Below are 47,685 nucleotides of genomic sequence, written 5' to 3'. Positions count from 1 at the left end.
CGGCCCCGGCAATCTCAAGCCAGGCCCTGCTCCAACAACCACCGCCGCACCATTCTCTGCTGCTCCACCGACAGGCCAGACACCACTGCCTCAAGAGGCCGACCAGCCTGCAACTCCCGCACCACCGGCGCCAGCTCCACCCCCTGCAAATGCCAAACCCCCAACGGCTGATCCGCCGTCACCACCACCTCGGCCGCATCCACCAGCCCGTCACGCAACACCGGCCGCCGCTCGACCCTCACCGCGCGCCAGTCCGCCGCCACGTGCAATGCCTGCATGTCCGGCCACCCCTGCCGCCGCGCCCAGAACGGCTGCCCCACCCGCCCCTGCTCCTGTCCATAGAAATCGCGCCCGATCCGGGCAAAGCGCAAAAACAGCTGCTCGATCCGCTGCTGGTGAAACTGCCGCGCCACCCCTGCCCGCTCGGGCCTGCGCAGCAAGGTATTGATCACCACCGGCGCCTGCAACGCCGAAGACAGCGACTGGAAGATCCCGTTGCCCGACAGCGGGTCAACGGCCATCGCGGCATCGCCCACGCGTATCCAGTCCTGCCCGACGCACTCACCGGCCAGAATCGCGGTGCTGCTGCGCGCATGCACCTGTGCCGGTACCAACGCCTGGGCATCGAACAGCTCGGCCACCAGTGCACTGCGAGCACGCCGTGCCGCACAGAAGTCCGCCAACCCGGCCTTGCCCGGCAGCCCGGCGGCGTCCAGGGTGACTTGCCAGTAGCAGCGGCCATCTTCCAGGCGCGCCATCCACGCCCAACCATCCTCCAGGCTCTCCACCGCCGACGCTGGCGCACCAGGGTTGGCCTGCCAGACATTCAGCAAGCTGACCGTCTCCGGCCCGCGCAGGCGATCTGCGGCAAGCGGGGCCTGGCGGCCTCGGGCTTCGACCAGGAAATCGGCCTGCAGTACCTGCCCATCGTCCAGGCGAACAAGATGACCGCCCTCGTGCGCGACCTCGCGTACCCGCCCCTCGATCACGCTCACACCCGCCCGCTGAAGGTCGTCGCGCAGCGCCCGATCAAAACGTTGCCGGTCGAGCAGAAACTCCTGGTTCAGTTGCAGTTGCTGGCCGTTCCAGTGCACCTGCCGAGTGGCCGGTATGGCCGCCTGGCTCAAGGCACCTCCAAGCCCCGCATGACGCAAGCCTTCAAGCACCCGTTGCGATACCCCCTCGACCGCCGCGAACCGGCGCCACTCGGACACCACCGTGACCGCGTAACCCAGCCGCCGCAGGCCAATGGCCGTGGCCGCCCCCGCAGGGCCTGCCCCCAGCACCACAATGCGCGGTTCAGCCATGGCCGGCACCTCGTCGCTCGGGGCCGGCAAACGCCGCGTGGTGGCGCAACCAGTCATGCACCTGCTGGCAGTCCATGCCTGGCGCCTCACGCAACAACGCCGCAATCCTGCCGCTCAAGGCCGCGCACCCCAGGCTCGCGCCCGCCCTGTCGCCCGTCCCCACATAACCGCCAAAGTCTGCCTGTCGGCTACCCAGCCAAGACCACTGGCCCGGCGCGCACCGGGCATCGCCGGTGACCCGGATCACCCCGGGGTAGTTGGCCGGATACACTGGCCCGCCCTGGGCCGGGCTGGACGCGCACAACAGCACACCCGCGGCCAAAGCCTCGGCGCAGGCCTGGTGCAACACAGGCCGGTCCTGCTGCAGGCCAAGGCTGAGGTTGACCAGCGTAGCCCCCGCCTCCACCAGCCACAGCAGCGCGGCCGCCACCTGCAAGGCGCTGGTGCTGGCCTGGGTGCTGAACACCTGGGCCAGCAGCACGGGCACCGGCCCGGCCTCCCGCTGCAAGCCGGCGAGCACCGCGCTACCGTGCCCAAGCTGGTCGGGCAGCATTTCACCTTCGCGCAGCTGGCCGTCCTCCAGCCAGAAGCGACGCGCGCCCAGCAAGGCGCTGGCCTGCTCCGGCGAGCAGCCACTGTCGATGACACCAACGCGCAAGTCAGTGCCCATGCTTGATCACCTCCCTGGGCAGCACCTGCAACTGGCCATCGTGCAGCTGCAGGTGCAGGTCGGCATCGGCCAGAGTCGAAGCACGGTGGCTGATCAGGATGCGCGTGCGGCCGGCGAATAGCTGGTCGATGGCCGCAATCACTTCGCGCTCGGTGGCTTCGTCCACCGCCGAGGTGGCCTCGTCCAGCACCAGGATCGCCGGCGCCTGCAGCACTGCGCGGGCGATGGCAATGCGTTGTTTCTGCCCGCCGGACAGCTGCTGGCCGCGCTCGCCCAGCAGGCCGTCCAGGCCCAGCGGCAGGCTGTCGACCAGGCTGTCCAGCCGCGCCAGGCGCACCACCCGCTGCAGTTCCGCACGGCTGGCCTCGGGCACGCCGTAGGTCAGGTTCTGCGCCAGGGTGCCACGGAACAGCACGATATCCTGGCTGACCACCGCGATGCGCCGACGCAGCGCGGCCAGGTCCAGCTCGCGCAGGTCGGTGCCATCCAGCAGGATGCGCCCGGCGTCCGGGTCGTAGAAGCGCTGCAACAGGTCGATCAGGGTCGACTTGCCTACCCCCGAGGCACCGCTGATGGCTACCTTGAGGCCACCCGGCACGCACACCTGCACGTTGTTCAGCACCGCGCCCTGGCGCCCTTCATGGGCAAAGCTCACCCCTTCCAGACGCAATTCGCCCGGGCCATCGGGCATGGGCTGCGGGTTGACTGCAGGGCGCACAGCCACGGCCTCCTGCTTCAGTTCCATCACCCGCCCCAGGCTTACCGCCATGCGCTGCACCGCCACGTACAGGCCCAGCAGGCTCTGCACTGGCCCTACCGCCATGCCCATGTAGGTGGAAAAAGCGATCAGCGCCCCCAGTTGCCAGGTACCCTGGATCACCCACCAGCCGCCGACCAGAAACGCGCAGGCGCGGCACCATGAGGTCAGCGTGCCGGGAATGGCCTGGGTGAAGAATTCGGTCACCTGCACCTTGAGCAACTGGCGCATGTAGCCCTGGCCCAGCTGGTCCAGGCGCCCCGCCTCACGGCCTTGCTGGCCGGCGGCCTGGATGAACTTCATCGCTGGCAGGGTTTCGACCAGGAACGACGACACATCCGCCGAGCGTTCGCGCAGACTGCGTACTTCGCGCTCCACCTTGCGCCGCATCCAGCGCAACCACAGCACTTCGATCGGCACCAGTAGCGCCAGCAGCAGTGACAGTTGCCACGACAGCATCAGCATCAACACCACCGCGCCCACCAGGCCGATCACCGCCGACACCGCCGAAAACAGCGAATCCACGGCAAAGCGCTGGATTTCCGCCACATCGCCATCCAGCCGCGAAAGGATGTCACCGATGCGCCGCCGCCCGTAGAACGTCGGCGACAACTGCTGCAGGTGGCGGTACAGGTCATCGCGCAGGGCAAACAGGATGCGCCCCGACAAGCGCGTATGCAGGTAGCGGTTGATCCCGGCCAGCACGGTACCCAGCAGGCCCGCAGCGATCATGATTGCCGCCATGTGCCAGAGGGTCTGGTAGTCCTTGGCCAGCAGCCCCTCGTCGATCAGCGTCTTTACCAGCCAGGGTTGCGCCAGCGCCAGCAACGAGGCGCCCAGCGACAAACCGAGCAACAGGCCGATGGCGCGCCGATGGGGGCGTACGAAGCCATACAGCCAGGCCAACGCCTGGCGCATCAGTACAGGGTCGCTGGATTCCACCAGCCGGGCGAACAGGCCGCCCATGTCAGCCGCGCAACTGCTTGAGCTTGCGGTACAGCGTCGCCCGGCTGATACCCAGCGCCTCGGCCGCCGCGGACACGTTGCCCTGATGGCGCGCCAAGGCGCCACGGATCAGCTCCAGTTCGTTGTCCTTGAGGCTACCGGAGGGTGCCGTGCCGCTGGCCAGTTCGTCCAACAGGCAGTCGGTGAGGTGGTCGAGGGTCAACACCTGCTCACCGTCCTCGCGCATGGCCAGCGCCGTGCGCACGACCATTTCCAGCTGGCGGATGTTGCCCGGCCAGTCAAAGCCTTCGAGCAGCGCGGTCAGGGCCGGGTCCAGGGTCACGCCCCGGGCATCGGACTTGTCCAGCAGCCCCTGGATGATCGCCGCCAGGTCATCGCGCTCGCGCAGCGCCGGCAAGCGCAGCGACACACCGTTGACCCGGTAGTACAGGTCTTCGCGAAAGTGCTGTTCCTGCACCAGGCGCTTGAGGTCGCGGTGCGTGGCACAGATCAAGGCCACGTCGATGTCCTGCTCGTCGCCGGCGCCCAGCGGCGCTACACGGCGCTCCTGCAGTACCCGCAACAGGCGCGCCTGCAGCGCTAGCGGCATGTCGCCGATCTCATCGAGGAACAGCGTGCCACCATGCGCCTGCATCAGCCGCCCGACCATGCCGCCCCGGCGCGAACCGGTGAACGCACCTTCACGGTAGCCGAACAGCTCGGACTCGATCAGCCCTTCGGGAATGGCCGCGCAGTTGACTGCCACAAACGGCTTGTCGGCTCGCGGGCTGGCCTGGTGCAGGGCTCGGGCGACGACCTCCTTGCCGGTACCGGTCTCGCCCAGCAACAGCACCGGCAGGCCATTGCCCAGCCCCTGGCGGGCCATGCGCAGGTTGCGCGCCAGGCGCGGGTCACCACCGGCCAGGGCGTCGAGTGCCGGCGACTGCTTGCCCAGCGCCGGCTTGCTCACCGGCGTGCTGCCGTTGACCCGGCCATGGCGCGGCAGCTGCAGGGCGCGGAAGTAGAACTCGCCCTTGGCCGTTTGCACGCTGCTCACCCCGCCCTGCCACAGGCGCGCGATGAAGGCCGGTGAACGCTCACCCAGCAAGTCGCTGCTGCGCCGGCCCAACAGCTCATGGCGCGGCACCTGCAACAGCTGGCAGGCGCTGTCGTTGGCAGCCAGCACTTCACCGTCCAGGCTCAGCGCCAGCAGGCCATGCCAGGCGCTGTTGAGGTACTGCGGGCGGCTGTGGAAGGCCAGCACCAATTGCTCCGGGTGGCACAGGCCAAAAAGACGGCTTTCGATGTTGCCGGCGGCCAGCATCAGCGTCGACAGGCTGTCCTGTGGCTGCGCCATCACCCCTTCGCGGGTGATATCGAGCACACCGATCACTTCGCCGCGCGGGTCGCGCAGGGGCACGGAGGTGCAGGAGAACGGGCTGAGGCGGTCGAGGTAGTGTTCGCCGCAATTGATCAGCGTCGGCCGACCTTCCACCACGGCAGTGCCGATGGCGTTGGTGCCACGCAATGACTCGCTCCAGCAACTGCCCGGGTGCAGGTCGCGCAGGCCCTCGCGGCTGAGCACGTGGGTCTGGCCTTCGATGGCCAGCACGTTGGCCTGGGCATCGCCGAGGATGACGATGCCGGCCTTGCCCTGGCGCGCAACCAGGTAGTCCAGTTCGGGGGTAACGGCGTCGACCAGCAGGCGGTTGCGCTCCAGCAGCATGCGCAGGTCATGGCCCTGCTCCAGGCCCAGGCCGACCTGTTCACCTTGCAGGCAATCCAGGCCATGGCCCAGGCTGCGGCGCCAGGAAGCGTCAATCTCGTCGCGCAGCATGCCCAGCGGCAGCTCGCCTTCGCTGGCCAGTTTCAGACGGGCCTGGCGGGATTCGTGCAGCGGGTCGTGGGCGTTTGTTATTAGTTGTCGCGCCATTTTCTGCTCCGGCTGTGCCCCGCCAAGGTGGCGGGGAACGGGCTTGGGAATTTTCCGCAGTGTGCGGGAGAAATGGCTGGGCGTCATCTGGTTGATGGATTGGGGATGGCCGGGGTGTATGGCTTGGGTTTTGGGTAAGGGCCGAAATCGAGCGCCGCCCGCGCGGCGCTCGATCTCACAAGCGCCAAATCTCTACCGCCAAACACCTCGTAGTCCACCCCCGAACGCACGGCAAACAACGGCGGATGGCTGCACTCGCACGTGGAGAAACTGGAGGACGCCGTGGTGGCGCGTACAGAGGTGCCCCACGCATAGCCGCCATAAAACGAAACAGCTGGGCACAAAAAAAGCCAACGGTATCGCAGAGCGGACGCTTGTGCGCTTTTGATATTTTGAGTGAGCTTGTGACAATTGAACATCGTGATCACACACCGAATGAGGTGATCACTTAGTCCCTCAAGGAGCAGGCACTGTACCTTGCTGCCGAATCTCCATTGCTTTATCCGATTCCTCCTGTAAACGAAATGAATCTCTACGAACAATAGGCATTCTTACTTCTGCTCGAACAACAACCTTCCCAAACAACGAGCTACCAACCCTCATCGTATATTCGGACCTAACATAGTTGCCGGAAATACCTTTACCTTTGCGAAAGTTCAGGAAACTTTGCTTTTTTGCATACACTCCGTAAACATGCGGCGTGAGACCTCTGTCAGCAGCATAACCAGCATATTCCGCAGCCACTTGAAATTTGGAAGCAAAATAAAACCCTTCCCCCAACACCGCCCGACCGCTGGACCTATAAAAAAACTTGGAGCTTAGCCCGGCTTCTAATGAATTCTTGTCTTCAAGCGCACCGCCATGATAACCAATCAACGAATAGCCTTTAGGCACTTTACTAGAGTCTCCAAACAAACCTGCAAAAAATCTCCCTATTCTAGAACGCCCTGCTGGATCTTGAAAATTCACAGGATCCCCGCAACAGTACGCGTATGCATTCATGCCACCTGCGGAAAATGGGCTCATACTGTCTGAGCTATTGAACCGCATCAATGATGCGTTGTATGCTCGATATCCATTGCCCAATATATAAAGCCCACTCACTTGATCTATTTTCTCACCATTAAAATTAAGCAGACCCAATCGATTCGGACTATACCCATAAACCGAGTATGCGGAAAATCGTGAAAACTTCTTAGGCATCACCATTGACCTCCCCACCAAATAACAGACCATTAATGTTCCAGACTTAAATTTCAAAGAGGCGAAAGAGACGCAACAAAAGCAAACACCCACTTACTAGTTACTGACGGCAGGCAAACTTTCCGACATAAACATGCCGAGCTTAATCACAAACACCAATACAGCCATCACAACCCGCCCACCACCAACCATTAACCTAGAGTAGCCGCTTTTAAAAACAGCTCAACTGGCAATTTTGATAGTTGCAGAATTCAAATTTCAGCCAATTGAAATTATCGGCGCAGCTTCTTTCTAATTTGTATGGTCGTTGCCGAAGTCGGAAGTCAGTAGCTACACCTCACGCCCGCTGATTCTGGGGGCATCTGCTGGCGCAGGGGATCGAACGGCGGTTGTGGCAGGTGGCGGGGGATGCAATCCTTGTGTGGCTTGCCGGCGATCACCAACGCAGCCGGTGCCATCCACCGCGTCGGCTGCTTCGCGGGCTAGCCCGCTCCCACAGGGATCGCGCCAAACCAAGTCCCCTCGGCAGGTACCAACATCACGGGACTGTATTGCGGGTCGCATTAAAGTAAGCACAGGAGAAGCGTATAGGCGAAGGTCTGCACCGACGTCTGCTGCCTGCCTACATTTAGCCTGACTGAGCTATTACGGATCGTTGACATGCTCCTTTTTTACCAAAGAACAGTCACAATAAAAATTTAAACATGCACAAGACACATTGACACGAACTCTTCGCGAAGCCCCTGCATTTACCAGATCATTAAAAGGGTGCCTCATTCGACTTAGCAGGCACTACCGCCCTGCCTTCTTTACCAGATCGGACAGCAATCAAATTATACGCGAACTCTCTGATCACAATTTCGCCATACTTCCGTTCCATAGGGAAACTCTCGCGTACCCTAAAGGAGTAATCCCGACCTAACTTCAGGCGACTAAAATTTTCAGTATAAACACCATACACCTCAGACTCATGCCCTTTCTTCTTAAGGTCCTGAGCATATTCCAACGGCCTCTTCTTATCGGGAGCCAGATAGAAACCCTCACCGAAACGCTGTGCATAACTCGACCCTTGAAAACGCACATTTAATCCAGACTTCAGACTGGGACCATGCGCCTTGGTGCTTCCATGATACCCTATCAGGTCCCAATTACTGGGGACCTCGACAGGCAAAGCAGTAGTCAGGGATCGCATGGAGCCATAGATTGGCCTTGACGAGTCAAAATAAACTTCCTTGCTTACACTAACAACAGCCTTAACTAACCTCCCCGCCCCATTCGCACGCGGTAAACCCCCGTGCAACCTTGAATGTCCATCTGGATCTCGAAAATTTATTGGGTCACCAATGCAATAGCCATACGAATTCAGACCTCCTGTTTCGAACGGGCTCATACTGTCTGGGGAATTGAAGCGCATCAAGACAGGATTGAACCCTCGATAGCCATTACCCAACAGGTAATGCCCAGTTATTGGATCTGCTCGCTCACCATTAAACGCGAGCAATTTTGAACATCCCGAGCGATACCCATAAGGTGTATAGCTGAGAGCCCGCCACAACTGTCGCTGACATTCATTCAGGCCATTTGTATTTTTGCGCGGCATTAGCATGTACCACACGAGCTGTCATTAGCGCGAGCTTCTCACAATACATCTGAACTCACCACTGGCATAAATGCCAGTTTTCATGCTGTTACATTCATGCTAGTCCTGTAACGCTGCTATACCCAGCGTCGGCAGAACAGAGGGCAGATCATGGGTTCCAGGCACAATGACAATGTGATCTATTTGATGGGCTGTTATCTGGCAGAAATCCGAGTTCTGTCGAAATCTACCCATTAAAACCAGCATGGACTTGGAGGATTCTATCGCCTGCATTGGCCTCTTCCCGGGTAAACCAGCTCCCACAGGGACGGCGTCGCACTTGAGATCACGCGGTACCTGTGAGAGCGGGCATGCCCGCGAATACCGGCAAAGCCGGTGCCATCCACCGCGTCGTCTGCTTCGCGGGCGCGCCCGCTCCCACAGGGACGGCGCGGGCTTCGAGTTGACGCTGATCCTTTGTGGGAGCGGGCATGCCCGCGAACACCGGCAAAGCCGGTGCCATCCACCGCGTCGCCTGTTTCGCGGGCACGCCCGCTCCCACAGGTACTGCGCTAGCTGCGAATTGACGCGGTACCTGTGGAGGCGGGTTTACCCGCGAAGAGGCCCTCAAGGTCAATCACGGCTGCCGCTTGGCCAACTGCTGCCTCTCTACCCCATCCAGCAACGCTTCCACCACCGCCTTGGCCGAATCCAGCCCATGGTCATTGCTCAACAACAGATCACAGCAGGTCCCCTTGGCCAGCTCCAGTGCCTTGAGATTGGTCGCAAATGCCCCTTTGAGCAGTATGGACAGATGCACCAGCGCATCTTCTTAGTCCACCCCCGAACGCACGGCAAACAACGGCGGATGGCTACATTCGCAGGTGGAGAAACACTTCCGTTGCCGCCCCTCACTCATCACCGGCTGACGCAATCCATGCTGGTAGCCCATGCAGGGGCTCTGGTCAGCAACAGTGGCTACACCTGCGGCAGGGAATACAGCTTGATGGTGCTGAGCCACTTTTTGCTGGGCCTGGGCTGAGGTGATCACGTAGTTCCCCATGGGTCAGGCCCTTTACCTTGCCTCCAAAGCTCCATTGCTTTATCCTTCTTCTCCTGCATATAAAATGAACCCCTACGAACAATAGGCATTCTTACTTCTTCTCGAACGACAACTCCCCCAAACAACGAGCTATCAATCATCATTGCGTTTCCGATACGCGCATAGTTGCCGTCAACACCTTTGCGAAAGCTCTGGAAACTCCGTTCTTTTGCATACACTCCGTAAACATGCGGCGTGAGACCTTTAGCAGCAGCAAGACCAGCATATTCCGCAGCCACTTGAAATTTGGAAGCAAAATAAAATCCTTCCCCCATCAGCGCCTGACCGCTGGCGCTACCAGAGAACTTGGAACTTAGCCCAGTTTCCAGTGAATTTCTGTTTTCAAGCGCCCCACCATGATAACCAATCAATGAATAGCCTTCAGGCACTGTTGTAGGTTGCTTAGCGGGCAAAATATTAGATGCTGAACCAAATGCTTTTCTAGCGCTTCGAAACAAACCTGCAAAAAACCCTCTTACGGAATGCCCTGCTGGATCTTGGAAGTTTACAGGATCCCCAAGGCAGTAAGCATATGCATTAATTCCACCAGCAGAAAAAGGACTCATACTGTCTGGACAATTGAACCTCATCAATGATGCGCTGAATGCTCGATACCCATTACCCAAAATATAAAATCCGGTTGACCGATCTATTCGCTCGCCATTAAATCCCAGAAGAGTCAGTCGACTCGGGTTATACCCATAAACCGAGTAAGCGGAAGACCGCGACAGCTTATTATGCTTCATCATGTTGACCGCCCTCTATCAAGCAACAAAATACCAGTACGCAGACTTCGCGCCCGCCATTAGAGCTGAGAGCTGCAAATCGAAACATGCGAAAACAAAAGCGAACATCGACACCGCTCACCACCTTCCAACAGCAGGCACATTTTCTCACACAAGCATGCCGACCTTAACTATAAAACTGATGCAGCCATTGCAACCTAACCATTACCAGCCATACATCCACAGTAGCCGCTCTTGAAAAAATGCCAACTGGCAATTTTGATAGTTGCATTCCTCAAATCTCAGCCAATTGAAATTATCGTCGCAGCCTCTCGCTAATTTGTAGGGTCGTTGCCGAGATGGTAAGTCAGTAGCTACACCTCACGGCTGCTGATTCTGGCTCAGGTACTTGTCCACCGTAGCCTTGCCATCCGCTGGATCCCCCGCCACCTGCCACAGCCGCCGCTCGATCCCCTGCGCCAGCAAATGCCCCACTGCCGCCTCGATCGCCGACAGCACGCACAGCTGCGCCGGTTCGTTGGTGGTGTACCCCACCTCGGCCTCCAACAACTTCTTGAACTCGATGAACTTGAACACCCCGGCATTGCGGCCGACCGAGTAGATGGTCTTGCTGGTCATCACATTGGCCAGTACCTGCCCGGTGCGCACGTCCACCGCACGCAGGTTCACGGTCACCTGGTCGACGCGGTACTCGCGGGAGATATCTATGCCCAGGTAACGAGCGCCCTCGCCGCCACTGCGCACGTTGGTGTCGTAGGCGATGATGCCGCCCTCCAGCATCAGGTTGGCGGCCTGCAGCGGTGGCAGTTCGCCCATGATGTTTTCCGGCACGTCGGGCTTTTTCTGCGAAGCACGGATGATCTTGCGCTCGGTCAGCAGGTTCTGCAGGCCTTCACGCTCCAGCACCACGAACCAGCCACTGGCGTTCAGGGCGTCCATCAGCATGCTTGCCGCGCCCTGGGTGACGCTGGTGGAGAACGAACTGGCCGGGGTCGGCTTGTACTGCCCGGTCTGGTCGCGGAAGCCATACACCACCGCCATCAACCGGCCCTTGGGCCGTGGCATGTTGATCAGGTCGTAGTAGGTCGACGCCCGTGGGGTCAGGGTCGGGGTTTCCGAGTCCTGTTCGGCGGGCATCGGTTCGCGCAGGCCACAACCGTGCAAACCCAGGGCGGTGAGGATCAGCAGCGTGCTCAGCAGACGTTTCATGGTGTTCTCTCCCCAACAAAAAGCCTTTCCCCCTCAAGGGTTCAGGCCACTGACCTCAATGATCGAAATTTCTCCTGTGGCGCGATCGGTGACCTTGATACTCAAGGCCCCGGAATCGTCGATGACGTCGATGAGAAACGCATCGGTCGCCATGCTGCCGGTGTTGCCGTTACTGATGTTGTCCAGCAACTGCGACAACATCCGCGACTCCAGTTGATTACTGAAGCGCTCCAGGGCCGTGGTGCCGGTAAAGGCCGAGGCACGGTCCTTGAGGTCGGGGTCGTCGTAGTCGTTCTGCGCCTGGGCGTTGTTCAGCAGCCAGGTGCCATTGAGCGGGTTGCCGCCAAAGGCCGGGTTGATCGGGGTGTACACCAGCTCGGTGGCCTGGGCGGCACATGCGCTGGCCAACAGGCAGGCGGCGATGCAACGGGGTATGTGGTGCTTCATAGCTCGTCCCTCTCCAGATCGGTGGTGTCCTGCAGCAGGCGTTGCAACTTGCGCTGAATGATTTGCTGCTTGACCAGGTCGGCTGCTGCAACGGCCTCGTCCTTGAGCTCGGTGGTGTTCGGTGGCAGAAAGCGCCGGTACACCACCTCGCGCTCGAATTCCACGGTGACCAGGCTGCCCCAGCGGGCATCCGGGCGTTCGCGCACCACCAGGTTGAAGTCCAGGCGGCTGGTGGCGCGCAGGCGGTCGGCAAAGTAGTAGTAAAAGTCGTGGCCGATGTGCGAGATGGTGTTGTCGACGATGAAGCCCTGCATCTCGTCCTCGTTCCCGCCCCTGGCCGAGGTGGCCAGCACGGCCACCAGCAGCAGGCCCAGGCACTGCACGGCCAGGCGGCTCATGGCGTGTCTCCCGGGCCGGCATGGGTCTGCACACCACCGGCACTTTCGGTAAAAGCCTGCTCGGCGACGAACTGCCAGTCGCTGTAGTGCTCCAGCCCTTCAAAACCGCTCCATTCGGCGCTGAAGCCACTGCGCTTGAACGGGGTGGCGTCCGAGCGGCTGTGCACACCAGTAATGCGGCCGTCGATCGAGCGCAGCAGGCCCCATTCGTCACTGTTGGTGATGGGGTCGGGGTACAGCCGACGAATGTGCCGCCTGGCCTGCGGGAAGCGGTTGTCCTGCAGCAGGTCGGCCAGCTCCTGCGGATACTGGGCCAGCCCCGGCGAGGCGCGGTAATAGCTGCGCAGGGCCTGGGCGTACTGGCTGCCCACCCACAACAGCTGGCGTTCGCGGTCGCGCTGGGCAGCACTGGTCCAGAGCGTGCCGGTGGCGGCCAGGGCCACACTGCTGACCGCAATCAGCAGCAGCACGCCCAGATAGGTGAAGCCACCGTTGGCCTTACCATTCCGCGTACAGGCTGCCATCCCGCGCCCTCCCTGTGGCACCGCTCTTGATATCGGCTACGCCACCGGCCACGCCTTCGGGCGGTGGTACCAGCTGCCAGGCATCGCTGCGCTCGGTGATCGGGTCGACCGGGGTGTTGCGCAGGTAACGCTGCTCCACCAACTGTTCCAGCGAGTCAGGGTAGTGGCCGGTGTCGCCGTAGTAGTGGTCCAGCGCCTCGCGCAGCACCGCCAGGCTCTGGCGCAGGGTGGCTTCGCGAGAGCTTTCCAGGCTGTTGAAATAGCGCGGCATGGCGATGGTCATCAGCGTGGCGATGATCGCCAGCACCACCAGCAGTTCGATCAGGGTGAAGCCTTGGCGGCGTTTCATGGCTGTCACCATTGCCCGTAGGGGATGTTGTTGAGGCCTTTGCCGCGGGCCTTGGAATACACGTCAAACACGTCTTCGCCTTCACGCGGGTTGTCCGGGCTGCTGTCGTAAGCGCGCAGCCCCCAACCGCCTTCGTCCTCACCCTTGGCCGCCACCAGCGGGTCGTGCGGGATGCGCCGCAGGAAGTAGAACTTGGCGCCCTTGGCACTGCGCACATCACGCACACCGTCGACCAGCACCTGCAGGTTCGGCGGGTAGCCACTGGCGTCCAGGCGCTTCTCGATGTAACCGGCATCGAACGCTCGCTTGTAAGCGTCGATAGCGTCGCGAATCTGGTACAGCGCCTCGCGCAACTGTTGTTCCTTGCCGCGGCGCACCACGGTTTCGGTCAGCGGCGCAGCCATGCTGGCGAGCAGCCCGAGCAGTGCCAGGGTCAGCACCACCTCGATCAGGCTGAACCCCTGCATGCGGCGCTGCGCGATCATGGCCGTGGGCTCCCTTTGGCCGGGGCGACCGCCATCTGGCTGTCTGCCACCGGGGTATCGGTGGTCGGGGCATTGCCAGGTACATCTGCCGGCGGCAGCGGCGCCATTTGCCGCACCTGCATGGCCGACTCGGTGCCGGTGGCGAACTCCATGTCCGACGGGCTCTGGTACGGCAGGTTGCGCACGATGCGCGGAGTGATCGCCAGCACCAGCTCCGACTTGCTCATGTCGTCCTTGTTGCTGCCGAACAACCGGCCCAGGCCGGGGATGTCGCCAAGGCCCGGGATCTTGTTGCCGCTGGCGTTGTGGTCGTTGCGCACCAGGCCGGCCAGCACCTGGGTTTCGCCATCGTGCAGGCGCAGGGTGGTCTGGGCGTTGCGGGTGTCGACCTGGACCGGGATGGTGCCTTGGCGCGTGGCTTCCAGCGGGGTGGCGTTGCTCACCTCCAGGGCTACCTTGATCGCCACTTCGTTGTTCAGGTGTACGGTAGGCTGCACTTCAAGCTTCAGACCCACGTCCAGGTAGGTCACGCTCTCGGTAATCACCGGGCCCTGGGTGGACGGCACCGAGGTGGCACTGATGATCGGTACCCGCTGGCCGATGTGGATGCGCGCCTGCTCGCGGTTGCTGACGCGGATCACCGGGCTGGCCAGGGTGTTGATGTCCTTGTCCTGAGCGTTGATCTTGGCCTGCGGCGCCGGCGCGATGCTGATGCGGCTGGAGTCGATGCCCTTGAGCTGGTCGAGCACGCTGACCGGCTGGCCGTCGGAGCTCAGCACGCCGAAGGTGTTGGGCCATTGCAGGCCAAGGTCGAGGATGCGCGAGGTGGCCACTTCCATCACCTCCACTTCCAGCACCACCTCGGGGTTGGACTGGTCCTGCGATTGCAGCAGCTTCTCGGCCATGCGCACGGCATCGGGGGTGTCGCGCATGGTCAGGGTGTTGAGGCGTTCGTCGACGAACACGTCGCGGGTCTTGAGCATGGTCTTGACCATGTTCAGCGCGGTGTTGGAGTCGATGCTGGTCAGGTAGAAAGTGCGCATGACCAGTTCCTGATAGTCCTTGGTCTTCTGCGGCGAGTCGGGGTAGATCATCAGGGTGTTTTCATTGACGATCTTCTGCCGCAGCTGGTTCTGCTCCAGCAGCAGCGCCACGGCGTCCTCGATGCGCAAGTCGCGCACAAAGATGGTGGCCTTCATGTCCGGGCGCATGTCCTTGTCGAAGATGAAGTTGATGCCGGCGACCTGGGACAGCACCTCGAAAATGGTCTTCAGGTTGGCATCGCGAAACTCCAGGGTCACCGGCCGTTCCAGCTTGCTGCGCAGCTGCGGGAAGGGTTGCGCGGTGCGCGCCTGGACGTTCTCGATGTCGCTGCGCAGGGCCACGCCCTTCTGGTTCTGCGGGTCCAGGCGCAGCACTTCGCGCATGTAGCGCTCGGCACCGAACAGGTCGCCCTGGCGCAGCGCCGCCTGGCCCAGCGCCACGCGCTCGTCGAGGGTGCGGATCAGCTCCAGCTGGCGGATGCCTTCCTGGGCGCGACGGTTGTTCGGCTCCAGGGTCAGCACCCGGCCATAGCCCATGCGGGCGCCAGCGAAGTCGTGACGAATGCGGTCGGCATCGGCCTGGGTCAGCAGTGCCTCGACCGCGGCCTGGCGGCTGTGGGCCAGGGCGATGTTCAGCTCGGTGTCACGCGGGTCCTCGCGCAGGGCTTCTTCCAGGCGGGCGATGCCGGCTTCGTACTGGCCCTCCTTCATCAGTTGGTCGCTGTCCTCGCGTACCGCACTGGAGCCGCAGCCGGCAATGGCCACGCACAGCGCCACAAGCAGGAACGGAGCCGGGTTGCACAGCTTTGACGACTTCATGGTGCGCTCCCTACAGACAAAGTCTGCGACTGATGCAAAGGCAGGTAGACCAGGTGCAGCTCGCTGGCCGATACCCGATCGAGGCGGTAGGTGTCTTCGATCACGTCGCCCTGGCGCACGACGTAGAGTTTTTCGCCGCTCTGCAGGAAGATCTGCAGGTCGTCGCGGTCGCCGATGCGGCCGATGAACTGGAATGGCAGGTCCGGGGCGGTCGGGGCTGCGGCTACGGCGGGCGCGGTGACCACGGGTTGTTCAGTGACGGTGGCCAGGGCTTGGGGTTTGGTCCATTGCTGGGTTGGGAAGAGATCTCTTGAGGCCTGTTCCGGCCTATTCGCGGGTAAACCCGCTCCCACAGGGACCGTGGATACCGCCGGTTCTGTGGGAGCGGGTTTACCCGCGAAGGCCGTGACGCCGTCGTCCCGGCCAAACCAGTGCCCCGGGGCCCAGGCCAGCGCCGCGCTCACGCCGAGGAAGCCAACCCAGATGACAGCACGTTGTGTGTTCATCACGACCTCGACAGGTAAAGGGTCATGCGCAGGCGGGCGTTGAGCTCGCTGTCGCCAATGCGTTTGCGTTGCAGCTCCAGGTCTTCCAGTACCAGGGTCGGCAACTGCTTGAGCAGCCCCTTGAGGAAGCCACGAATCTGCGGGTAGCTGCCGCGTACCGGCAGCACGATCTGGTAGCGCGCCAGTTGCGTCTTGGGGTCGATGCCCAGGGCGTATTCGCCACGCGCGAGGCTGATGTGCTCGGCGCTGGCCAGGTGGTACAGGCGCTCGATCAGCGCGCTGGCCTGGGGCTGCCCCGGCAGTTGCTGGCGCAGGCTGTCGAGGGCCTGCTGCTCGGGTTTGATGGCAATCTTCAACTCGCCACGCCTGACCCGCTCGACCTGCACCCTGGCGTCCGCTTCGCTGGCGCGCAGTTCGCGCAGGTTCTGCCATTGCGGCAACACCCCGACGCACAGCACGCCCACGGCCAGCAGGCCCACCGCAACCGCAGCCAGGCCAACCGGGCCGACGCGACGCAGGCGCTCCTGGAGGATCAGGCTGTTCAGCGATTCACGGGCGCGCATGGCCGGTCTCCCAGGTGGCGGTGAGGGTGAAACGCACCGGGTGCTCGGGCTGTGCGGCCAGCACCTCATGGTTGAGCAGCGACACATCGCTGAGCTCGGCACTGGCCTCCAGGCGCTGGTGGTACTGCAGCATCGCTTCCAGGTTGCGCGCCTCGGCGGTGATGCGCAGCTGGCCTTTGCGCGCGTCGGGGGCCAGGCTGAGCAGCGCCACGTCGTCCTGCGGCTGCGCTTCGAGCATGGCGAACAGTTGCTGCCAGGGCCGTTGCAGCTGCTGCGAGACGCTTTGCATCTGCGCCAGGCGCTCGGCCTGTTCGCGGCTGGCGGCGCTGCTCAGCGGTGCGACGGTGGCCGGGCGACGGCCCAGTTGCTGCTCCAGGCTGTGCACGCTGGCCTCCCGTTCGACCTGCTCGGCCTGCAAACTTTGTTGCAGCAGCACCAGGCCTGCGACCATGGCGCTCCCCACTGCAAGCAGCGACCAGGCCAACGGGCTGCTGCGCCGGGGCTGGAATTCCAGGTCGAGGCGGCGCATGTCAGGCCACCGCCCGCCACATGGCGCACAGCGGGTCGGCGTCGGTGGCCGGCTGGCACAGCTGCACCGCCGCCAGTTGCGGCACGTCGCCCCGGCCCGGGGCATGCAGGTAGACCCGTGGCAGGTGCTCGCCGTACAGCTCGCAAGTACGCTCGATCAGTGCTTGCAGGGCCTGGTCGCTATCGGCGCAGCCTTGCGCCAGCACTTGCTGCCAGGCCCCCCCGGCAGCCAGCAGCAGCACGCTGCGGCGCGGTTCGGCCAGGACGAACAGGAAGTCGCCCTGCTCCAGCTGTGCCGAGCAGCGGTTGTAGGCAGCCATCAGGTACGGCTGCACCGAGCGCAGGCTCAGGTGGCTTTCCCGGCCCAGCGCCTGCAGCCGCTGCAGCAGGGCTTCGGGCAGCGCCGTGGCGATGCGAGCGGCACCGGCCGGCTCGGGCGAGAGCACGATGCGCCAGTCGTCCAGTGGCTGACCGTAGAGGTTTTCGAAGCAGGCCCGGGCGTAGGCATCCAGTTCGCGCGGGTGGCTGATGGCATCACTCCAGGGCACCAGGCAGAACCGGCTGTAGCGGGCCGACAGCAGCACCCGCAACTGGGCACCGCGCACGGCATGCTCGGCCAGCAACGTGGCCAGGGCGTCGACGGCGGCTTCCCAGGCCGGCTGGGCGGCATCACAGGTGAAGTCACGGCTGCCCAGCCACTGGTGGTGGTTGGCGTGCCAGCTACCCAGGCCTACACCTTCGGCACCGAGTACGGCGCTGTATCTATAAGAGCCACGATCAGATGAATGTGACACGGTTGATCTCCTCGAGGGTGGTACGGCCATCACGGACCAGGTCCAGGGCCGAGGCCCGCAGCAAGCGCAGGCCGCGCTGGCAGGCGAGGGTCTTGATCTGCGACAGGGGGCGGCGCTCGACGATCATCTGCCGCAGGTCGTCGTCCAGGTGCAGCAGTTCGGCGATGGCGCTGCGGCCGCGGTAACCACTGCCGCGGCACTGGCCGCAGCCCTGGGTGCGGACGAACCTCCAGCCAGCCACGCCCTCACGGGTCAGGCCCGCGCCATACAGGGTTTCGTCATCCACTTCGCACGGAGTCGCGCAGTGCGGGCAGGCCAGGCGGATCAGGCGCTGGGCCAACACCGCATTGAGCGCGGAAACGAAGCTGTAGGGGTCGACCTGCATCTGGCTGAAGCGGCCGATCACATCGAACACGTTGTTGGCGTGGATGGTGGTGAACACCAGGTGGCCGGTGAGCGCCGACTGCACGGCAATCTGCGCGGTGTCCGGATCGCGGATTTCGCCGACCAGGATCTTGTCCGGGTCGTGGCGCAGGATCGAGCGCAGGCCGCGGGCGAAAGTCAGGCCCTTCTTCTCGTTGACAGGGATCTGCAGGACGCCGGGCAGCTGGTATTCGACCGGGTCCTCGATGGTGATGATCTTGTCCACGCCGTGGTTGATCTCGCTGATCATGGCGTACAGGGTGGTGGTCTTGCCGCTGCCGGTGGGGCCGGTGACCAGGATCATGCCGTAGGGTTCGGCCGCCAGCCGGCGCAGGGCGCGCAGGGTTTCCTCGGCAAAGCCCAGGGCCTGCAGCTGCACGCCGCTGACCCGGTCGGACAGGTCCTGCTTGTCGAGTACCCGCAGCACCGCGTCTTCGCCAAAGATGCTGGGCATGATCGATACCCGGAAGTCGATTTGCCGGTCGCCCACGGCAACCTTGAAACGGCCGTCCTGGGGCACGCGCTTTTCGCCGATGTCCAGCTCGGCCATTACCTTGATGCGCGAGATCACCTGGTCGGCGAAGGCGCTGCCGCTGGCCTTGCCAGCGCCGTTGAGCACGCCGTCGATGCGGTACTTGATGGTCAGGCCCTGGCCGGTCATGCCCAGGTGGATGTCGCTGGCGTGCAGCTTGAGGGCGTCGTACAGGGTGGAGTTGACCAGCTTGACCACGCGGCTCTGGTCCTCGCTGATGCTGGCCAGCGACAGACGTTGTAGCGGGTCGCTTTCGCTGCTGGCTTCGGTGTCGTGGTCTAGGGCGTCCACGGCGTGGAAGCTTTCTTCGTGGCGGGCCAGGAAGGTGGCCAGGTCTGCGGCGTGGGCCAGGTACAGCGGTGCGCCTTGCAGCACATCGTCGACCCAGGCCAGGCGGGCGTGGTCGAAGGGGTCGGCGAACACGCCCAGCAGTTGGCCGCCCTGCTCGATCAGCACGAATTCACGCTTCAGGCACATCGCCAGGCTGACCTTGTCGAAGCGTGGGGTGCTGGCCAGCAGCGATTGGCTGTCCAGCACCGGGTAATGCAGGGTCAGGCCCAGACGCTGGGTGAAGGTATCGGGGGTGTCGCAGGCCAGCTGTTCCAGGCGGGTGAGCAGGCGTTCGTCGCTGGTTTGCAGGCGGGCCTGGGCCAAAAGGTCATGGGGGTAGGCTGAATGTTCTGTTACCTGAGCTGGCCCTTTCGCGGGTGAACCCGCTCCCACAGGATTCCCGCTGCCTTCAAGATTGCAGTGTACCTGTGGCAGCGGGTTTACCCGCGAAGAGGCCGGTGCAGGCGGTAGAGCTTCCTGGGTTGCATCGAATGCTTCTGGCATGGCCTGCGACTCCGCTCAGGGGCGCGTCGCAGGCTGGCTCGGCCAGGGGTGCGGGCGCCGCTATTCCCCTGTGAGCAGTTGATCGTCGTCGGGCCCTGGGGGCTTGGCGCCATTACGGCGGCGGTCGGCCAAAACCCAGCTTCCATCGTACAACTGCAGGGGGAACGATTCGTTCCTGTTCTGGCGTCGTTCGACAAACCCTTCAGCCGGGTTGTCCGTGGCCCTGCGCCGGCGCTCGATGCCCATCAGGTCGAAGATCGCACGGGCCAGTTCCACCAACGGGAACGGCTTGAACAGGACATGGCTCACACCCAGTTCGGCGGCCCGCTCACGCACTTCGACGGTGGGGTGGGCGGTAATCAGCACGAAGTGGCACTGCCTGTTCTTGCGTACGGTCTCCAGAACCTGAAAACCCTCCATGTCGGGCAAGCGGTAATCCAGCACGATCACTTGCGGTGCCAGGCTTGCAGCCTGTTCGATACCACTGGCACCGTCGTGGGCAACATGAACTTCCAGGCCTTGCGCCTGCAGGTACGCTTGCAGGTTCTGCGCAAGAGTCTGTTCGTCATCGACTACCAATACTCTGTTCACCAAGGTCGACTCCCAAGAACTGCCCGGTTACCCGGTTTGCGAAGTGCGCCCCTGTACAGGCTTGAGCAGGCTTCGTGCCAGGCGTGAATAGTCATGCTGCACCACTGTAAGTCATTGATTTACCAAGGGCGCCGATCAACACCCATAAGGCGGCGGGCAGGCACACCCGCCCGGTTCCCCATATGCGGGGAAAATGATGGCACACTGCCATTTCTTTATTCCCCAGCATTGGGGAAACGCCATCACGGGCCTCAGTCGGCAATCTCCACGGTAGCGGACGCACGCAAACGTTGGCGCACGGACTGGCGCGCCTGCGCCTCCCGCTGCCCGATGAGTGTGGCCCTGGCCAGGACCAGACCCTGTTCGCGTATGATCGAAGGCTTGTCACTTTGTTGCTGCGCTCCTTGCAGGGTTTCCCGGTTGGCATCATAGAATGCCTCGACTTCGGCCTGGCTGGGCGCGGCGACCGCGCTGAGCAGGGCATACACCTGCTGCGCGGCCAGCTCGTGCCGGGTGTAGTCATTGTACTGTGCCCTATCGAAACCCGCTTCCGCCAGCCGCCGTTCAAAAATTGCCGGGCTGCCAGACGCGGCCTCGACTTCGCCGACATGCGCCGACACCTGCTCGTCGCTGATGGCTATGCCGCGGCGCTGGGCCTCCTGCCACAACAGCTCCTTGTCGATCAGTTCATCCAGGGCCTGGTCGCGCAGGCGCTTGTACAGCGTCGGGTTGCGGATGCTGGCCACCGTGCGGCCCTGGGCGTCCAGGTACTCGCTGAAATAGCGCTCCAGGCGCGCCACTTCGATCTCCACACCGTTGACCCGCGCCGCCGCCACATCGGCCCAGCTTGCCTTGGCCAATACCTGCAACAGGCACAACAACAGAACACGCATGGCAACCTCCGCTCAAGGGCTGTCCGGCACTGGCCGGTAGGGGGTGACCGCGGTGAAGCGCGGCCCGGGCAGGGCCACCGCCACCACATGGGCACCGGCCATGCCCTGGCGGCGACCGGGGCCGAAGCCCAAGGCCGGGGTCAGGCCGGTGGGCACATCATGCAGACCTTCCAGCGCGGCAATCAGCTGCTCGCGGCTGGTGTCACGGCCAGTCTGCTTCAACGCTTCGCTCAACAGCCGCAGGGCGCACAGGGTGTTGACCTGCAACGACGCCTGGCGTGGGTCGAGGCCTTGGCGCTGTTGCAGGCCGGCCAGCGCGGCCAGGCCCTGCTCGGTCCAGTCCTCGGGCACGTAGGGATACGCCAGGAACACCCGTTGCGACCACGCCTCGGGCAAGTGCGCCACGGCGCTGGTCACCTGGCTGGAGGCGGCAAACAGGTACGGCTGGCGGCCAGCTGCATGCAGCGCCGAGGCCAATTCGGCAAAGGCCTGGGCACGGCCGAGGAAGACAATGCCCTGCCCGTCCACTACCTGGCCAGCAAAGACCTGGACGGCGGGTAGTGCCCAGCCCTGCTGAAGCAGGCGTTCGCGCACTTGCTCGGCCAACGCCGCTTGCTCATTGCCGGCATACACCACACGCAGGTCGCCCGCTGCCAGGCCCAACGCCGCACGGGCGTGACCTGCCAGGCTCAGCAGTTGCGCGGGCAAGCCGGGCAAGGGGTCAAAGATCTGTACGCTGCCGCCACTATGTGGGGTGCTGCCGATCAGCGGTACATTCTGTGGCGCCAGCAAGGTTGTCAGGCGCTGGTCGAGCATGGGCGCCAATGGCGCGATCAGGGCGAACACCTGCTCCTGCTCCAGCAACTGCTGCAGCGCCCGTTCGGCGCTGGCCGGGTCGAAGCCCGGGTCGAGCACTACCAGTTCCAGGCGTCGCCCGTGGATGCCGCCCTGCTGGTTGAGCTGCGCTAGGCCGTCTTCCAGCACCGCACGCACCACCTGCCCGGCCTCGGCCAGCGGGCCAGACGCCGGCAGCAAGGTACCCAGGCGCAGCACACCCTCCTCCACGCCAGGGTCGCGGTCCTGGGCCAGGCGCTTGAGGTAGGCCGTAAGGTTGCGCTGGTCGGCCAGGGTCAGCTCGAAGCGCGGCATGGCCGGGTCCAGGCGATTGCCGGCCGGGTCGACGCCTTGCTGAATGGCCCGGGCCAGGCTGCTGTCGGTGTATGCCGGGTAGCGGCGGCCGTTGCTTTCGCGTTCGCCTTGGCCTTGCGCCAGGCGCTGCCAGTCTAGGCTGGGTGGCCGCACACCACCTTCGGCACGACCGCGGCCATCGTTGCCGTGGCAGCTGGCGCAGGGCAGCACGCTGGCGGGGACCGTCATGTCGCTGGCGCCGACCCGGGCTTGCAGCTGTGCGTCACTGCTGGAGACGCCCTCGCGGTAGAGGCGTTTGCCGGCTTGTTCATGTTCGGTCAGGTCCAGGGCAAAGGCAGAAAAAAAGGGTGCCATGCCGAGCAACGCCAACCAGATCGCAAGCCCTGTGGGAGCGGTCTTTGTGGGAGCGGCCTTGCGTCGCGAAAGGGCTGCGCAGCAGCCCCAGCGATAGTTGCACCAGCCCAGAAAACGGGGAGCGCTTGGCGCTCCTTTCGCGACGCAAGGCCGCTCCCACAAAGACCGCATCCACAAAGGGAGTTCCCAGAGTGGCAGATGCCACAGAGGCCAATGCCGCAGGGATCGCATGATACTCACCGGTCTGCCAAAGGCAGGGCCAGCAACTGCATGCGCTGGGCAATCGCCGCGGGCGGTGCATCCGGGCGGATCTTGCTCCAGCGCTTGCCGGCCACATCGCCGGCAATCAGCTGTGTGGAATGCTGCTCGGGGCTGGGCAGGAACTGGCCAATGCGCCCAAGCACCAGGTCGACATTGGCCTTGTCGCCGGTCAGGAACAACCAGTTGGGCCCATCCACGCCCTGCTTCTCGGCAAACGCCTTGAGCACCTCGGGGGTGTCGTTGAGCGGGTCGCTGCTGATCGACACGAAGGTCACCTGGCTGGCCAGCTGTGGCCCCATGGCCTCACGGACTTCGCGCAACTTGCGGGTAATCAGCGGGCAGGCGTCGGTGCAGTGGGTGAAGATCACGTTGAGCATCACCACCTTGTCCTTGAGCACATCGCTGTAGAAGCGCAGCTCGCGGCCGTTCTGGTCCTTCACCACAGTGTCGGTGAACCAGGTCCGGGCATCGCGGGTGCCGCCGCCACTGGTCATCGCCTGCGGTGCCGGCTGCGGTTCGGGCGCCTGCGGGGCATGGCCCTCATGGGCGAACGCCACCGAAGCGAGGATCCACAGGCAGCCTCCCAGCACCAGCCAGTCAAAACCGCGCATCCCGACGCGGCGGGAGCTTACCTGGCTCATGGTTGCACCTCGTGATGGTCGGCAATGGCCGTGCTCTTGGCATGCACCCGGCGGGCGCCCAGGCGGTTGATTTCGTCGATCAGCACCGCCGGGTCGGTAAACCCGTAGTAGCGCGTCCAGTGCCCGGTGCGCCCGTCACCCACCAGGATCAGCGGCGGGTGCTGGCTGAGGTCGGCGCTGAAGCTGCCCAGGCCCTTGAGGGTTTCGCTGATGGCGTACGGCGTGCCGGTCAGCCAGCTCCAGCCCGGCCCCTTCTGGAAAGCCTTGGCGTAGTCTTGCAGGCGCTTGGCGTCGTCACGCTGCGGGTCGACGCTGATCGACACCAGATGAATCTCTTGCCCTACCCGGCCACCCAGTTGCTGCTGGACCTTGCCCATGATCGAGGACACCACCGGGCACACCGTGGTGCAACTGGTGTAGATAAAGCCCATGACCACCAGGTGGTCGCCCACCAGGTCTTTTTCCAGGCGTACCGGCATGCCGTCCTGGTTCAGCAACGATACATCGGCAAAACGCACGCTGGCCTTTTCCTGGCGCGCCGCCGGCGGCTGTTCGGCGTGGCCGTTGTGGTCGTGGCCGCCATGGGCCAGGGCCAGGTTGCTGGCAAAGGCCAGGCTCAGGGCCAACAGTTTGCAAGCATGCTTGGCGTTCATCGCAGATTCCTCACGTCAGTCTCGGAAGCGTTGGACGTTGTGGCCGGCAGGACACGCAGGCTGGTGTAGTTTTCTTCGGCGAACCTGCGCCCCAGCGACGGCGACTGCACATGCAGGTACCAGGCGCCGGCTTCGGGCAGGGTCAGGGCCGCTTGATAGATGCCCTCGCCCACCTCCTCCAGCTGCAGGTTGCGCGGCATCGACGAAGGCGCCAGGAAGTAGCGCAGGCTCAGGTCGCTCAGGCCCAGGCGCGGCAGGCCGTCGTCGCCGACAATGCGCACCCGGGCGGTAATCGAGCTGTGCTGCGCCAACGGCCGGTCCAGGCCGATGAACTCGGCGTGCGCGCCCTTGCGCTTGCCGGCATTCGGCGCTTCGGCCACGTCGGTGCTGAAGCAGTGGATGATCTGCGGCTGGTTGAGCAGAAACGCCACGTCGAACTTGCCGGCCGCGGGCATCTTCACCGTCGAGCCGTACACGCCCGGCGCCAGCTCGCGCAGGCTGCGGTCGACGACGATGGCGGCGCGGGCCTGGTGGCCACGGTTGTTGTAGCCGGACATCGGCGCGTTCATGCCTTCGGCGTAGAAGTAGGTGGTGTTGTCCACCGGGTTGACCACGAACACCGAATTGTCGTCACGCGACACCGACAGCCCCTGGGCCAGCGGCAGGTCACCGGCCTGGCGTGGCGCCGCCGGGCCGGCCTCGAAGCCCTGGACGATCGGTGAGCGCCCTTCGCCCAGGCTGGCCAGGTTGATCATGCTCACCTTCGGCGAAGCCAGGCCGCGCACGTAGGCATAGCCCTTGGTGAAGGTCAGCTGGTAGGGTTCGGCCGCTACCGGGATATGGTGGATCAGCTTGTCGGTACTGGCGTCGATCACCAGGGCCTGGTTCTCCAGGGTGTTGAGCACGATGCCGTAGCGGCCATCGCTGCTGAAGCGCATCGGCCCCAGGCCCTGCTCCGCCTGGACCATGTGGCGCAGCTGGTGGTTGCGGGCATCGAACACCCGCACGCTGCCCTCCTCGCCATCGACCACGTACACCGCCTGGGACAGCGCCGAATAGCTGACCGACAGCGGGTGCGGGCCAACCTTGATGGTTTTGACCAGGCGCATTTCCGGGATGTCGATGACGCTCAGGGTGCCGCTGTCGCGGTTACTGACATAGGCGTAGCGCGAGTCGGCGCTGAAGGCGATTTCGTGGTGCCCGCTGCCGGTGTTGAAGGTTTTCAGGGTGTTGCGCCCCGGCACATCGATCACCGTTACGCCGCCCTTGGCCGGATCACTGCTGTTGTTGCCCACCCACAACCGGTGCTGGTCCGGCTGCAGGGCCACGCGCAGCGGCTGGTCACCGGCGTCCAGGTCAGCCACGCGGGTGAAGGTTTCGGTGTCGATCACCGAGACCTTGCCGCGCTCGGGGATGGACACGAACACCTGTTTGTCGTCACCGGTGGCCACCCAGTCCATGGGCCGCCCAGGCAGGTCGATGCGGGCCAGGGTGCTGGTCACGCCCCCCACCGATACGGTCGGGTCGATTACCGTCAGGCTGGCGTCCTTGTTCATCATCAACAGGAAGTAGCTGTTCAGGTCGAGCAACGGCCGGGCGCCGATGCTGCTTTTGAGGAACAGCGCGACACGGGCCTTGCAGCTCTGGTCGCGGTCGCCCTCCGGGGCCGACTGCGTCGGGTCGATCCACGCCCCCGGGGCCATACCCGACAGCGGCTGGCCACTGGCCTGGTCGCTGACCTTGAAACGGATGTTGGCGAAACTGCCTTCCTGCAACTCGCCCCCCGCCAGCGGCCGGGCCTCGAACTCCACGGTCACGCCGTCCCGGCTGAGCCGGTGCAAGGCCTGCGGGTCGGCAGACTCCTGCAACAGCTCACGCGGATCGCACCAAAGGTTTTCATACGCCACGCCCAGGCCGATCAGCGCAACTCCCAGTGCTACCCCCAAGTAAGCAGGGCGAGTCTTCTTGTTCATGCTCGCACACCCCTTCCGTCACTGCGCCGGGGCCGTTGCCGGTGGCGCTTCATTGGTCACCCGCAAGATCCCCCACAGCCCCGAGAGGTTGCCGTAGGCGGCGTAGTCGCGGAACAGGTAGTCACCTGTCACCGCGTTGGCGCCCCCGGCACTCGGCAGCATGAAGCTGAAGTGCGCCGCCGGCAGCACGCTTTCCTGGGCACCGATGAACATGGCCATCGGGTTGTAGCCGAAGCGCACCGAGCCGATGCCGGGCAGGCTCAGCGGGTAGCCGTCAACGTCATTCTTCTCGGCCTGGTAGTTGTGCAGTGGCCAGACGTGGCCATCCAGCTGGTAGACCATGCCGCGGCTGCCACCACTGGGCATCACGATGTGGTTACGCACGGGCTGGCCAGGTTTGGCGTACAGCACCGGGGTTTGCGGATCGCCACCGACCAGGGCGTTGGCATAGGCCATATGGGCGTTGGGCACATCGCCAAAGCCCAGGCCAGCGGCGCGGCCGAATGGCGAGTCGGGGGCCATGCCGAAGCGCAGCCACAGGGGTTCGGTCTTGTAGTTGACTGCCATGTTGCCGTTGTCCTGCGGGTCGCCGGTGGCGCCGTTGCCTTCGGTATTGATGCCCTCCACCGGTCGGCCATCGGCCCAGCGCATGTTCAGCGCACGCTGCCAGACCGTGACGAAGTCGCGGTAGTCCGGTTGGCCTGTGACCTTGACCGTGGCCTGGGCACGGGTAGCGGTGTCCTCGGTCCAGGTGGCGGTCTGCGGCAAGATGCTCATGGCACCCACCAGGCCTTTCTGCGGCTGCTTGATGAAGTCCGACGGGGTCAGGTTGAGGCCGCCGAACTCGATGGCCGTGGTGTTGATGTTGTCCACCGTGCGGCCCAGTTGCGACACCGGCTTGCCTTCACGCTCCAGGTGGCCCGCATAGTACTGGTAGGTGCGGGTCGGCCAGGCGCCGCTGGTACCGGCACGCGGGGCCACGGTCTGCACCGGGTTGAGGCCGACGTTGGCACCGTCGGACTTGGTGATGTCGTAGGCCAGCAGCTGCGCATGCAGGCCCACGTGGCTGGACGGCCGCATCAGGTTGTTGGCGAAGGCAGTGGCCCCCTCGCTGTCGAAGCGGTCGCGCTTGACCACGTTGTGCATCACCGCAGTGCTGGGCAGGTCCGGCATTACCAGTGGCAGGCGGTTTTCCAGGGTGATGCTGATGCACTCGCCGGCGTTGGCGCGCAGCACCAGCGGCTCCACGGGCACGCCCGCCTTGAGCTTGCCGGTGGTGACGTCCAGGTCGGCCTTGCGCACATACAGGATTGCGGTCGGGTCGTGCAGCGGCGCGCTGTGGCCACCGATGGTGAAGGGTTCCCCATCTTCGGGGTCTACCCCACTGACCAGCGGGATGGTGGTCTTGCGGCTGTTGAACACCAGGGTGCCGCCGTTGGCCTTGAGCGGGCCGCCGACATGCTGGCCGACACCGGCCGGGTCGTTGATGCTGACCCCGTTGCGATTCTCGAGGATGTCGTTGGCCAGTGCCGCGACGATCTCGTAGCTGCGCTTGACCGTGGGGCGGCTGCCGATGCCATTGGGATTGGCCGTGGTTTTCGGGCAGATGCCATCGAAGTTCACGGTGTTGCGCATGGCCACCGGCTGTGGGTTGTTGGGCAGCGGGAACAGGTCGGCACGCTGCGTGGTGTAGTTGCGCATGATGCCCCAGATGCCGTTCCAGTAGCCTTCCAGGGCCGCATCCAGCGAATACAGGTAGTCACCATTGGTGGCTGCCGAGCTGGAGATCATCGACACCGGCGCCATGAAGCCCAGTTGCTCGGAAATACCGATCATCTGCGATGACTTCCAGCCCGAGTTGGAACTGTTGCCATAGCCGGTGCCGTTCTGCAGCCACTTCACGCCATGCAGGGTGACGTTGTGCTCCTCCTCATGGCCGCCGGCGTGCATGCGCAAGCGCACGTTGTCGCCGGAGTAGGTGCGCAGCATCGGGGTAAACGGGTCGCCCGGTTCGCTGCCGGCCTTGTTGATGTGCGGCGGGAACAGCGTGGTGCCGCCGGTGGGGCCGACCGCCGAGGTGATCGCCGACGGCGCCAGGTTCAGCGCCGGGATGGCGCGGTCGGTACGGGTTTGCAGGGCATGGCTGAGGTCGCCGGCCAGGCCGTCGGCCTGCATGCCACGCTTGCCATCCGGGCCGACCTTGTTCGGGTCGAACACACGCAGGGCCAGGGGCTCGTTGCGGTAGTTGACGACGAACATGCCCGGGTCATCCACCGAGATTGCCTGCGGGCAGGGCCGGCTTGGGCAGCCTGGGTTGATGCCGCCGCGTTCCTCGACGATGGCCTCCAGCAGGTTCGACGCCTTGCCGCGCACCGGCGGGTTGATGGCGTAGCGGAAGCTGTCGGCGGTAGCCGGGTACGACTGGGCATTGGGAATGCCGTCCGGCCCGGCACCGACGTACACACCGGCTTCATAGGCGTGCTGGAAGTCGCTGTATTCCAGGAAGAACTCGCGGTAGCTGTCGTTCTTGCCGTCGCCATCGTGGTCGCCGGTCTGGATCACCGCCTGCCACGAGGTCGGGCCTCCGTCCTGGCGCGTGGCCGGGTTGTACAGCTTCTCGCCGGTTTCGGCGTGATACCAGGTGGAGTTGGCCGGTTCGGCCAGCACGGTGGCATACAGCCCAAGCTGCTGGTGGGTCGATGGGCCAAGATGGTCATGGGTGAAGATGGTGCCCAGGCCGCGGTCGACGTTGTACACGTTGACCAGCGGGTCGGCGAACCAACGCTGCATAGCCGTGCGTGCGCCCAGCCAGTCGGCCCGGCCGAAGCGGCCGAAGTACGGGTGCTGCCGGGCTTGCGGGCAAGCGGCGGTGCCGTCGCGGCTATCGCCCTGGGTGCAGCCGTTATAGGCACGAATAGCCTGTATCCGCTCGACCACGCTGCCGGGCGAGAGAATGCCGTCTTCGTAGTTCCAGCCGTTGGCCGAGCCGTCGGCAGCGGTCAGGTCCCACTTGGGCAGGTGGATGTGCTGGCCGATCACGTCGGTCGGGGTGCGCACCTGGTAGTCGTCCATCTCATAGATGTTCGGGATCAGGTTGGTGTGCTGGTACATGGTGCAGTCGAAGGTGTTCATGCGCATCACCAGCGGCTCTGGCGGGCGCTGCTTGGTGATCACCGGCCAGGCGTCTTCCCACAAGGCGATGATACGGGCTTGCGGGAAGTGGTAGCCGACCTTGTTGTACACCGCATCGAACTGGATGTTGGCGCCCTTGTAGATGCGTGGGCGGTCGGCGGTGAAGGCCGAGGAGCCACGGAAGTTCAGGCCCGACAGGCTCTCGCCGCTGAAGAACTCGCCTACCCCGGAGGACTGGGTCAGGCGTTTGCCCCGGTCATCCATGCACGGTTCGTAGAACGGCGCGCCGGCAGTCGGCAAGGCGCCGTTGGTGCGGAACGCCTTGGCCACCGGCTCGCTGCCCGGGATCAGGGCAAAACTGGGGTGTTCGGCCAGGGCGTGGAACTGCATGGCCGCCTGCTCGACATCGGTGCCCTCTTCGGGCAGGTAGATCGGCTTGGCCTTGTGTACCACCTTGGTGAAATCGAGCTTGGTGGTGGTGGTTTCGGCTTCGCCGCCGGCGGATACACCGTCCAGCGCGTGGCGCCCCAGGCCACCGTCCCAGCCATCGACCTGGTTCGGGTCGAGGTTGGCCCAGAGTGCCTTGCCGCTTTCCTTGAGCTGGCGCGCCATGGCCGGGTCGAGCATGTCCAGTGGTGGGGTGGGTGGACGGTTGCCCACGCTGCTTTCCATACCGCCGATCCAGAACGGGTAGCCAGGGTTCTTCAGGGTACCGTCGGCGTTGCGGTTGGCGTCGCTGCGATCGACCAGCGCCAGCGAGCCGATGGCCTTGCGTACCGGCACCTGGTTGGCTGGCTCTTCATCCTCGTCTTCATCAGGCTCGTCGTCATCATTGGCGGCAACCAGCGCTTCGGACAGCTTCGGTACCACCACCACCTTGCCTGGCATCGGCGCCATGGCCTTGCCGGGAAGCGGCACGATGGCCGGGATCGGCGTGCCGGCAACGATCTCGCCATCGGGCAAGGCCCGGGCGCCAACCGCCGGCTTGCCACTGCGCAGGGCGAACGGGGTGCTGTGGAAGCCATTCTCGCCCTGCCCGCTCACCTCCAGGCGGGTGCCTTCCTCGAACACGTCGTGCACCCGCCACATGGCCCACATGCCCTGGGCGAAGTGCGGGTAGAAGTGGCAATGGTAAATGGCATCGCCCGCCACCCGGTTGCGGTTGCCCGAACCGCCGTTGGCGATTTCGTAGGTGTAGCCAACCCCCGCGCCGATGCCCTGGGCATCGATGTAGTCGGAATTGTCGTCATTGGGGTTGAACAGCCACTGGTGGCCATGCAGGTGGAAGATGTGCTGCTCATGGCCGTTGTGCGTGTTGCGGAACTTGGTGAAGTCACCAATGTAGCTGTGGTGCACGTTGGCAGGTTCGGCCGGATACAGGGCCATGCTGGCCTTGACCCCGACGGCACTGGCCGGCGGCACCTCGCCAGGGCGGATGTGCTCCAGGCCGACGTTGGCCGGCACGTCCACCAGGGTACCGACGTCGCCGACAGTGTGCGCACTGAGGAAGAACTCCTCATAGGCGCACGACAGGCAGTCGTGCATCGGTCCCACGCCCAGGCGGTTGGCCACCACTTCGGCGCCCATGCCACCGGAACCGTAGTTGATCATGAACGAGTCGCGGGTGGGTTCCAGCACATGGCCCATCACCGGGTCGGCCCAGTAGCCAGGGAACGCCTGGGTGCCAGCGACCTCGTCGGCGAATTGCGAGGCGAAGTCACGGAACGCCTCCAGGCGGTTGGGCAGCGCCGGGTTGCGCTTGCCCAGGCTTTCCAGCGGGTAAGTGGATTTGGGGAAGCTGCCATCCGGGTTGGGGCCCATGACGATGGCATCGGTTTCGCTGTTGATGATTTCGTTGCCGTCGACCATGGCAATGATCGGTTTGCCGGCCTTGCCTTCGGCGATCCAGGGCTGCATTTGCGGGTAGCGGGCTTCGTAGTCGATCACCGGCTGGCCGGTGGCGGTGCGGCCGGTGGTGGCCAGGCGCATTTCTTCTTCGGTAAGGGTATTGCGGTAGGTGCGACCGAGCTTGGGCACCACCACTACCTGGCCGAACAGGCCGTTGGCAACGTTCCCCGCAGTGCCCTCGCCGCCGAAGGTGGCGGCCTTGCTGGTGGCGGCGAAGGCGCCTTCGCGTTCGGCGTACAGGGTGTAGCTGCGGGTGCTGCCGGGGCTGACGAAGAAGTTGCCGTTGCGCCCGGTGTAGGCAGAAATGTCGGCGATGCTGTTGACCGCCTGCATGCCGTTGACCTGGAAGCCGACCATGCGCTCGGCCACCTGTTCGTCGGCGACGAAGCCTTCAGCGGCTTCATTTTCGAGCTCCGGCCCCTCCTCTTCGCCCTCAGGCTCTTGCGCCTCGATGCCGTGCTTGTTGGGGTTGGCCTGGTAGTCGAGCAGGTTGGTCAGGTTGACCGTCAGGCAGTCACCGGCGGCTACCCGCAGCACGATGGGCCGAGGGCGCTTGTCCGGGCGCAGGGTGACCTTGCCCGGTACCGCCGCCCCGCCGATGCTGAGGGGGACCCTCTTGTCGTCCACCACATCCTCGCGCAGGGCGAACATCATGCCATTGGCGTTTTGCGCGCCAAGGCGGTTGAACATCAGGGGCTGGTCCAGCGCCACCACGTTGGCGACCAAGGTGCGCTGGCACTGCACGGCCGCTTCGCTGGTCGACTGCCAGCCGAGCAAAGCCAGAACGAGTGATGACAGGATGGGGCCTTTGAGTGGCGTAGACATGCCGCACCTCCGGGACACAGGATCTCTGCGTGGAGCTGGAGCAAGGTGTATGCCAGGCGAGAATTTCTTTTATTTACAATTGGTTGCAGTTGCAAACGAAACTGATTGGGGAGGATCCCCCAGCGGTTTTCCCCGAATCGGGGGGCGGCTTGCAGGTGTTCGTCACAAGATTTTCAGTGCCAGTGAGATCGAGCGCCGCCCGCGCGGCGCATCGCGAGCGAAGCTCGCTCCTACATCTATTTCGGGCCAATTATTCCTGAGGCAGAGGTGCGCGACCCTTTGGCGTCCACCTCGATATCGTGTGAAACAAACAAGGCGGTCGCGCGCGCTGGTGCAGGCGTTACTGGCCGGAAACAGATGTAGGAGCGAGCTTCGCTCGCGATGCGCCGCGCGGGCGGCGCTCGATCTCACAGGCACCGACAATGTGGTGGCGAGCCCATGGCGGCCCTAACCCAATCCCCCACCCTGCACCTCACAAACAACAAGTCGCTACCTGTACCAGCCTCATCGCCGGCAAGCCAGCTCCCACAGGGATCTGCGCTGGCTTCCAGGTTTGCGTTTACCGTCAACCGACCAGGGCACGTACGCAGAAGTACAGGATCGACGGCCCCATCAGGCAGCCCAACCCGGTATGGAAGGTGGCTGTCAGCGCCCCGTACGGCACCAGGCGCCGGTCGGTCGCCGCCAGCCCGGCCGTCACCCCCGATACCGTCCCCGCCAACCCGCCGAACACCATCGCCGAACGTGGGTTGTCCAGCGCCAGCAGGCGCGCCGATACCGGGGTGAACACCATCACCAGGATCGCCTTGATCAGCCCGGTGGCAATCGACAGCGCCATCACGTCCGAGCTGGCCCCCAGCGCCGCCCCGGTCACCGGCCCGACGATATAGGTCACCGCACCCGCACCGATGGTGGTCATGCTCACCGCATCACGGTAACCGAAGGCATAGGCCACCGCTGCGCCGACAATGAACGGCAGCACCGTGCCGAGCAGCAGCGCCACCGCGCCGATCATCCCGGCCCTGCGCGCCTCGGTGGCCTGCACCTCGAAGGCCGTGGCGACAATGGCGAAGTCGCGCAGCATGGCCCCACCCATCAGGCCGATGCCGGAGAACAGCGCCATGTCGGCCAGGCCTTTCTGGCCACCGGTTATGGTGCCACCGACCCAGGCCAGCACCAGGCCGATGACGATGGCGATGGCCGAGCCGTGCACGCGGCCGAAGGTCAGGTACTTCGACAGCACCACCGACAACCACATGATCGCGCCCACCACCGCGAAGGCAGTGATCAAACCGTTATGTTCCAGGGCATTGTCAATGATCGGCCACATGATCAACGCCCTCCTGCAGGGGCAGCCTGCACCTTGGTTTCGGGGCCGGCTTCCAGCGCCGGCAGGGGTTCGCCGCGGTGGCTGCGGCTGATCAGGGCAATGGTCGCACCGCACACCAGTACCGCACCTATCGCCGCCAGCAGTGCTACCGGGCCACCGTGCAGGGCAGTGACCACGTTCTGCTGGGCGGCCATGGCCACCACCACCGGGATATACATGGCGCCCCAGAAGCCCACGCCGAACTCGCATTCCTTGCTCATGCCGCCGTTGCGGTGCATGTAAAGGCGTGCGCAAATCAGCAGGATCATGGCGATGCCGACCCCGCCCACATTGGATTTGACGCCCAGCAGCACGCCCAGGAAGTCGCCGACGATGACGCCGGCAAGCGTACAGACCGCCAGCAGTGCCACACCATAGATGATCATTGTTGTTGTCCTCAGGTAGTGTCGAAGTTGCTTGTTGTTGTTCTTCGCCATCAGTAAACCTGCAAGCACCGCGCTGGCTTCTTCGCGGGTAAACCCGCTCCCACAGGTACTGCAAATACCTTGAGCCCTGTTTGATTCCTGTGGGAGCGGGTTTACCCGCGAACACGGGCGCAGCCCGTGCCATCCGCCGCGGTGTTGCCGTCATCGATCGTTGGCCACCTCCTGGCGCAGCAGCGCATCCAGGCTGTCCCAACGGGTGCCTTCAACAGCTACCACCCTGCCCTGCTCGAACACCGGCCGGGCCAGCCCGCTGAGCACGTTGCCGGGCGGCAGTTCCAGGTGCAGGCGCACGCCACGCTCGTAGGCGTTGCGCAACGTGGCACGCCAGTCGACCATCCGCGCCATGTTGCCGGCCAGGTCGTCACGCAGACGCTGCGGGTCGAATACCGGCCGTGCGCTGCTGCCGCTCAGGTAGGTGATACGCGGTCGCTGCAGCTCGACCGTGGCGAAGGCACTGGCCAGTTCGGCCGCCGGACCATCCAGCAACGGGCAATGCGACGGCACGCTGACCGCCAGGCGCCGGGCCGTACCTTGGCCCAGGCGCCGTGCTCTGGTGGCAACCGCGGCCATCGCGCTATCGCTACCGGCGATGACGATCTGGTTCTCGCTGTTGAGGTTGGCGACATACACCTCGCCGCCCACATCGCTCAGCAAACGCTCCACGCTGGCCAGGTCCAGGCCACTGAGCGCGGTCATGCCGTAGCCTTGCGGATAGGCGCGCTGCATCAGCTCGCCACGCAGGGCAACCAGGCGCACGGCATCGGCAAATGCCAGGGCGCCCGCCGTAACGGCTGCCGGATAGGCACCGATCGACAGGCCAGCCACGTAATCCGGCGCGGGGCTGCGCTGCATCAGCCAGCGCGCCCAGGCCACGCCAGCCAGCAGCAGGCACAGCTGCACGGCACGGGTGGTCTGCAGGGCCTGCTGGCTGTCCAGCGCCTGGGCCTGCTGGCCGAGGGTGTCACTGGCCTCTTCCAGCAGCTGCCCGGCCCCCTCCGGCAGGCGCTGCAGCATGCCCACCTGCTGGGCGCCCTGGCCGGGGAAGGCGAACAGGCTGCTCATGCGGCACGCTCCATCGCTGCCCAAGGGTCACTGATCAGGCGTGGGCCATGGGCCGACTTGAGCAGCACGCGACGGGCGAAACCGGCCCACTCACGCAGGGCAACAGCACCCGCCGGGGTCTCCAGCTGCAGATCGATACGACAAGGTGCGCAATCGAGGATATCCAGCAGCTCACGTGCCCGCGCCCGGGCCAGCGGTTGCGGCGTACGCAGCAGCAAGTCCAGGTCGCTCTCGGCGTGCACCACCTCCATACCCGTGGCGATCTGGTACCCCACCCCGCCTGTCGGCCCCCAGGCCAGGCCACTGGCATCCAGTACCGGCGCGACCGAGGCCAGGGCCTGCAACGCAGGCCAAGGGCTTTCGGCTAGCCAGTGCAGCGTTTCGGGGCCTTGCTGACGCTGGATATCGGCCAGGCACATCAACGCACCCAGGCGCTGCGCCCGGCTCTGACCACGCAACCCGACAGCTACCCAACCGCCCTCACAGACGGCACGGCGTACCACTACCGGCTGACCGCTGACCAACACGTCCTGCGCCCACTGCGGCGCATCGGCAGGCAAGCCCGACACAGGCATCCCCCAGAGCAGGTCGTGCGGCCTTGGCGCGTTCATCTCAAGCGCCCTGCCATTGACGGCGCAGCTGTTCGCGCACGTGGCGCGAGGCACTGCGGTTTTCGCCGGCCAGCCGCGACGACAGATCGCTCGAGCTGCCGATGTCGCGCACCGCCTCAGCCAGGCAGGCACGTACCTGGGCGATGTCGGAGCTGCTCGGCGTCTCGGCATTGTCCACCTTAAGGCGGCGCCACAGCAGGCCCAGCGAGGCGTAGCTGGCCAGGTCGTAGGCCATCGGCGGCACCTCGGCGGCCAAGGCCTCCAGCTGCTCGACGCTGCGCAAGGTGATGCGCGCCGCTGCCGCCTTGCCCATGGCGTGCACCATGACCCCGGCATCGTCCAGGGCGATCAGACGCTGGGCCTGGTAGCCGTGGGCCAGGAAGGCACCAGACATGGCCTTGCCGACCAGCAGGCCGATCACCGGGTGCCCGGCCAGCCGCGCCTGGGCATAGGCCTGCACCGCAGCGGCCAGCGCCTGATGAATGCCCAACGCCTCCTCGCGGCGGCCATAGGCCTGGCTGGGTACGTCGATCACCGCGACGATCGCCCGCTTCTGCCCCTGGCGGTCAGCCTCGACCGCTTCGCTCACGGCCTTGGCCAGGCCCCAGCCCTCCAGCAGGCCGACTTCGCCCGAGCGCGCACGGGGGAACGGGTTGCCAGCATCCGGGACCACGGCGATGAAGCGCGCCAGGCGGTTGTCCAGTTCGCCATCGATTACCCGCAACGACGCGGGATAACCCGGCAAGGCTTGCCCGCCGGCCAGGCCCGGCAGCCAGTTCAAGGCACGGTTCATTTGGCTTCTCCTTGGTAAAGGTCGCGCACGGCAGCGGCATCCAGTTGCGGGCAACCATCGCCCAGCCGGGCCAGGCGTTCGAGGAACCAGGCGTGTTGACTGGCACGGTCCCTTGAAGGTTCGTCGAGCAGTTGCAGCAAGCGTTCGCGCAAAGCCTGGATGTCGTCAGCCACATAGGCATCGACCAGCCCGCTGGCGTGCCGCTGCTCGCCACCGGTCAGGCTCCAGATAAAGGGGCGGTCCTTGGCATCGTATTCACCAATGCCCGCTTCCTGTTCGATCACCTGCGGGCCATTAAGGCCCAGGCGCGCTTCGCGGGTGACCAGCAAGTGGCTGCACAGGCCGGCGGCGATGGACATGCCGCCGAAACAACCGACCGAACCTGCAACCAGGCCGACCACCGGCTGCCAGGCCCGCAGTTCGACAATCGCCGCCTGGATTTCGGCAATCGCCGCCAGGCCCAGGTTGGCCTCCTGCAGGCGTACACCACCGGTTTCCAGCAGTAATACGGCGCAGGTGGGGATGCCGTTGCGGTTGTCTTCAATGGCCAGCTCCAGCGCGCCGGCGATCTTGGCACCGCCCACCTCGCCCATGCTGCCCCCCTGGAAGCCGCCCTCGATGGCAGCAACCACAGCGTTGCGCCCATTCAGCAGGCCCTTGGCGATGACCACGCCATCATCGGCCTGGGGCACGATGCCCTGGCGCGGCAGCCACGGCGACATCAGCCGGTCGAACGGGCCAAGCAGTTCACGGAAGCTACCCGGGTCGAGCACGGCGCGGGCGCGCTGACGGGCGCCCAGTTCGACAAAGCTGCGGCTACGCAGCAAGCGTTCGGTGTCAGTCATGAGCAATCTCCTCGAAGCCTTGCTCCAGGCGCAGACGCACCACGCCTGGGGTGGCGCCGAAATCATGGATGTCGATGTTCACCGCCGGCCAGGTGCGGCCCTCGAACAGGCGCTGGAACAGCTGCGCCCAGCGTGCAGCGCTGCCGTTGACCGAGGTCACTACCTGTATTTGCAGGTTGCCGGCGCTGCCGGGTTCGATCAGCACTTCAAGGTCGCCGGAGCTGACACAACCCACCAGCGTGCGGCCGCGCCCCGGTTCGGCGGCGGGGAAATTAAAGGTCAGGGTTTCCATGTCACAGGCTCCCGGCTTTGTCGAGGAACAGGCAGGCGGCCAGCAGATCGGCGGCGCCGCCCGGTGAGGCATTCAGGTGCAGCAGGTGCTGGTCCAGCCGACGCAGTTGCCGGCGCCCGGCCAGTGTGGCGCTGCCGCCTTCGGTGAGCACGGCACGCGCGCCTTGCTGGACGGCAGCCAACCCGGTCGGGCCGCTGCGCCAGAGCACGCAGGTGTCGCTGAGCACGGCCATGATCGCCAGCAGCGCGTCGAGCCGGGCGTTCAGCTCGCTGGCACCGGCGGCGCGGCTGCGCTGCAGTTGCGGCAGGCCGTGACCGATGACGGCGGGGAAGCCTTGTTGCGCCTGCTCGCGGGCGCCGCCAGTGCCATAGCGGCGGCGTACCTGCAGGCCATGGCTGTCTTGGCTGGTCATGGCGGGGTCGTCGAACAGTGCGATGCGACCGGCACGGGCAGCCAGGGTGTTGGTATCGGCCTGGGTGTCGAGGGCCTTGGATGCTACCAGCAGGCCGAGGGCCCAGATTGCGCCGCGATGGGTGTTGACCCCGCCGGTGGCGGACAGCATCGCCGCCTCGCCTTCGCGGCCGAGCTGGCCCAGGGTGGCGCGCAGGGGCTGGCCGATGGTGCCGATGGCCTTGGCGGCTTCGGCCATGTTGCGCAGGCATGGCCACAGGGCCAGGGCCGAGGCGTGCATCAGGGCCAGGGTCATGTCGCGGTGGGCGCCGTTGCCACGGCGGTCGACCAGGCCGGGCTTTGGGGACAGGTCGGCTTCGTCGATCAGGGCTTCCACGGCCAGGTCGGCCAGGTGGTCGGCCAGGGGTAATTCGGTTGCCTGTGCAGGCCTCTTCGCGGGTAAACCCGCTCCCACAAGGATCGTGCGATGTTCAAATGCGTCACTATTCCTGTGCTTGCGAAGAAGCCCATGCGGTTGCAAGTCGAGTGCTTTCATCACCAGCTCCTGAACCGTGCAGGCGGGTTGTAGAGGCCGCCGGACCATTCGACCAGGTCAGCGATGCTGCGCGCAGCCAGCAGTTCGCGGCTGGCATCGGTGCGGCGGATGCCGAGGTCTTCGGGCAAGGCGACCAGGCCTTGCTGACGCAGGCGCAAGGTGTCCTTGGGGTCGTGCCGCAGGCCGATGGCGGTAACCCCGGCCACGGCGGCGATCATCTGCTGGCGCTCTGCAAGGTTGCGGGCCTTGTACAGGTAGGCAACGCCCTCCTCGGTCAGCAGGTGGGTGACGTCGTCGCCATAGATCATCACTGGGGCCAGCGGCATGCCGGCTTTCTTTGCCACGTCCACGGCATCGAGCGTTTCCACGAAGGTGGGCTTGCCGCCTTCCTGGTAGGTCTCGACCATCTGTACCACCAGCTTGCGACCGCGTTCGAGCATTGTTTCCGGCACGGTCATGTCGAGCCAGGCCGGGGTCGCGTGGCGTCGGCCACGCGGGTCGTGGCCCATGTTCGGTGCTCCGCCGAAGCCGGCCAGACGGCCGCGGGTCACGGTCGAGGAATGGCCATCGCCATCTACCTGCAGGGTGGCGCCAATGAACAGGTCGACGGCGTACTGCCCGGCCAGCTGGCACATCATGCGGTTGGAACGCAGCGAGCCATCACGGCCAGTGAAGAACACGTCCGGGCGCTGGGCGATGTAGTCCTCCATGCCCAGTTCGGTGCCGAAGCAGTGCACGCTTTCCACCCAGCCGGTCTCGATGGCCGGGATCAGGGTCGGGTGTGGGTTGAGTGTCCAGTTGCGGCAGATCTTGCCCTTCAGGCCCAGGGACTCGCCATAGGTAGGCAGGATCAGCTCGATGGCAGCGGTGTTGAAGCCAATACCATGATTCAGCGACTGCACCTGGTGCTTTTCGTAGATCCCGCGAATGGCCATCATCGCCATCAGCACGTGCACCGGCTTGATATGACGCGGGTCGCGGGTGAACAGCGGCTCTATATAGAAAGGCTGGTCGGCAACCACCACGAAATCGACCCAGGACGCCGGGATATCGACCCTGGGCAGGTCATCCACGCGGTCCACCAACTGGTTGACCTGAGCGATGACGATACCGTCGCTGAACGCGGCCGGCTCCACCAGTGCCGGGGTGTCTTCGGTGCTGGGGCCGGTGAACAGGTTGCCATCGCGGTCGGCCATGAAGCCAGCCACCAGAGTGACGTTGGGGATCAGGTCGACCAGCAGCCGCGAGTACAGCTCGATATAGGTGTGGATGGCACCGACCTCGAGCAGGCCGTCTTCCAGCAGTTGGCCAATGCGCAGGCTTTGCGGGCCGGCGAAGGAGAAGTCGAGCTTGCGGGCAATGCCACGTTCGAACAGGTCCAGGTGCTCGGCGCGGCTGACGCTGGGCATGATCATGTGCAGGTCGTGCAGGCGCCCCGGGTCGACCCTGGCCAGCGCGCGCGAGAGGAAATCTGCCTGCTTCTGGTTGTTGCCTTCGAGCACTACCCGGTCGCCAGGAGCGAGCAGCAGTTCCAGGGCTTCGACGATACGCTCGGTGGGCAGCACCACGCCGTCGGCGAGGTGGCGGACCCGGTCAAGGCGACGCAGCTTTTCGGCGCGCCGCCGGGACCATTGCGGCGGTGGATTCTTGGTTGTTGTCATGGTGACTCCACGGGTTCGCTGTCGTGGGGTCACCTTAGGGCTGGGGGGTTGGGCTATCAATCAAGCTCAGTCGCGGATCGTTACGACCAGGTTAACGATCTAGCTGATGTACAAGGGCGATAGGGCCAGCCCTGCCAACCTGAAACCTTGCTAGAGTGGCGATATCGCCGCCCAAGGCAAAAATGCAGAATCCCCCTGCAGATTTGTCGATTGTGCAAGGCAAATTCGCATGACAGGATCCTGCGATCCTCCAGCGAACTCCAGACTTCACTTGGAAAATCAATAACAAAGCAGGGAGAACGCAATGACTGCGCACGCTCATACCTCGGCAACCGACCATGTGCTGGCCGAGGTCCGCAACCAGATTGGCCACCTGACCCTGAACCGTCCCGCCGGCCTCAATGCCCTGACCCTGGATATGGTCCGCAGCCTGCGCCAGCACCTCGACCTGTGGGCCGAAGACCCGCAAGTGCGCGCCGTGGTACTGCGTGGCGAGGGCCCCAAGGGCTTCTGCGCCGGTGGCGATATCCGCTCGCTGCACGACAGCTTCAAGGCCGGCGATACGCTGCATGAAACCTTCTTCGTCGAGGAATACGCCCTCGACCTGGCCATCCACCGCTACCACAAGCCCGTGCTGGTGCTGATGGACGGTTTCACCCTCGGTGGCGGCATGGGCCTGGCCCAGGGCTGCGACTTGCGCGTGGTCACCGAACGCAGTCGTCTGGGCATGCCCGAAGTAGGAATCGGCTACTTCCCGGATGTGGGCGGCAGCTACTTCCTGTCGCGCGTCCCCGGCGAGCTGGGCATCTATCTGGGCGTCAGCGGCACCCAGATCCAGGCTGCCGATGCGCTGTACTGTGGCCTGGCCGACTGGTACCTGGCCAGCGACCAGCTGGCAGCCCTCGACCAGGGGCTGGACAAGCTGCGCTTTGGCGACCACCCACTCAAGGACCTGCAGAGCCTGCTGGCCAGGCTCGGCACCCAGGTGCTCGACGATGCGCCGCTGGAAAAACTGCGCCCGGTCATCGACCACTTCTTCGCCCTGCCCGACGTGCCTGCCATCGTCGAGCAACTGCGTGCAGTGAGCATTGGCGACAGCCACGCCTGGGCCGTGGCCACCGCCGATCAGCTGGAAAGCCGCTCGCCATTGGCCATGGCGGTTACTCTGGAGATGCTGCGCCGTGGTCGCCAGCTGGGCCTTGACGAGTGCTTTGCCATGGAACTGCACCTGGACCGCCAGTGGTTCCAGCACGGCGACATCATCGAAGGCGTACGCGCGCTGATCATCGACAAGGACAAGCAGCCACGCTGGAACCCGCCGACCCTGGCCGCACTGCAACGCCAGCGGGTCGACCAATTCTTCGAAGGCCTGTGAGCCCGGGAGTACACAGATGCAAGACCTGGAACTGAACGAAGAACAGATCATGATCCGCGACATGGCCCGGGACTTTGCCCGTGGCGAGATCGCCCCGCATGCCCAGGCCTGGGAAAAGGCCGGCTGGATCGACGATGGCGTGGTGCGCAAGATGGGCGAACTGGGCCTGCTGGGCATGGTAGTGCCGGAAGACTTCGGCGGCAGCTACACCGACTACGTCGCCTACGCCCTGGCGGTAGAAGAGATCGCCGCCGGCTGCGGCGCCACCGGGGCGATGATGAGCATCCACAACTCGGTGGGCTGTGGCCCGCTGCTGGCCTACGGCACGGCCGAACAGCAACAGCAGTGGCTGCCACGCCTGGCCACCGGCGAGGTGATCGGCTGCTTCTGCCTGACCGAGCCACAGGCCGGTTCCGAGGCACACAACCTGCGCACCCGCGCCGAACTGGTGGATGGCCAGTGGGTGATCAACGGCGCCAAGCAGTTCGTCAGCAACGCGCGCCGCGCCGGATTGGCGATCGTCTTCGCAGTGACCGACCCGGAGCTGGGCAAAAAGGGCCTGTCGGCGTTCCTGGTACCCACCGACAACCCGGGCTTCAAGGTTGATCGCAGCGAACACAAGATGGGCATCCGCGCCTCCGACACTTGCGCGGTCACCTTCGACAACTGCCGCATCCCCGCCGCCAACATCCTCGGTGAGCGTGGCAAAGGCCTGGCCATCGCCCTGTCCAACCTCGAAGGCGGCCGTATCGGCATTGCGGCCCAGGCGCTGGGCATTGCTCGCGCCGCGTTCGAGGCGGCGTTGGCCTACTCGCGCGATCGGGTGCAGTTCGGCAAGCCGATCAACGAGCACCAGAGCATCGCCAACCTGCTGGCCGACATGCAGGTGCAGGTGAATGCCGCGCGGTTGCTGATCCTGCATGCCGCGCGCCTGCGCAGCGCCGGCAAGCCGTGCCTGTCGGAGGCCTCGCAGGCCAAGCTGTTCGCCTCGGAAATGGCCGAGCGGGTGTGCTCGATGGCGATCCAGGTGCATGGCGGCTATGGCTACCTGGAGGATTACCCGGTGGAGCGCTATTACCGCGATGCGCGGATCACGCAGATCTATGAAGGGTCTAGCGAGATCCAGCGGATGCTGATTGCGCGGGAGTTGAAGCACTATCCGCTTTAAAGCCTTGCGCAATCCCTGCAGGAGCGGCCTTGTGTCGTGAAAGGGCTGCGCAGCAGCCCCAGGATTCTAGCGCAGATGCAAAAATTGCTGGGGCCGCGTTGCGGCCCTTTCGCGACACAAGGCCGCTCCTACAAGGGCCAGCGTTAACCGCCCCACACTCGGCTATCGCCAATAGCGCGAATCATCCACCACCTTGGCATGCCCCTCGAACAGCGCCGGCAGTTGTTCCTTGAGGTAGTCGATCCAGGTGCGCACCTTGGCATCCAGGTAATGCCGTGACGGGTAGATCGCATACAGCGCGCTTTCACGCAGGCGATACGGTGCCAGCAACCGGCACAACCGCCCCTGCTCGATCGCCTGGCTGGCGGTGTAGAACGGCAGCAGGCCAATGCCCATGCCCAGCTCGCTGGCCACCAGCATGGCGTCGGCGACGTTGGTGGAGAAACTGTCGTTCGGCGCGATCACACACTGGTCCACACCTTGCGGGAACACCCAGTCACCTTCGTACACCGGATAAGCCATGCGCAGGCAACGGTGCTGGTGCAGGTCCTCGGGGCGCTCGGGCACCCCATGGGCCACCAGGTAGCTCGGCGCCGCGCAGGGGATGCTGAATATGTTGCCCAGCGGCACGGCGATCAACTGCGAGTCCGGTAACGCCCCGTCAACGGTAATCACCACATCGTGCCCTTCGGCCAGCGGGTCGGGGTTGCGCTGGGACAGGGTCAGCTCGATCACCACTTCCGGGCACAATGCGTTGTAGCCGGCCACCAGCGGCATCAGCAACAGGCCCAGCCCGTGCGGGCAATGCAAACGCAGGCGGCCGCGGGGCGTGAGGTGCGCACCACGGGCTTCGCCCACCGCTTCTTCGGTCAGCAGCATGATCTGCCGCGAGCGCTCGAGAAACCGCTCGCCCGCCTCGCTCATGCGCAAACGCCGCGTGGTGCGGTGCAGCAGGCGGGTCTGCAGCTGGTTTTCCAGCTCGGCAACGATGCGCGAAACCTGCGCCGCAGAAATGTCCAGGGCATTGGCGGCCGCAGCAAAGCTGCCACATTCCACCACACGGGCGAAGGTACGCATGGCATGCAGCATGTCCATGAAGGTGTGCTCCTTGTTCGGTCTTATTCTTGCGTTACAGGCAGGAATCTATCACGGGTTAGACCATTTATTGTGGATGACCAATGAATGGATCATTAGCCATACATTGAAAAAAGGAGCCTGCCATGAAACGTTCGATCGCTGTCCTTGCCGTTGCCGCTACCCTCGCCTCGTTCGGTGCCTTGGCCGACGCCAGCAGCAATCAACCGGTCAGCAGCGGCAACTACGAATACGGCATGCCGCTGGACATTGCCAAAGTCATCTCCATCACCCCGGCCAGCAACGCTGCCGACTGCCAGGTTGGCACCGCGCACATGGTGTATGTCGACCACCAGGGCCAGAAGCGCGAAGTCGACTACCGGGAAATGGGCAACTGCTCGCAGCAGTGAGTCAGGCCAGCGCCTCGGTGATCCAGCCGACCTGTTGCCTGAAGTCATCGATTTTCGCCTGAGGCACCGCATCGCGGGCCCGCTCGAAGTTGGCCAGGGTCTGCTGCTTCTGCCGCAGCATGCGCCGCCACTTGACCAGAAACGCCTCGCTTTTCTCCTGCAACAACACCGGGCCGAAGTACAGCTGTTCAGCGGTATACACCGCCCCGCCCGGCTCGGCGACGATGATCTCGTAGTCGAAGCGGTTTTCCCGCAGCAGTTCTTCGCTGACGATCCGGTAACCATTGCCCATCAGCCACTGGCGCAGTTCGCGCTCAGCGCCATTGGGTTGCAGCACCAGGCGCGTGACACCCGCCAGGCGCTGTTTGCCGGCCTCGAGGATCTCGCACATGGTGTCGCCCCCCATGCCGCAGATGCTGATCACCGAGATGCGATCTTCCGGCTCGACCGCTGCCAGGCCGTCGGCCAGGCGCACGCCGATTCGGCCTTCCAGGCCATTCCTGCGCACGTTGCGCTGGGCCGAGGCGAACGGCGTCTGCGCCACCTCACCCGCGACCGCCGCTTCCAGCACCCCGCGCAGCATCAGGGCCACCGGCAGGTAGCCATGGTCCGAGCCGATGTCGGCCAGGCGCGCGCCTTGCGGTACTTGTGCCGCCACGCGCTCCAGGCGCCTGGACAATGTCTGTTCGTTCAACGTAAACCCCTGCTTTGCAATCGGCCGCGATTCTGACGGCGAACGCCGCGCATTTCAAACACCGGGGCGCCCTCGACCGGGCCGGCGCGCTCGCGTAGGCTTGCCGCTTTCCTTCCGTAGCAAGGCAAAACACACCATGGCACAAGCAGACATCATCTACACCCCGGACCCGGACGCCGAGTCGATTTCCTCCGACGTCGCCGAATACAACGGCGTGCTGGTCACCACGCAGATCCCGACCCACGCTGATGGCAGCCTGGAGCTGGGCGGCATCGTCGAGCAGAGCGAGTGCACCCTGCAGGCGCTGAAAGTGGCGCTGGAGAAGGCCGGCAGCGGCATGGACCGCGTGCTGCACCTGACCATCTACCTGACCGACATGGCTGACCGCGCTGCGTTCAACGAGGTGTACCAGCGCTTCTTCAGCAAGCCCTGGCCGGTACGCGCCGCCGTGGGTGTGGCTGCACTGGCATTCGAAGGCATGCGCGTGGAAGTCACGGCAATGGCCGCCAAGCGCTGATTCACCCTGTCAGGTCCAACCTGATGGGAGCGGCCTGTGGGAGCGGCCTTGTGTCGCGAAAGGGCCGCAAAGCGGCCCCAATGATCTTGCGGTGGATCCAAGCCCCTGGGGGCGCTACGCCCCCCTTTTCGCGACGCAAGGCCGCTCCCACCGTTGCCCGTGCCCCACAATATTCCTGCATCCTGCACCTCTCGGCACCCCGATGATGCCGCCAGCCCGTTTCGTCGCTACAATGCCCGCCTAAACCGTGACAGCCCGAACCTATAACGACATGTCCCTTCCAAAGAATCACCTGGAACTGCTCAGCCCTGCCCGTGACGTGACCATCGCCCGTGAAGCGATCCTGCACGGCGCAGACGCCATCTACATCGGTGGCCCGAGCTTCGGCGCGCGCCATAACGCCTGCAACGAAGTCAGCGATATCGCCGAGCTGGTCAAGTTCGCCCATCGCTACCATGCACGCGTGTTCACCACCATCAACACCATCCTCCACGACAACGAACTGGAGCCTGCGCGCAAGCTCATCCACCAGTTGTACGACGCCGGTGTCGATGCGCTGATCGTGCAGGACCTGGGGGTGATGGAACTGGACATCCCGCCGATCGAGCTGCACGCCAGCACCCAGACCGACATCCGCACACTGGCGCGAGCCAAGTTCCTCGACCAGGCCGGCTTCTCCCAGCTGGTACTGGCCCGTGAGCTGAACCTGCAGCAAATCCGCGCAATCGCCGCCGAAACCGACGCCGCCATCGAGTTCTTCATCCACGGTGCGCTGTGCGTGGCCTTCTCCGGCCAGTGCAACATCTCCCATGCGCAGACCGGCCGCAGCGCCAACCGTGGCGACTGCTCGCAAGCCTGCCGCCTGCCCTACACCCTGAAGGATGACCAAGGCCGCGTGGTCGCGTTCGAGAAGCACCTGCTGTCGATGAAGGACAACAACCAGACCGCCAACCTGGCTGACCTGGTCGATGCCGGCGTGCGCTCGTTCAAGATCGAAGGCCGCTACAAGGACGTGGGCTACGTGAAGAACATCACCGCCCATTACCGCAAGGAACTCGACGCCATCCTCGAAGGCCGCCCGGAGCTGGCCCGCGCCTCCAGCGGCCGCACCGAGCACTTTTTCGTGCCCGACCCGGACAAGACGTTCCACCGCGGCAGCACCGACTACTTCGTCACCGACCGCAAGGTCGACATCGGTGCCTTCGACTCGCCAACCTTCACCGGCCTGCCGGTGGGCGTGGTGGAAAAGGTCGGCAAGCGCGACATTCAAGTCGTCACCGAGGTGCCACTGACCAACGGCGACGGCCTCAATGTGCTGGTCAAGCGTGAAGTGGTGGGCTTCCGTGCCAACATCGCCGAACCGCGTGGCGAGTTCGAGGAAGACGGCGAGAAGCGCTACCGCTACCGCGTCGAGCCCAACGAAATGCCCGAAGGCTTGCACAAGCTGCGGCCCAACCACCCGTTGTCACGCAACCTCGACCACAACTGGCAGCAGGCCCTGCAACGCACCTCGGCCGAACGCCGCGTCGGCGTGCAATGGCACGCGGTACTGCGCGAGCAACGCCTGGGGCTGACTGTCACCAGCGAGGAAGGCGTGAGCGCGCAAGTGGCACTGGACGGCCCGTTCGGCCCGGCCAACAAGCCGCAGCAGGCGCTGGACCAGCTGCACGACCTGCTCGGCCAGCTGGGTACCACCATGTACCACGCCGACAGCATCGAGCTGGACGCTCCGCAGGCGTACTTCATCCCCAACTCGCAGCTCAAGGCCCTGCGCCGCGAAGCCATCGAGGCGCTGACTGAAGCACGGGTGCAGGCGCACCCGCGTGGCGGGCGCAAGGCCGAGACCACCCCACCGCCGGTATACCCCGAGTCGCACCTGTCGTTCCTGGCCAACGTCTACAACCAGAAGGCCCGCGACTTCTACCACCGCCACGGCGTGCAGCTGATCGACGCGGCCTACGAGGCCCATGAAGAGCACGGCGAAGTGCCGGTGATGATCACCAAGCATTGCCTGCGCTTTTCCTTCAACCTGTGCCCCAAGCAAGCCAAGGGCGTGACCGGCGTGCGCACCAAGGTGGCGCCGATGCAGCTGATCCAGGGTGATGAAGTGCTGACCCTGAAGTTCGACTGCAAACCGTGCGAAATGCATGTGATCGGCAAGATGAAAAGCCACATCATCGACCTGCCGACCCCGGGCAGCGCGGTGGCCCAGGTGGTGGGGCACATCAGCCCGGAAGACCTGCTGAAGACCATTCCCCGCGGGCCGCATTGATCGGTAGCCTGTAGGGGCCTCTTCGCGGGTATGCCCGCTCCCACAGGAACTGCGCGTACCTGTGGGAGCGGGTT

General features: G+C 64.5%; 42 protein-coding genes and 1 pseudogene. 5 read left to right on the top strand and 38 right to left on the bottom strand.

The window, feature by feature from the left end; all coding sequences use genetic code 11:
- Positions 1 to 14: 14 nt before the first annotated feature.
- From qhpG to mdcA, 36 genes and pseudogenes are all read right to left on the bottom strand, one after another.
- Positions 15 to 1,307 carry a flavin-dependent monooxygenase QhpG gene (gene qhpG / locus M2S36_RS13585; protein WP_333957275.1) on the bottom strand — a complete coding sequence of 431 codons (1,293 nt, stop codon included), beginning with the start codon at positions 1,305 to 1,307 and terminating at the stop codon, positions 15 to 17.
- Positions 1,300 to 1,977 carry a subtilisin-like serine protease QhpE gene (gene qhpE / locus M2S36_RS13580; protein ID WP_233687656.1) on the bottom strand — a complete coding sequence of 226 codons (678 nt, stop codon included), beginning with the start codon at positions 1,975 to 1,977 and terminating at the stop codon, positions 1,300 to 1,302. The genes qhpG and qhpE overlap by 8 nt, the downstream gene beginning before the upstream one ends.
- On the bottom strand, positions 1,967 to 3,700 hold the full coding sequence (locus M2S36_RS13575) for an ABC transporter ATP-binding protein (protein WP_333957273.1): 1,734 nt from the start codon (positions 3,698 to 3,700) through the stop codon (positions 1,967 to 1,969). Before M2S36_RS13575 ends, qhpE begins: the two co-directional genes overlap by 11 nt.
- Before the next feature lies 1 nt (position 3,701).
- Complete coding sequence (locus M2S36_RS13570; RefSeq protein ID WP_063914257.1) at positions 3,702 to 5,612, bottom strand: sigma-54-dependent Fis family transcriptional regulator; 1,911 nt, start codon at positions 5,610 to 5,612, stop codon at positions 3,702 to 3,704.
- Positions 5,613 to 6,068: 456 nt separating this feature from the next.
- Positions 6,069 to 6,815 carry an RHS repeat-associated core domain-containing protein gene (locus tag M2S36_RS25120; protein WP_402800179.1) on the bottom strand — a complete coding sequence of 249 codons (747 nt, stop codon included), beginning with the start codon at positions 6,813 to 6,815 and terminating at the stop codon, positions 6,069 to 6,071.
- Between the two features lie 1,305 nt (positions 6,816 to 8,120).
- Positions 8,121 to 8,331 (bottom strand): annotated as a pseudogene (locus M2S36_RS13560) (RHS repeat-associated core domain-containing protein); the annotation flags it as partial.
- Between the two features lie 700 nt (positions 8,332 to 9,031).
- Complete coding sequence (locus tag M2S36_RS13555; RefSeq protein WP_325176034.1) at positions 9,032 to 9,217, bottom strand: hypothetical protein; 186 nt, start codon at positions 9,215 to 9,217, stop codon at positions 9,032 to 9,034.
- 224 nt (positions 9,218 to 9,441) lie between these two features.
- Positions 9,442 to 10,245, bottom strand: coding sequence for an RHS repeat-associated core domain-containing protein (locus M2S36_RS13550; protein ID WP_333957272.1), 804 nt, complete (start codon positions 10,243 to 10,245; stop codon positions 9,442 to 9,444).
- 357 nt (positions 10,246 to 10,602) lie between these two features.
- Positions 10,603 to 11,451, bottom strand: a complete 849-nt coding sequence (locus tag M2S36_RS13545; RefSeq protein WP_207833363.1) for a CsgG/HfaB family protein — start codon at positions 11,449 to 11,451, stop codon at positions 10,603 to 10,605.
- A 33-nt stretch (positions 11,452 to 11,484) separates the two neighbouring features.
- Positions 11,485 to 11,898: a curli assembly protein CsgF gene (locus M2S36_RS13540; protein ID WP_087501724.1), complete on the bottom strand. Its 414-nt coding sequence runs from the start codon at positions 11,896 to 11,898 to the stop codon at positions 11,485 to 11,487.
- Positions 11,895 to 12,296 carry a curli production assembly/transport protein CsgE gene (gene csgE / locus M2S36_RS13535; protein WP_207833361.1) on the bottom strand — a complete coding sequence of 134 codons (402 nt, stop codon included), beginning with the start codon at positions 12,294 to 12,296 and terminating at the stop codon, positions 11,895 to 11,897. The genes M2S36_RS13540 and csgE overlap by 4 nt, the downstream gene beginning before the upstream one ends.
- The gene (locus M2S36_RS13530) at positions 12,293 to 12,820 is read right to left on the bottom strand and encodes a type II secretion system protein (protein WP_063914262.1); all 528 of its coding nucleotides are present in this window, start codon (positions 12,818 to 12,820) and stop codon (positions 12,293 to 12,295) included. Before M2S36_RS13530 ends, csgE begins: the two co-directional genes overlap by 4 nt.
- Entirely contained in the window at positions 12,795 to 13,169 is a 375-nt protein-coding gene (locus tag M2S36_RS13525; RefSeq protein WP_063914263.1) for a type II secretion system protein, read from the bottom strand. Before M2S36_RS13525 ends, M2S36_RS13530 begins: the two co-directional genes overlap by 26 nt.
- 5 nt (positions 13,170 to 13,174) lie before the next feature.
- The gene (locus M2S36_RS13520; RefSeq protein WP_015270589.1) at positions 13,175 to 13,654 is read right to left on the bottom strand and encodes a type II secretion system protein; all 480 of its coding nucleotides are present in this window, start codon (positions 13,652 to 13,654) and stop codon (positions 13,175 to 13,177) included.
- Positions 13,651 to 15,516 (bottom strand): secretin N-terminal domain-containing protein, encoded by a 1,866-nt coding sequence (locus M2S36_RS13515; protein WP_207833358.1) that lies wholly within the window; start codon positions 15,514 to 15,516, stop codon positions 13,651 to 13,653. The genes M2S36_RS13520 and M2S36_RS13515 overlap by 4 nt, the downstream gene beginning before the upstream one ends.
- A complete protein-coding gene (locus tag M2S36_RS13510; protein ID WP_063914369.1) occupies positions 15,513 to 16,022 on the bottom strand; it encodes a hypothetical protein in 510 nt (169 codons plus the stop codon). The genes M2S36_RS13515 and M2S36_RS13510 overlap by 4 nt, the downstream gene beginning before the upstream one ends.
- Complete coding sequence (gene pilO, locus M2S36_RS13505) at positions 16,022 to 16,585, bottom strand: type 4a pilus biogenesis protein PilO (protein WP_207833356.1); 564 nt, start codon at positions 16,583 to 16,585, stop codon at positions 16,022 to 16,024. Before pilO ends, M2S36_RS13510 begins: the two co-directional genes overlap by 1 nt.
- Complete coding sequence (locus tag M2S36_RS13500) at positions 16,572 to 17,114, bottom strand: PilN domain-containing protein (RefSeq protein ID WP_233687652.1); 543 nt, start codon at positions 17,112 to 17,114, stop codon at positions 16,572 to 16,574. The genes pilO and M2S36_RS13500 overlap by 14 nt, the downstream gene beginning before the upstream one ends.
- A 1-nt stretch (position 17,115) precedes the next feature.
- Positions 17,116 to 17,907 (bottom strand): hypothetical protein, encoded by a 792-nt coding sequence (locus M2S36_RS13495; RefSeq protein ID WP_207833353.1) that lies wholly within the window; start codon positions 17,905 to 17,907, stop codon positions 17,116 to 17,118.
- Positions 17,891 to 19,696: a GspE/PulE family protein gene (locus tag M2S36_RS13490; RefSeq protein ID WP_333957270.1), complete on the bottom strand. Its 1,806-nt coding sequence runs from the start codon at positions 19,694 to 19,696 to the stop codon at positions 17,891 to 17,893. Before M2S36_RS13490 ends, M2S36_RS13495 begins: the two co-directional genes overlap by 17 nt.
- A gap of 60 nt (positions 19,697 to 19,756) precedes the next feature.
- Positions 19,757 to 20,290, bottom strand: a complete 534-nt coding sequence (locus M2S36_RS13485; RefSeq protein WP_063914269.1) for a response regulator — start codon at positions 20,288 to 20,290, stop codon at positions 19,757 to 19,759.
- 248 nt (positions 20,291 to 20,538) lie between these two features.
- Complete coding sequence (locus M2S36_RS13480) at positions 20,539 to 21,180, bottom strand: SurA N-terminal domain-containing protein (RefSeq protein WP_207833351.1); 642 nt, start codon at positions 21,178 to 21,180, stop codon at positions 20,539 to 20,541.
- A 12-nt stretch (positions 21,181 to 21,192) separates the two neighbouring features.
- Positions 21,193 to 22,683 (bottom strand): cytochrome c/ABC transporter substrate-binding protein, encoded by a 1,491-nt coding sequence (locus M2S36_RS13475; RefSeq protein WP_207833350.1) that lies wholly within the window; start codon positions 22,681 to 22,683, stop codon positions 21,193 to 21,195.
- 236 nt (positions 22,684 to 22,919) lie between these two features.
- Positions 22,920 to 23,585, bottom strand: coding sequence for an SCO family protein (locus M2S36_RS13470; RefSeq protein WP_207833348.1), 666 nt, complete (start codon positions 23,583 to 23,585; stop codon positions 22,920 to 22,922).
- On the bottom strand, positions 23,582 to 24,238 hold the full coding sequence (locus M2S36_RS13465) for an SCO family protein (RefSeq protein ID WP_207833346.1): 657 nt from the start codon (positions 24,236 to 24,238) through the stop codon (positions 23,582 to 23,584). Before M2S36_RS13465 ends, M2S36_RS13470 begins: the two co-directional genes overlap by 4 nt.
- Positions 24,235 to 26,211 (bottom strand): YncE family protein, encoded by a 1,977-nt coding sequence (locus M2S36_RS13460; RefSeq protein ID WP_207833344.1) that lies wholly within the window; start codon positions 26,209 to 26,211, stop codon positions 24,235 to 24,237. The genes M2S36_RS13465 and M2S36_RS13460 overlap by 4 nt, the downstream gene beginning before the upstream one ends.
- Before the next feature lie 18 nt (positions 26,212 to 26,229).
- A complete protein-coding gene (gene mnxG, locus M2S36_RS13455; RefSeq protein WP_233687649.1) occupies positions 26,230 to 32,076 on the bottom strand; it encodes a manganese-oxidizing multicopper oxidase MnxG in 5,847 nt (1,948 codons plus the stop codon).
- Between the two features lie 565 nt (positions 32,077 to 32,641).
- The gene (gene madM / locus M2S36_RS13450; protein ID WP_024087229.1) at positions 32,642 to 33,406 is read right to left on the bottom strand and encodes a malonate transporter subunit MadM; all 765 of its coding nucleotides are present in this window, start codon (positions 33,404 to 33,406) and stop codon (positions 32,642 to 32,644) included.
- A 2-nt stretch (positions 33,407 to 33,408) separates the two neighbouring features.
- Positions 33,409 to 33,831 carry a malonate transporter subunit MadL gene (gene madL, locus M2S36_RS13445; RefSeq protein ID WP_207833338.1) on the bottom strand — a complete coding sequence of 141 codons (423 nt, stop codon included), beginning with the start codon at positions 33,829 to 33,831 and terminating at the stop codon, positions 33,409 to 33,411.
- Positions 33,832 to 34,032: 201 nt separating this feature from the next.
- Positions 34,033 to 34,953: a malonate decarboxylase subunit epsilon gene (mdcH, locus tag M2S36_RS13440; RefSeq protein ID WP_233687648.1), complete on the bottom strand. Its 921-nt coding sequence runs from the start codon at positions 34,951 to 34,953 to the stop codon at positions 34,033 to 34,035.
- Complete coding sequence (locus tag M2S36_RS13435; RefSeq protein WP_207833334.1) at positions 34,950 to 35,564, bottom strand: malonate decarboxylase holo-ACP synthase; 615 nt, start codon at positions 35,562 to 35,564, stop codon at positions 34,950 to 34,952. Before M2S36_RS13435 ends, mdcH begins: the two co-directional genes overlap by 4 nt.
- Position 35,565: 1 nt before the next feature.
- A complete protein-coding gene (gene mdcE, locus M2S36_RS13430; protein ID WP_333957267.1) occupies positions 35,566 to 36,357 on the bottom strand; it encodes a biotin-independent malonate decarboxylase subunit gamma in 792 nt (263 codons plus the stop codon).
- Positions 36,354 to 37,202, bottom strand: a complete 849-nt coding sequence (locus M2S36_RS13425; protein WP_333957266.1) for a biotin-independent malonate decarboxylase subunit beta — start codon at positions 37,200 to 37,202, stop codon at positions 36,354 to 36,356. The genes mdcE and M2S36_RS13425 overlap by 4 nt, the downstream gene beginning before the upstream one ends.
- Complete coding sequence (locus tag M2S36_RS13420; RefSeq protein ID WP_207833328.1) at positions 37,195 to 37,494, bottom strand: malonate decarboxylase subunit delta; 300 nt, start codon at positions 37,492 to 37,494, stop codon at positions 37,195 to 37,197. The genes M2S36_RS13425 and M2S36_RS13420 overlap by 8 nt, the downstream gene beginning before the upstream one ends.
- Before the next feature lies 1 nt (position 37,495).
- Positions 37,496 to 38,440, bottom strand: coding sequence for a triphosphoribosyl-dephospho-CoA synthase (locus M2S36_RS13415; protein WP_333957265.1), 945 nt, complete (start codon positions 38,438 to 38,440; stop codon positions 37,496 to 37,498).
- On the bottom strand, positions 38,440 to 40,101 hold the full coding sequence (gene mdcA / locus M2S36_RS13410; RefSeq protein ID WP_207833326.1) for a malonate decarboxylase subunit alpha: 1,662 nt from the start codon (positions 40,099 to 40,101) through the stop codon (positions 38,440 to 38,442). Before mdcA ends, M2S36_RS13415 begins: the two co-directional genes overlap by 1 nt.
- A gap of 304 nt (positions 40,102 to 40,405) precedes the next feature.
- Here mdcA and M2S36_RS13405 point away from each other — a divergent pair, with 304 nt between their 5' ends.
- Together M2S36_RS13405 and M2S36_RS13400 are read left to right on the top strand one after the other, a co-directional pair.
- Positions 40,406 to 41,476 (top strand): enoyl-CoA hydratase/isomerase family protein, encoded by a 1,071-nt coding sequence (locus M2S36_RS13405; RefSeq protein WP_207833325.1) that lies wholly within the window; start codon positions 40,406 to 40,408, stop codon positions 41,474 to 41,476.
- 16 nt (positions 41,477 to 41,492) lie between these two features.
- A complete protein-coding gene (locus M2S36_RS13400) occupies positions 41,493 to 42,644 on the top strand; it encodes an acyl-CoA dehydrogenase family protein (RefSeq protein ID WP_207833323.1) in 1,152 nt (383 codons plus the stop codon).
- 162 nt (positions 42,645 to 42,806) lie between these two features.
- Here the strand turns inward: M2S36_RS13400 and M2S36_RS13395 are convergent, their stop codons facing one another.
- Complete coding sequence (locus M2S36_RS13395; protein WP_207833321.1) at positions 42,807 to 43,739, bottom strand: LysR family transcriptional regulator; 933 nt, start codon at positions 43,737 to 43,739, stop codon at positions 42,807 to 42,809.
- 125 nt (positions 43,740 to 43,864) lie between these two features.
- On the opposite strand from M2S36_RS13395, the gene M2S36_RS13390 reads away from it, so the two are divergent.
- The gene (locus tag M2S36_RS13390) at positions 43,865 to 44,128 is read left to right on the top strand and encodes a DUF2790 domain-containing protein (RefSeq protein ID WP_233687646.1); all 264 of its coding nucleotides are present in this window, start codon (positions 43,865 to 43,867) and stop codon (positions 44,126 to 44,128) included.
- 1 nt (position 44,129) lies between these two features.
- On the opposite strand, the gene M2S36_RS13385 is transcribed toward M2S36_RS13390, so the two are convergent.
- Complete coding sequence (locus M2S36_RS13385; RefSeq protein WP_207833317.1) at positions 44,130 to 44,822, bottom strand: tRNA (adenine(22)-N(1))-methyltransferase; 693 nt, start codon at positions 44,820 to 44,822, stop codon at positions 44,130 to 44,132.
- A gap of 136 nt (positions 44,823 to 44,958) precedes the next feature.
- Between M2S36_RS13385 and M2S36_RS13380 the strand changes: the two genes are divergently transcribed.
- Both M2S36_RS13380 and M2S36_RS13375 read left to right on the top strand, forming a co-directional pair.
- Positions 44,959 to 45,339, top strand: coding sequence for a RidA family protein (locus M2S36_RS13380; RefSeq protein WP_015270613.1), 381 nt, complete (start codon positions 44,959 to 44,961; stop codon positions 45,337 to 45,339).
- A 271-nt stretch (positions 45,340 to 45,610) separates the two neighbouring features.
- Positions 45,611 to 47,611, top strand: coding sequence for a peptidase U32 family protein (locus M2S36_RS13375; protein WP_333957264.1), 2,001 nt, complete (start codon positions 45,611 to 45,613; stop codon positions 47,609 to 47,611).
- Positions 47,612 to 47,685: the final 74 nt, after the last annotated feature.

Origin of the sequence: Pseudomonas sp. SF2, from assembly GCF_036858055.1 — a bacterium.
GTDB lineage: Bacteria > Pseudomonadota > Gammaproteobacteria > Pseudomonadales > Pseudomonadaceae > Aquipseudomonas.
This window is presented reverse-complemented; position numbering and strand designations above follow the sequence as displayed.

Excerpts from the sequence above, each read along its gene's own strand:
- M2S36_RS13425 (WP_333957266.1), bottom strand. The coding sequence starts at position 37,202 with ATGACTGACACCGAACGCTTGCTGCGTAGCCGCAGCTTTGTCGAACTG.
- M2S36_RS13510 (WP_063914369.1), bottom strand. The coding sequence starts at position 16,022 with ATGAACACACAACGTGCTGTCATCTGGGTTGGCTTCCTCGGCGTGAGC.
- madM (WP_024087229.1), bottom strand. The coding sequence starts at position 33,406 with ATGTGGCCGATCATTGACAATGCCCTGGAACATAACGGTTTGATCACT.
- M2S36_RS13520 (WP_015270589.1), bottom strand. The coding sequence starts at position 13,654 with ATGATCGCGCAGCGCCGCATGCAGGGGTTCAGCCTGATCGAGGTGGTG.
- M2S36_RS13500 (WP_233687652.1), bottom strand. The coding sequence starts at position 17,114 with ATGCGCCGCCTCGACCTGGAATTCCAGCCCCGGCGCAGCAGCCCGTTG.
- M2S36_RS13405 (WP_207833325.1), top strand. The coding sequence starts at position 40,406 with ATGACTGCGCACGCTCATACCTCGGCAACCGACCATGTGCTGGCCGAG.
- M2S36_RS13545 (WP_207833363.1), bottom strand. The coding sequence starts at position 11,451 with ATGAAACGTCTGCTGAGCACGCTGCTGATCCTCACCGCCCTGGGTTTG.
- madL (WP_207833338.1), bottom strand. The coding sequence starts at position 33,831 with ATGATCATCTATGGTGTGGCACTGCTGGCGGTCTGTACGCTTGCCGGC.
- mnxG (WP_233687649.1), bottom strand. The coding sequence starts at position 32,076 with ATGTCTACGCCACTCAAAGGCCCCATCCTGTCATCACTCGTTCTGGCT.
- M2S36_RS13400 (WP_207833323.1), top strand. The coding sequence starts at position 41,493 with ATGCAAGACCTGGAACTGAACGAAGAACAGATCATGATCCGCGACATG.
- M2S36_RS13550 (WP_333957272.1), bottom strand. The coding sequence starts at position 10,245 with ATGATGAAGCATAATAAGCTGTCGCGGTCTTCCGCTTACTCGGTTTAT.
- M2S36_RS13375 (WP_333957264.1), top strand. The coding sequence starts at position 45,611 with ATGTCCCTTCCAAAGAATCACCTGGAACTGCTCAGCCCTGCCCGTGAC.
- M2S36_RS13480 (WP_207833351.1), bottom strand. The coding sequence starts at position 21,180 with ATGCGTGTTCTGTTGTTGTGCCTGTTGCAGGTATTGGCCAAGGCAAGC.
- M2S36_RS13540 (WP_087501724.1), bottom strand. The coding sequence starts at position 11,898 with ATGAAGCACCACATACCCCGTTGCATCGCCGCCTGCCTGTTGGCCAGC.
- M2S36_RS13530 (WP_063914262.1), bottom strand. The coding sequence starts at position 12,820 with ATGGCAGCCTGTACGCGGAATGGTAAGGCCAACGGTGGCTTCACCTAT.
- M2S36_RS13415 (WP_333957265.1), bottom strand. The coding sequence starts at position 38,440 with ATGAAAGCACTCGACTTGCAACCGCATGGGCTTCTTCGCAAGCACAGG.
- M2S36_RS13380 (WP_015270613.1), top strand. The coding sequence starts at position 44,959 with ATGGCACAAGCAGACATCATCTACACCCCGGACCCGGACGCCGAGTCG.
- mdcE (WP_333957267.1), bottom strand. The coding sequence starts at position 36,357 with ATGAACCGTGCCTTGAACTGGCTGCCGGGCCTGGCCGGCGGGCAAGCC.
- M2S36_RS13515 (WP_207833358.1), bottom strand. The coding sequence starts at position 15,516 with ATGAAGTCGTCAAAGCTGTGCAACCCGGCTCCGTTCCTGCTTGTGGCG.
- M2S36_RS13490 (WP_333957270.1), bottom strand. The coding sequence starts at position 19,696 with ATGCCAGAAGCATTCGATGCAACCCAGGAAGCTCTACCGCCTGCACCG.
- M2S36_RS13475 (WP_207833350.1), bottom strand. The coding sequence starts at position 22,683 with ATGGCACCCTTTTTTTCTGCCTTTGCCCTGGACCTGACCGAACATGAA.
- M2S36_RS13465 (WP_207833346.1), bottom strand. The coding sequence starts at position 24,238 with ATGAACGCCAAGCATGCTTGCAAACTGTTGGCCCTGAGCCTGGCCTTT.
- M2S36_RS13575 (WP_333957273.1), bottom strand. The coding sequence starts at position 3,700 with ATGGGCGGCCTGTTCGCCCGGCTGGTGGAATCCAGCGACCCTGTACTG.
- M2S36_RS13525 (WP_063914263.1), bottom strand. The coding sequence starts at position 13,169 with ATGAAACGCCGCCAAGGCTTCACCCTGATCGAACTGCTGGTGGTGCTG.
- M2S36_RS13570 (WP_063914257.1), bottom strand. The coding sequence starts at position 5,612 with ATGGCGCGACAACTAATAACAAACGCCCACGACCCGCTGCACGAATCC.
- M2S36_RS13435 (WP_207833334.1), bottom strand. The coding sequence starts at position 35,564 with ATGAACGCGCCAAGGCCGCACGACCTGCTCTGGGGGATGCCTGTGTCG.
- mdcH (WP_233687648.1), bottom strand. The coding sequence starts at position 34,953 with ATGAGCAGCCTGTTCGCCTTCCCCGGCCAGGGCGCCCAGCAGGTGGGC.
- M2S36_RS13420 (WP_207833328.1), bottom strand. The coding sequence starts at position 37,494 with ATGGAAACCCTGACCTTTAATTTCCCCGCCGCCGAACCGGGGCGCGGC.
- M2S36_RS13470 (WP_207833348.1), bottom strand. The coding sequence starts at position 23,585 with ATGAGCCAGGTAAGCTCCCGCCGCGTCGGGATGCGCGGTTTTGACTGG.
- qhpE (WP_233687656.1), bottom strand. The coding sequence starts at position 1,977 with ATGGGCACTGACTTGCGCGTTGGTGTCATCGACAGTGGCTGCTCGCCG.
- M2S36_RS25120 (WP_402800179.1), bottom strand. The coding sequence starts at position 6,815 with ATGCCTAAGAAGTTTTCACGATTTTCCGCATACTCGGTTTATGGGTAT.
- M2S36_RS13460 (WP_207833344.1), bottom strand. The coding sequence starts at position 26,211 with ATGAACAAGAAGACTCGCCCTGCTTACTTGGGGGTAGCACTGGGAGTT.
- pilO (WP_207833356.1), bottom strand. The coding sequence starts at position 16,585 with ATGCGCGCCCGTGAATCGCTGAACAGCCTGATCCTCCAGGAGCGCCTG.
- qhpG (WP_333957275.1), bottom strand. The coding sequence starts at position 1,307 with ATGGCTGAACCGCGCATTGTGGTGCTGGGGGCAGGCCCTGCGGGGGCG.
- csgE (WP_207833361.1), bottom strand. The coding sequence starts at position 12,296 with ATGAGCCGCCTGGCCGTGCAGTGCCTGGGCCTGCTGCTGGTGGCCGTG.
- M2S36_RS13390 (WP_233687646.1), top strand. The coding sequence starts at position 43,865 with ATGAAACGTTCGATCGCTGTCCTTGCCGTTGCCGCTACCCTCGCCTCG.
- mdcA (WP_207833326.1), bottom strand. The coding sequence starts at position 40,101 with ATGACAACAACCAAGAATCCACCGCCGCAATGGTCCCGGCGGCGCGCC.
- M2S36_RS13395 (WP_207833321.1), bottom strand. The coding sequence starts at position 43,739 with ATGGACATGCTGCATGCCATGCGTACCTTCGCCCGTGTGGTGGAATGT.